The sequence below is a fragment of the Sphingopyxis chilensis genome (assembly GCF_035930445.1).
Taxonomy (GTDB): domain Bacteria; phylum Pseudomonadota; class Alphaproteobacteria; order Sphingomonadales; family Sphingomonadaceae; genus Sphingopyxis; species Sphingopyxis chilensis.
In genome coordinates this window covers 3,393,935-3,449,999 of record NZ_CP142394.1, presented here as the reverse complement: position 1 = coordinate 3,449,999, position 56,065 = coordinate 3,393,935, and the positions used below count along the sequence as shown (strand labels likewise).

Annotated in this window: 53 protein-coding genes and 1 tRNA gene (2 of these 54 cut by a window edge); 29 read left to right on the top strand and 25 right to left on the bottom strand. The window is 65.3% G+C overall.

Annotation, left to right across the window (positions count from 1 at the left end):
• The 8 genes from VSX79_RS16140 to VSX79_RS16105 all read left to right on the top strand — a co-directional run.
• On the top strand, positions 1-1,816 hold the 3' portion of the coding sequence (locus VSX79_RS16140) for an ABCB family ABC transporter ATP-binding protein/permease (protein WP_326913857.1). The gene continues 5 nt to the left of window position 1, outside the view; the window shows 1,816 of its 1,821 coding nt (coding positions 6-1,821); its start codon lies beyond the left edge, outside the window; the stop codon is at positions 1,814-1,816.
• A gap of 102 nt (positions 1,817-1,918) precedes the next feature.
• Positions 1,919-3,988: a putative bifunctional diguanylate cyclase/phosphodiesterase gene (locus tag VSX79_RS16135; protein ID WP_326913856.1), complete on the top strand. Its 2,070-nt coding sequence runs from the start codon at positions 1,919-1,921 to the stop codon at positions 3,986-3,988.
• A gap of 32 nt (positions 3,989-4,020) precedes the next feature.
• Positions 4,021-5,664, top strand: a complete 1,644-nt coding sequence (ybaL, locus tag VSX79_RS16130) for a YbaL family putative K(+) efflux transporter (RefSeq protein ID WP_326913855.1) — start codon at positions 4,021-4,023, stop codon at positions 5,662-5,664.
• Between the two features lie 93 nt (positions 5,665-5,757).
• A complete protein-coding gene (gene recQ, locus VSX79_RS16125) occupies positions 5,758-7,545 on the top strand; it encodes a DNA helicase RecQ (protein WP_326913854.1) in 1,788 nt (595 codons plus the stop codon).
• A 51-nt stretch (positions 7,546-7,596) separates the two neighbouring features.
• Positions 7,597-8,031 (top strand): TIGR01244 family sulfur transferase, encoded by a 435-nt coding sequence (locus VSX79_RS16120; protein ID WP_179493517.1) that lies wholly within the window; start codon positions 7,597-7,599, stop codon positions 8,029-8,031.
• Positions 8,028-8,462 carry a hypothetical protein gene (locus VSX79_RS16115; protein ID WP_179493518.1) on the top strand — a complete coding sequence of 145 codons (435 nt, stop codon included), beginning with the start codon at positions 8,028-8,030 and terminating at the stop codon, positions 8,460-8,462. The genes VSX79_RS16120 and VSX79_RS16115 overlap by 4 nt, the downstream gene beginning before the upstream one ends.
• Complete coding sequence (locus tag VSX79_RS16110; RefSeq protein WP_179493519.1) at positions 8,455-9,369, top strand: sterol desaturase family protein; 915 nt, start codon at positions 8,455-8,457, stop codon at positions 9,367-9,369. The genes VSX79_RS16115 and VSX79_RS16110 overlap by 8 nt, the downstream gene beginning before the upstream one ends.
• A gap of 178 nt (positions 9,370-9,547) precedes the next feature.
• A complete protein-coding gene (locus VSX79_RS16105; protein ID WP_179493520.1) occupies positions 9,548-11,134 on the top strand; it encodes a GMC family oxidoreductase in 1,587 nt (528 codons plus the stop codon).
• Between the two features lie 70 nt (positions 11,135-11,204).
• Here VSX79_RS16105 and VSX79_RS16100 read toward each other — a convergent pair whose 3' ends face one another.
• Positions 11,205-11,747 (bottom strand): winged helix-turn-helix transcriptional regulator, encoded by a 543-nt coding sequence (locus VSX79_RS16100; RefSeq protein WP_179493521.1) that lies wholly within the window; start codon positions 11,745-11,747, stop codon positions 11,205-11,207.
• Between the two features lie 95 nt (positions 11,748-11,842).
• On the opposite strand from VSX79_RS16100, the gene VSX79_RS16095 reads away from it, so the two are divergent.
• Both VSX79_RS16095 and VSX79_RS16090 read left to right on the top strand, forming a co-directional pair.
• Positions 11,843-12,217: a VOC family protein gene (locus tag VSX79_RS16095; RefSeq protein ID WP_179493522.1), complete on the top strand. Its 375-nt coding sequence runs from the start codon at positions 11,843-11,845 to the stop codon at positions 12,215-12,217.
• On the top strand, positions 12,214-12,693 hold the full coding sequence (locus VSX79_RS16090; protein ID WP_179493523.1) for a hypothetical protein: 480 nt from the start codon (positions 12,214-12,216) through the stop codon (positions 12,691-12,693). The genes VSX79_RS16095 and VSX79_RS16090 overlap by 4 nt, the downstream gene beginning before the upstream one ends.
• A gap of 231 nt (positions 12,694-12,924) precedes the next feature.
• On the opposite strand, the gene VSX79_RS16085 is transcribed toward VSX79_RS16090, so the two are convergent.
• From VSX79_RS16085 to VSX79_RS16025, 13 genes are all read right to left on the bottom strand, one after another.
• Positions 12,925-15,315, bottom strand: coding sequence for a TonB-dependent receptor (locus VSX79_RS16085; RefSeq protein ID WP_179493524.1), 2,391 nt, complete (start codon positions 15,313-15,315; stop codon positions 12,925-12,927).
• Between the two features lie 296 nt (positions 15,316-15,611).
• Entirely contained in the window at positions 15,612-16,976 is a 1,365-nt protein-coding gene (locus VSX79_RS16080; protein WP_179493525.1) for an ammonium transporter, read from the bottom strand.
• A gap of 17 nt (positions 16,977-16,993) precedes the next feature.
• The gene (locus tag VSX79_RS16075; RefSeq protein ID WP_003043080.1) at positions 16,994-17,332 is read right to left on the bottom strand and encodes a P-II family nitrogen regulator; all 339 of its coding nucleotides are present in this window, start codon (positions 17,330-17,332) and stop codon (positions 16,994-16,996) included.
• 170 nt (positions 17,333-17,502) lie between these two features.
• The gene (locus VSX79_RS16070; RefSeq protein WP_179493526.1) at positions 17,503-18,201 is read right to left on the bottom strand and encodes an endonuclease/exonuclease/phosphatase family protein; all 699 of its coding nucleotides are present in this window, start codon (positions 18,199-18,201) and stop codon (positions 17,503-17,505) included.
• 162 nt (positions 18,202-18,363) lie between these two features.
• Positions 18,364-18,576 (bottom strand): putative signal transducing protein, encoded by a 213-nt coding sequence (locus VSX79_RS16065; protein ID WP_179493527.1) that lies wholly within the window; start codon positions 18,574-18,576, stop codon positions 18,364-18,366.
• On the bottom strand, positions 18,576-19,139 hold the full coding sequence (locus tag VSX79_RS16060) for a pyridoxamine 5'-phosphate oxidase family protein (protein ID WP_179493528.1): 564 nt from the start codon (positions 19,137-19,139) through the stop codon (positions 18,576-18,578). The genes VSX79_RS16065 and VSX79_RS16060 overlap by 1 nt, the downstream gene beginning before the upstream one ends.
• Before the next feature lie 28 nt (positions 19,140-19,167).
• A complete protein-coding gene (locus VSX79_RS16055; protein WP_326913853.1) occupies positions 19,168-19,734 on the bottom strand; it encodes a DUF924 family protein in 567 nt (188 codons plus the stop codon).
• Between the two features lie 104 nt (positions 19,735-19,838).
• A complete protein-coding gene (locus tag VSX79_RS16050) occupies positions 19,839-20,240 on the bottom strand; it encodes a hypothetical protein (protein ID WP_326913852.1) in 402 nt (133 codons plus the stop codon).
• A gap of 82 nt (positions 20,241-20,322) precedes the next feature.
• Entirely contained in the window at positions 20,323-21,558 is a 1,236-nt protein-coding gene (locus VSX79_RS16045) for a hypothetical protein (protein ID WP_326913851.1), read from the bottom strand.
• A gap of 209 nt (positions 21,559-21,767) precedes the next feature.
• Positions 21,768-23,210, bottom strand: coding sequence for a metalloprotease TldD (tldD, locus tag VSX79_RS16040; RefSeq protein ID WP_179493532.1), 1,443 nt, complete (start codon positions 23,208-23,210; stop codon positions 21,768-21,770).
• Between the two features lie 39 nt (positions 23,211-23,249).
• Positions 23,250-23,747, bottom strand: a complete 498-nt coding sequence (locus VSX79_RS16035) for a DUF4402 domain-containing protein (protein WP_179493533.1) — start codon at positions 23,745-23,747, stop codon at positions 23,250-23,252.
• A gap of 152 nt (positions 23,748-23,899) precedes the next feature.
• A complete protein-coding gene (locus VSX79_RS16030) occupies positions 23,900-24,097 on the bottom strand; it encodes a zinc-finger domain-containing protein (RefSeq protein WP_179493534.1) in 198 nt (65 codons plus the stop codon).
• Between the two features lie 136 nt (positions 24,098-24,233).
• A complete protein-coding gene (locus VSX79_RS16025) occupies positions 24,234-24,731 on the bottom strand; it encodes a DUF4402 domain-containing protein (RefSeq protein WP_257017974.1) in 498 nt (165 codons plus the stop codon).
• 176 nt (positions 24,732-24,907) lie between these two features.
• Between VSX79_RS16025 and VSX79_RS16020 the strand changes: the two genes are divergently transcribed.
• On the top strand, positions 24,908-25,828 hold the full coding sequence (locus VSX79_RS16020; RefSeq protein ID WP_179493535.1) for an ABC transporter ATP-binding protein: 921 nt from the start codon (positions 24,908-24,910) through the stop codon (positions 25,826-25,828).
• 3 nt (positions 25,829-25,831) lie between these two features.
• Here the strand turns inward: VSX79_RS16020 and VSX79_RS16015 are convergent, their stop codons facing one another.
• A complete protein-coding gene (locus VSX79_RS16015; protein ID WP_326913850.1) occupies positions 25,832-26,602 on the bottom strand; it encodes an alpha/beta hydrolase family esterase in 771 nt (256 codons plus the stop codon).
• Positions 26,603-26,874: 272 nt separating this feature from the next.
• Between VSX79_RS16015 and nadB the strand changes: the two genes are divergently transcribed.
• The gene (gene nadB / locus VSX79_RS16010; protein ID WP_326915263.1) at positions 26,875-28,449 is read left to right on the top strand and encodes an L-aspartate oxidase; all 1,575 of its coding nucleotides are present in this window, start codon (positions 26,875-26,877) and stop codon (positions 28,447-28,449) included.
• On the opposite strand, the gene VSX79_RS16005 is transcribed toward nadB, so the two are convergent.
• Genes VSX79_RS16005 through VSX79_RS15995 form a run of 3 tightly spaced genes read right to left on the bottom strand, consistent with a single transcriptional unit; the run spans position 28,446 to position 31,068 of the window.
• A complete protein-coding gene (locus tag VSX79_RS16005; RefSeq protein WP_179493537.1) occupies positions 28,446-28,691 on the bottom strand; it encodes a GlsB/YeaQ/YmgE family stress response membrane protein in 246 nt (81 codons plus the stop codon). The genes nadB and VSX79_RS16005 overlap by 4 nt on opposite strands.
• Entirely contained in the window at positions 28,688-29,893 is a 1,206-nt protein-coding gene (locus VSX79_RS16000) for a M20 metallopeptidase family protein (protein WP_179493538.1), read from the bottom strand. Before VSX79_RS16000 ends, VSX79_RS16005 begins: the two co-directional genes overlap by 4 nt.
• Positions 29,890-31,068, bottom strand: a complete 1,179-nt coding sequence (locus VSX79_RS15995; RefSeq protein WP_179493539.1) for an acyl-CoA dehydrogenase family protein — start codon at positions 31,066-31,068, stop codon at positions 29,890-29,892. The genes VSX79_RS16000 and VSX79_RS15995 overlap by 4 nt, the downstream gene beginning before the upstream one ends.
• 78 nt (positions 31,069-31,146) lie before the next feature.
• On the opposite strand from VSX79_RS15995, the gene VSX79_RS15990 reads away from it, so the two are divergent.
• Complete coding sequence (locus VSX79_RS15990) at positions 31,147-32,418, top strand: dipeptidase (protein ID WP_326913849.1); 1,272 nt, start codon at positions 31,147-31,149, stop codon at positions 32,416-32,418.
• 12 nt (positions 32,419-32,430) lie between these two features.
• Here the strand turns inward: VSX79_RS15990 and VSX79_RS15985 are convergent, their stop codons facing one another.
• Together VSX79_RS15985 and VSX79_RS15980 are read right to left on the bottom strand one after the other, a co-directional pair.
• Complete coding sequence (locus VSX79_RS15985; RefSeq protein WP_326913848.1) at positions 32,431-32,853, bottom strand: DoxX family protein; 423 nt, start codon at positions 32,851-32,853, stop codon at positions 32,431-32,433.
• Positions 32,850-34,142, bottom strand: coding sequence for an FAD-dependent oxidoreductase (locus VSX79_RS15980; protein ID WP_326913847.1), 1,293 nt, complete (start codon positions 34,140-34,142; stop codon positions 32,850-32,852). Before VSX79_RS15980 ends, VSX79_RS15985 begins: the two co-directional genes overlap by 4 nt.
• A 154-nt stretch (positions 34,143-34,296) precedes the next feature.
• Here VSX79_RS15980 and VSX79_RS15975 point away from each other — a divergent pair.
• The 8 genes from VSX79_RS15975 (at position 34,297) to VSX79_RS15940 (ending at position 41,772) form a co-directional block, all read left to right on the top strand.
• Positions 34,297-34,370, top strand: a tRNA-Gln gene (locus VSX79_RS15975).
• A 234-nt stretch (positions 34,371-34,604) separates the two neighbouring features.
• Positions 34,605-35,102, top strand: coding sequence for a hypothetical protein (locus VSX79_RS15970; protein WP_179493693.1), 498 nt, complete (start codon positions 34,605-34,607; stop codon positions 35,100-35,102).
• 27 nt (positions 35,103-35,129) lie between these two features.
• Entirely contained in the window at positions 35,130-37,991 is a 2,862-nt protein-coding gene (locus VSX79_RS15965) for a TonB-dependent receptor domain-containing protein (RefSeq protein ID WP_326913846.1), read from the top strand.
• A gap of 184 nt (positions 37,992-38,175) precedes the next feature.
• Complete coding sequence (locus VSX79_RS15960; protein WP_326913845.1) at positions 38,176-39,300, top strand: sensor histidine kinase; 1,125 nt, start codon at positions 38,176-38,178, stop codon at positions 39,298-39,300.
• Positions 39,297-40,091, top strand: a complete 795-nt coding sequence (locus tag VSX79_RS15955; protein WP_326913844.1) for a LytR/AlgR family response regulator transcription factor — start codon at positions 39,297-39,299, stop codon at positions 40,089-40,091. The genes VSX79_RS15960 and VSX79_RS15955 overlap by 4 nt, the downstream gene beginning before the upstream one ends.
• Before the next feature lie 232 nt (positions 40,092-40,323).
• The gene (locus VSX79_RS15950) at positions 40,324-40,920 is read left to right on the top strand and encodes a hypothetical protein (protein WP_326913843.1); all 597 of its coding nucleotides are present in this window, start codon (positions 40,324-40,326) and stop codon (positions 40,918-40,920) included.
• Between the two features lie 97 nt (positions 40,921-41,017).
• Positions 41,018-41,452: an RNA polymerase sigma factor gene (locus VSX79_RS15945; protein ID WP_179493698.1), complete on the top strand. Its 435-nt coding sequence runs from the start codon at positions 41,018-41,020 to the stop codon at positions 41,450-41,452.
• A complete protein-coding gene (locus VSX79_RS15940) occupies positions 41,449-41,772 on the top strand; it encodes a hypothetical protein (protein WP_179493700.1) in 324 nt (107 codons plus the stop codon). The genes VSX79_RS15945 and VSX79_RS15940 overlap by 4 nt, the downstream gene beginning before the upstream one ends.
• Before the next feature lie 21 nt (positions 41,773-41,793).
• Here the strand turns inward: VSX79_RS15940 and VSX79_RS15935 are convergent, their stop codons facing one another.
• From VSX79_RS15935 to VSX79_RS15915, 5 genes are all read right to left on the bottom strand, one after another.
• The gene (locus VSX79_RS15935; protein WP_179493701.1) at positions 41,794-43,512 is read right to left on the bottom strand and encodes a flotillin family protein; all 1,719 of its coding nucleotides are present in this window, start codon (positions 43,510-43,512) and stop codon (positions 41,794-41,796) included.
• A 63-nt stretch (positions 43,513-43,575) separates the two neighbouring features.
• Entirely contained in the window at positions 43,576-44,202 is a 627-nt protein-coding gene (locus VSX79_RS15930) for a YqiJ family protein (RefSeq protein ID WP_326913842.1), read from the bottom strand.
• Positions 44,203-44,257: 55 nt separating this feature from the next.
• Positions 44,258-44,971 carry a hypothetical protein gene (locus VSX79_RS15925; protein WP_257017997.1) on the bottom strand — a complete coding sequence of 238 codons (714 nt, stop codon included), beginning with the start codon at positions 44,969-44,971 and terminating at the stop codon, positions 44,258-44,260.
• Positions 44,972-44,985: 14 nt separating this feature from the next.
• Positions 44,986-46,197 carry a toxic anion resistance protein gene (locus tag VSX79_RS15920; protein ID WP_326913841.1) on the bottom strand — a complete coding sequence of 404 codons (1,212 nt, stop codon included), beginning with the start codon at positions 46,195-46,197 and terminating at the stop codon, positions 44,986-44,988.
• 78 nt (positions 46,198-46,275) lie between these two features.
• Positions 46,276-47,232: a bile acid:sodium symporter family protein gene (locus VSX79_RS15915; protein ID WP_326913840.1), complete on the bottom strand. Its 957-nt coding sequence runs from the start codon at positions 47,230-47,232 to the stop codon at positions 46,276-46,278.
• A gap of 64 nt (positions 47,233-47,296) precedes the next feature.
• Between VSX79_RS15915 and VSX79_RS15910 the strand changes: the two genes are divergently transcribed.
• From VSX79_RS15910 to VSX79_RS15875, 8 genes are all read left to right on the top strand, one after another.
• A complete protein-coding gene (locus tag VSX79_RS15910) occupies positions 47,297-47,947 on the top strand; it encodes a 5'-methylthioadenosine/S-adenosylhomocysteine nucleosidase family protein (RefSeq protein WP_326913839.1) in 651 nt (216 codons plus the stop codon).
• A 63-nt stretch (positions 47,948-48,010) separates the two neighbouring features.
• Positions 48,011-48,931, top strand: coding sequence for a tetratricopeptide repeat protein (locus tag VSX79_RS15905; protein ID WP_179493714.1), 921 nt, complete (start codon positions 48,011-48,013; stop codon positions 48,929-48,931).
• Positions 48,898-49,824 (top strand): hypothetical protein, encoded by a 927-nt coding sequence (locus tag VSX79_RS15900; protein WP_326913838.1) that lies wholly within the window; start codon positions 48,898-48,900, stop codon positions 49,822-49,824. Before VSX79_RS15905 ends, VSX79_RS15900 begins: the two co-directional genes overlap by 34 nt.
• Positions 49,825-49,932: 108 nt before the next feature.
• Positions 49,933-51,765: a translational GTPase TypA gene (gene typA, locus VSX79_RS15895; protein ID WP_179493716.1), complete on the top strand. Its 1,833-nt coding sequence runs from the start codon at positions 49,933-49,935 to the stop codon at positions 51,763-51,765.
• A gap of 154 nt (positions 51,766-51,919) precedes the next feature.
• On the top strand, positions 51,920-52,465 hold the full coding sequence (locus VSX79_RS15890; protein WP_326913837.1) for a pseudouridine synthase: 546 nt from the start codon (positions 51,920-51,922) through the stop codon (positions 52,463-52,465).
• Between the two features lie 498 nt (positions 52,466-52,963).
• Positions 52,964-54,337: a KGGVGR-motif variant AAA ATPase gene (locus tag VSX79_RS15885; RefSeq protein ID WP_326913836.1), complete on the top strand. Its 1,374-nt coding sequence runs from the start codon at positions 52,964-52,966 to the stop codon at positions 54,335-54,337.
• Positions 54,324-55,784, top strand: coding sequence for a hypothetical protein (locus tag VSX79_RS15880; RefSeq protein ID WP_326913835.1), 1,461 nt, complete (start codon positions 54,324-54,326; stop codon positions 55,782-55,784). Before VSX79_RS15885 ends, VSX79_RS15880 begins: the two co-directional genes overlap by 14 nt.
• 127 nt (positions 55,785-55,911) lie before the next feature.
• A protein-coding gene (locus VSX79_RS15875; protein ID WP_326913834.1) for a hypothetical protein crosses the window boundary here: on the top strand, positions 55,912-56,065 show its 5' end (the start). 890 nt of this gene lie beyond the right edge of the window; the window shows 154 of its 1,044 coding nt (coding positions 1-154); its start codon is at positions 55,912-55,914; its stop codon lies beyond the right edge, outside the window.

Below are 56,065 nucleotides of genomic sequence, written 5' to 3'. Positions count from 1 at the left end.
TCCCGACACCGCAACCTCCGCCGACGCCAGCCGCGAACCGCCCGTCCTCGCGACGCTCCGCCGCTTCCTGCCCTATCTGTGGCCGGCGGGGCAGGCCGAGGCGAAGGCCCGTATCGTTCTTGCGGGCCTCATCGTGCTCGCGTCGAAGGGCGTGCAGCTGTCGATGGGCTTCCTGTATGGCGCCGCGATCGATCGCATGGCGCCGGGAATGGAGGAGGGCGCCCTGCTCGCGATCGGGCTGGTGCTCGCCTATGCCGGCGCGCGCTTTGCGGGGGTGCTGTTCGACAATCTTCGCAACGTGGTGTTCGAACGCGTCGGGCAGGATGCGACGCGCGAGCTCGCGATCGCGACCTTCAGCCACCTCCACGCGCTGAGCCTGCGCTTCCACCTCGCGCGGCGGACGGGCGAGGTCACGAAAGTGATCGAGCGCGGCACCAAGAGCATCGACACGATGCTCTATTTCCTGCTGTTCAACATCGCGCCGACGATCGTCGAGCTCGCCGCGGTGCTGATCATTTTCTGGACCAGGTTCAGCTTCGGCCTTGCCGGCGCGACCGCGCTGATGGTCGTCGTCTATATCATTTTCACGCGCAAAGTGACCGACTGGCGCAACGCGCTGCGCACGCGGATGAACGACCTCGACACGCTGACGATCGGGCGCAGCGTCGACAGCCTGCTCAATTACGAGACGGTCAAATATTTCGGCGCCGAGGACCGCGAGGAAGCGCGCTATCGCGACGTCGCCGACCAATATGCGCGCGCGGCGGTGAAGAGCGAGAACAGCCTCGCCTGGCTCAACATCGGGCAGAGCCTGATCACCAATGCGGCGCTCGCGGGCGCGATGGCCTATACCGTGTGGGGCTGGTCGACCGGCGAATATAAGGTCGGCGACGTGGTGCTGGTGAACACCTTGCTCGCGCAGCTTTTCCGCCCGCTCGACATGCTCGGCATGGTCTATCGCGTGATCCGCCAGGGGCTGATCGACATGGAGGCGATGTTCCGCCTGATCGACACCCCGCCCGAGATTTCGGATGCGCCGGACGCGCGGCCGCTGGTCGTGAACGGCGGCTCGGTGGCGTTCGAGAATGTCGTCTTCGGCTATGAACCCGACCGCACGATCCTGAACGGCGTGAGCTTCGCGGTCGGCGCGGGCGAGACGCTGGCGATCGTCGGGCCGTCGGGCGCGGGCAAGTCGACGATCGCGCGGCTGCTTTTCCGCTTTTATGACCCGCAAGGCGGGCGTGTGCTGATCGACGGTCAGGATATCAGCCAGGTTACGCAAAAGAGTTTGCGCGCCGAGATCGGGATCGTCCCGCAGGACACGGTGCTGTTCAACGACAGCATCGGCTATAACATCGCCTATGGCCGCGAGGGTGCGAGCGTCGACGAGATTGCGGCGGCCGCCGAGGGCGCGGCGATCGACGGCTTCGTCGCGCTGCTGCCGCAGGGTTACGAGACCGAGGTCGGCGAGCGCGGGCTGAAGCTGTCGGGCGGCGAGAAACAGCGCGTCGCGATCGCGCGCACCCTGCTCAAGAACCCGCCCGTCCTAATCCTCGACGAAGCAACCAGCGCGCTCGACAGCCGCACCGAGGCGGCGATCCAGGACACGCTCGAACGCATCGCGGCGCGGCGCACGACGCTGGTGATCGCGCACCGCCTGTCGACGGTGACGAACGCCGACCGCATCATCGTGCTCGAGAAGGGCCGCGTCGCCGAAACGGGCACGCACGACCAGCTGCTTGGCATGCGCGGGCTCTATGCCGACATGTGGGCGCGGCAACAGGCGGAGCGTGACGAAGGAACGGTGGAGGCGTAATTCGCGACCCCGTTGTTTACAATTTTGTAAGTGATTTCCGCTCATTGAGCCTCTTCGAACCTATCCGTCACGTCGGCGGACATCGACGCGAAAGGTGGGCTCTTGATCAGGCTGGCGATGTGTATCGCGATCGACCACGATCCGTGGCTCGTCGCGCTGGCGGTCGCGATTTGCGGCGTCGGCGCTTTTGCGATCGTCCAGATGTTCGAGCGCGCGCGCGATGGATCGCGCGCGCACGGGGTCGCCTGGGCCTTCCTCGTCGCGGTCGCCGCGAGCGCGACGATCTGGTGCACGCATTTCGTCGCCATGCTGGCGTTCGAGGCGAAAGCGCCGGTGACGCTCGACCCGGTGCTGACCATCGCGTCGCTGATGGTCGCGATGATCGGTAGCTTCATCGGATTCGCGGTCGCGGCCTGGGGGAAGGACGAGGTCTTCGGCGCGATCGGCGGGGCGCTGTTCGGCGCCGCGATCGCCGCGATGCACTTCACCGGCATGACGGCGTACCGCGTCGATGGCATCGTCACCTGGGACGGCCATTATATCGCCGCGGCGGTGATCTGCGGGATGGCCTTTGCCGCCGCGGCGCTGACCGTGCTGCGCACGACCCGCACGGTACGATATCGCGTCCCCCTCGCAACGCTGCTCATCGTGCTGGCGATCGCTTCGCTCCACTTTCTCGCGATGACCGCGATGCGGATCATCCCGATGGCGCTCGACACCACGCCGCTGCGTCCGGCGGAATTCAACGCGCTGGCGCTCGCGACGGTCATCGTCGGCGGCATCGTGATCGCGGCGGGAGTCTTCGCCGCGATGCTCGACCGCCAGACGCGGTCGGAGGCGCTGCGCGAGATGACGCGTATGGCGATGAACGACGCACTGACGGGCCTGCCCAATCGCGTCGCCTTTCGCGGCGAACTGGCGCGGCAGATAGGGGCAGCGATGGTGAGCGGCGAGCGCGTCGGCCTCTGCGCGATCGATCTCGACCGCTTCAAGGAAATCAATGATGTCCACGGCCACAAGGCGGGCGACGAGGTGCTCGCGCGGCTCGCGCAGCGGATGCGCGATATGCTCGGCCACAATGAATTCGTCGCGCGGCTGGGCGGCGACGAATTCGTCGCGCTGACGCGCTTTACCGATCGCGCGCAGCTGACCGCCTTCGCGGCACGGCTCGATTCCGAGCTGAAAGCGCCGCTGGCTTTTCCCGATTTCGAGGCGCGGCTCGGCGCGAGCATCGGCGTCGCGGTCTTCCCCGACGATGCCGCCACTGCCGAGATGCTGGCGAACAACGCCGACCTTGCGATGTATCGCGCGAAAGCCGATGCCGCGACCGCGCCGTGCCATTATGACGGGCAGCTCGACGAGGCGATCCGCGAGCAGCGCGAGCTCGCGGCCGACCTGCGCGGCGCGATCGATCGTCACGAGCTCGACGTCCATTATCAGGTTCAGACCTCGGTCACGACGGGCGAGGTCACCGGATATGAAGCCCTGCTGCGCTGGACGCATCCGGTCCGCGGTTCGATCCCGCCCGCGGTGTTCATCCCGCTCGCCGAGGCGAACGGCTTTATCCTGGCGCTCGGCGAATGGGTGATGCGGCGCGCCTGCGCCGACGCGGCCGCCTGGCCGCACGCGTCGAAGGTGGCGGTCAATGTGTCGCCGCTGCAACTCGCGCATGTCGACCTGCCGCGCCTGTTCCACCAGATATTGCTCGACACCGGCCTGCCGCCGCGACGGCTGGAGATCGAGCTCACCGAGACGGCGATCATCGCCGACCGCGAACGCGCGCTGCATGTGCTGCGTCAGATCAAGGCGCTTGGTGTCGGGGTGGCGCTCGACGATTTCGGAACCGGCTATTCATCGCTCGAAACGCTGCGCGTATTTCCGTTCGACAAGATCAAGCTCGACCGCTTCTTCCTTGCCGAACTCGCCGGCAACGCCCAGTCGACCGCGATCTTGCGGGCGGTGCTCGCGCTCGGCAAGAGCCTGTCGATCCCGATCCTCGCCGAAGGGATCGAGACGCCGGAGCAGCTCGACGTGCTGCGGCGCGAGGGCTGCGACGAAGCGCAGGGCTTCCTGATCGGGCGGCCCGGGCGCGGCGTGGCGATCGCGGCGACGGCGAACGGATCTGCGTCGCCCGACGGTCCAGTCGTAACGAAAATAATGGGCTTGGGTTGACCCTGCGCGCGCGGGCCCTTTACGCAGGGTCCATGCCGCATGATACCACGCTGATCGGAACCATCGTCGCGGGCCTTGGTGTCGCCTTTCTGATGGGCGCGCTCGCGCATCGCCTGAAAATATCGCCGATCGCGGGCTATCTGCTCGCAGGTATATTGGTTGGTCCCTTCACGCCGGGGTTCGTCGCCGATACGGGGCTCGCGATGCAACTCGCCGAGATCGGCGTCATTCTTCTGATGTTCGGGGTCGGCCTCCACTTTTCGCTGAAGGACCTGCTCTCGGTGCGCAAGATCGCGGTGCCGGGGGCGATCTTGCAGATCGCGGTCGCGACCGCGCTCGGCATGATGCTCGGGCTTTACCTCGGCTGGCCCGTCGAGGGGAGCGCGGTGTTCGGCCTCGCACTGTCGGTTGCATCGACCGTCGTCCTGCTGCGCGCGCTGCAGGCACGCGACATGGTCGAGACCGAGAAGGGACGCATCGCGGTCGGCTGGCTGATCGTCGAGGATCTGGTGATGGTGCTCGCGCTCGTGCTGTTGCCCGCGATGTTCGGCGACCGCGCCGAAGACGCGAACGGCGCGGGATTGCTGCAATCGGCAGGCGTCGTACTGCTCAAGGTCGTCGGCTTCGCGGCCTTCATGTTCCTGATCGCGCGGCGCGTGCTGCCGTGGGTGCTGCATTGGGTCGCGCATTCGGGGTCGCGCGAGCTGTTCCGTCTCGCGGTGCTCGCGATCGCGCTGGGGGTCGCCTTCGGCGCGGCGGTGATCTTCGATGTGTCCTTCGCGCTCGGGGCCTTCTTCGCGGGGATGATCCTCGGCGAGACGCAATTGTCGCGGCGCGCGGCCGAAGAAACGCTGCCGCTGCGCGATGCTTTCGCGGTACTCTTCTTCGTGTCGGTCGGGATGTTGTTCAATCCCGAGGTGCTGACCGAACAGCCGGGGCCGGTGCTGGCGACGGTCGCGATCATCGTCGTCGGCAAGTCGCTCGCCGCCTTCGCGCTGGTCCGCGCCTTTGGCTACAAGTCGCAGACCGCGCTGACGATTTCGGTCAGCCTCGCGCAGATCGGCGAATTTTCCTTCATCCTCGCGGGGCTGGGCGTGGGCCTCGAGGTCCTGCCCGAAACCGGGCGGGACCTGATCCTCGCGGGGTCGATGCTGTCGATCCTGCTCAACCCGATCCTCTTTACGCTGGCGGTGAAGCGCATCCGCGCCGACGAGCCGATCGAGAAACTGCCGGGCGATGTCGCCGAGGAGGCACCCGAGCCGTGCAACGCCGGCGTCGTGCTGATCGGTTATGGCCGCGTCGGCAGCCATATCGGCGGCATGATCTGCGGGCGGGGCGAGGGGCTGACGGTGATCGAGGACCAGAAGGATATGGCGGCGGCGGCGCACGAGGCGGGCGCGACGGTGATCGTCGGCGACGCGACCAAGGAAAGCATCCTGCGGCAGGCGGGGCTGGAGGATGCGTCGACGCTGCTGATCGCGATTCCAGAGGGGATAGAAGCGGGCGCGATCGTACGGCGCGCGCGCGCGATCAACCCCAGGCTCGTGATCGTTGCGCGGGCGCATTCGGACGAGGAAGTAAATGATCTCGTACGCCGCGGCGCCGACCATGTGGTGATGGCCGAGCGCGAGACAGCGTCACGGATGGCCGAGCGGGCAATGTTGGCTAGAGCGTAAACCGCTCTGGATTGCTTCGCTCCGCTCGCAATGACGATATTGGAGACGTGTGGGGCTTCCCCCTTGCTCCTAAACTTCCTATCGCCCTCTCCAATGTCCGCAGACGCACTTCTCCCTCTCCTGAAATCGACCTTCGGCTTCGACCATTTTCGTGGCCGTCAGGGCGACGTCGTCAGCCGCGTGATGGCGAGCGCGCATACGCTCGCGGTGATGCCGACGGGCGCGGGCAAATCGCTGACCTATCAGCTTCCCGCCGTTGCCTTGGACGGATGCGTCGTCGTGGTGTCGCCGCTGATCGCGCTGATGCACGACCAGCTGCGCGGCGCGCGCGCGGCGGGGATAAGAGCGGCATCGCTGACCAGCGTCGACGCCGATTTCGCCGATACGCGGCAGGCCTATCGCGACGGCCAGCTCGACCTGCTCTACATCGCGCCCGAGCGTGCGACGGGCGAGGGCTTCCGCTCGCTGATGGCGGCGCGGACGCCGGTGCTGTTCGCGATCGACGAGGCGCATTGCGTCAGCGAATGGGGGCATGACTTCCGGCCCGATTACCGGCTGCTGCGCCCCTTGCTCGATGCCTTTCCCGCGGTGCCGAGGCTTGCACTGACGGCGACGGCGGACAGGCACACGCGCGAGGATATCCTCGTCCAGCTCGGCATTCCGGCCGACGGGCTGGTGCTTGCGGGGTTCGACCGGCCGAACATCCGCTATCGCGTGACCCCGCGCGTCAGCCCCGCGAAGCAGCTCACCGATTTTATCGCCGCCAATCCGGGGCCGGGGATCGTCTATTGCCCGACGCGCGACGGAACCGAACGCATGGCGGCGAAGCTCGCCGCCGCGACCGGGCGCAGCGTCGCGGCCTATCACGCCGGGCTCGACCCCGAACGGCGCGCGCAGGTCCAGCATGACTTCGTCGCGTCGGAGGACGGGATCGTCACCGCGACGGTCGCATTCGGCATGGGGATCGACAAACCCGACGTGCGCTTCGTCGCCCACGCGGGACTGCCGAAGTCGATCGAGAGCTATTATCAGGAAACGGGGCGCGCGGGGCGCGACGGCGACCCCGCCGAGGCGATGATGCTGTGGGGCGCCGAGGATTTCGCGCGCGCGCGGATGCGGCTCGGCGAACTGCCCGAGGCGCGCATCGCGGGCGAGCGGGTCCGGCTCAATGCACTGGCGGCGCTGGTCGAAACGGTCGAGTGCCGGCGCGCGCTGTTGTTGCGGCATTTCGGTGAAAATCCGCCCGAGCGCTGCGGCAATTGCGACAATTGCCTCGAACCGCCGCGGCAGATCGATGCGACGGTCCTCGCGCAGAAATTGCTCTCGGCGGTCTATCGCACCGGGCAGAGCTTTGGCGCGGGGCATGTCGAAGCGGTGCTGACGGGCCGGAGCGACGAGCGGATCGAAAGCCGCGGTCACGACAAGCTGTCGGTCTTCGGCATCGTCGCGGGCGAGGAAGCGCGGCTGATCAAGCCGCTTGTCCGCACGCTCGTCGCGCGCGAGGCGCTCGAGACGACCGAGCACGGCGGGCTGATGTTCGGGCCTTCGGGGCGCGCGGTGATGAAGGGCGAGGTCTCGGTGCTGATGGCCGAGCCGCCGGTGAAGCGCAGCCATCGGGAGGGTGGGCGCGCCTCGCGCGCCGATCGCGCGGCAGCGAACCCGGTGGGCGATCCGCTGTTCGACGCGCTGCGCGCGATGCGGCGCGAACTGGCGGCCGAAGCCGGGGTGCCTCCCTATGTGATCTTTCACGACGCGGTGCTGCGCGCGATGGCGAGCGAGCGGCCGGCGACGCGGAGCGCGCTGGCGGACATCCCCGGCGTCGGCGGCAAGAAGCTCGAGGCGTGGGGCGACGCATTCCTGAATGTGATCAGTCAGCACTGACGTTCACCTTCACGCTTGTCAGCAACCAGCCGCCGGGAGTAGATCGCTGGCATGAGCGATTTTAGACCCCTGTCCGCCCATTTCAGCGTCGCGCCGCAGCTCGGCATCGAGGATGTCGCCGAGGCGAAGTCGCAAGGCTTTGCCATGGTGATCAACAACCGTCCCGACGGCGAGGAGCCCGCAGCGCCGCAGGGCGAGCATATCTCCACTGCCTGCGCCGCCGAAGGGCTGGCCTATGCCGCGATTCCGATCGGCCACGCGGGGTTCAGCCATGCGCAGATCGACGCGCTCGACAAATTGCTGGCGAGCGCGACGGGGCCGATCCTTGCCTATTGTCGCTCCGGAACGCGTTCGACGCATCTCTGGGCGCTGACCCGCGCGCGCGCGGGTGACAATGTCGATGGCATCGTCGAGGCGGCCGCGAAGGCGGGTTATGATCTTTCCGGGCTCAGGCCGATGCTGGACGCGCTCGCGGGGGAAAAATGACGGCGGTGCTCGTCCAGACGGGCGCGTCGCTCGCCGCGGTGCTGTTCGTTGCCTGGCTGGTCGGCAAGATGGGGCTCGGCGACGATCCCCGGATCGCGGATGCCGATCATGCGATCCGGCTCGCCGAAGAGGCCGAAGCGGGGTTTCGCGGCACCGAGGTCGCGCGCGACCGCGCGGGCTTCGCCGCGATAGTGCAAAATGCCGAGGGGCGGATGATGCTGGTGCGCGCGCATGGCAATCATTTCGCAGCGCGGCCGGTCGATGCGAGCGTCATCGGGCGGCTCGACAAGGATTTCCTGACGCTCACGATGCCGGAGAAGACATTCGGCGCGGTGACGCTGCAACTGGGGAAGGATGCGGGGATGTGGGCGAGCAGAATGCGGTCGCTTTCCGCGGCCTCTTCGTCAGAAGAGGCTGTTGATCGTGCCTGAGCTGCCCGATCCCGTCGTCTACGCGGTCCCGGCCTTCATCCTGTTGCTGATCGCCGAGATGATCGTCTCGCTGCGCAAGGACAGGAGCCGGTACGAGGCGCGCGATACGCTGACGTCGCTGATGCTCGGGACAGTGAGCCAGATTGCGGGTGCGCTCGTCGGCGCGGCGGTGATCGGCATGTCGGTGTGGGTGTACCAGTTCCATCTGTTCGACATCGGGATCGAGTTCAGCCGCTGGTGGTGGGCGTGGATCCTCTGCTTTTTCCTCGACGACCTCGCCTATTACGCCTTCCACCGCAGCGCGCACCGCGTGCGCTGGTTCTGGGCGAGCCATGTCATCCACCACAGCAGCCAGCATTATAATCTCTCGACCGCGCTCAGGCAGACGTGGACGGGCTTTTTCAGCCTGACCTTCCTGTTTCGCATGCCGCTGTTCCTGATCGGCTTTCCGCCCGCGATGGTTTTTTTCTGCGCGGGGCTGAACCTGATCTACCAGTTCTGGATCCATACCGAGGCGATCAAGCGGCTGCCCCGATGGTTCGAGGCGGTGATGAACACGCCGTCGCACCACCGCGTCCACCATGGCGTCAATCCGCGCTATCTCGACGCCAATTATGCCGGGGTCTTCATCATCTGGGACAAGATGTTCGGCAGCTTCGTCCCCGAGCGCGACGACGAGCCGGTGCGATACGGCATCGTCAAGCAACTCGGCAGCTTCAACATATTGTGGGCCGCGGTGCATGAGTGGGTCGGGATCGCGAAGGATGTGTGGAGCGCGCCGTGGAAGCACAAGCTATCCTATATGTGGCGCGAACCCGGCTGGAGCCACGACGGCAGCCGCGCGACCAGCGCGATGATCAAGGAACGCTGGGCGGCGGGACGGCCGATGGAAGAGCCGGCGGAATAATTTTCGCCGTCATTGCGAGGAGCCGAAGGCGACGCGGCAATCCAGAGTCGGCGCAATCCGCTCTGGCTTCGCTCCGCTCCCAATGACAAGCTTTTGGCAGCTTGCTTCGCCGCCTAATGACATTCATGTAAGCATCCGGGCGACCGCCGGCAGGCGGCGCGAGGGAGAGTCGCGAAACATGGATCAGTTCGACATCATCGTCATCGGCGGCGGCAGCGCGGGGAGCGCGGCTGCGGGGCGGCTGGCCGAGGACGGCAAGCGCACCGTCTGCCTCGTCGAAGCGGGCGGGCACAACGACACGGTGCGCGTCAAGACGCCGGGCTTCATGCCCTTCATCCCCAAATCGTCGAACTATCGCTATGACACCGTGCCGCAGTCGGGGTTGAACGGCCGGATCGGTTATCAGCCGCGCGGGCGCGGGCTCGGCGGGTCGAGCGCGATCAATGCGATGGTCTATATCCGCGGCCATGCCTTCGATTACGACCAGTGGGCCGCGCTCGGCGCGAGCGGCTGGAGCTACGCCGACGTGCTGCCCTTCTTCAAGCGCAGCGAGGGCAATGAACGGGGGGGCGACGAATTTCACGGCGCCGACGGGCCGCTCAATGTCATGGACCAGCGCTGGCCGAATGTGACGAGCCGGCGTTTCGTCGAGAGCGCAGCGGCGCTGCAACTGCCGCGCACCGCCGATTTCAATCAACCCAACAACGAAGGCTTCGGTCTCTATCAGGTGACGCAAAAGGGCGGCGAACGCTGGTCGGCGGCGCGCGCCTATGTCGAGCCCCTGCGCGGGCGTGGCAATTTCGCGGTGCGCACCGGCGCGCTGGTCGAGAAGATCCTGATCGAGGACGGGCGCGCGACCGGGGTGGTGATCCGCCGCGGTTCAAAGCGTGAGACGCTGCGCGCGCGCGGCGGCGTGGTGCTGTCGGCGGGGGCCTTCAACAGCCCGCAGATTTTGATGCTGTCGGGGATCGGCCCCGCGGCCCAGCTCAAGGACAAGGGCGTCGAGGTGGTCGCCGACCGCAAAGGTGTCGGCGCGAACCTGCAGGACCATATCGACTATGTGTCGAGCTGGGAGACGCGATCGACCGACCCGTTCGGCGACAGCGCGGGCGGCACATGGCGGATGGTCAAGGCGATTTTCGAGCATCGCCGGCAGCGTAGCGGGATCATGACCACCTGCTTCGCCGAGGCGGGCGGTTTCTGGAAGTCGCACCCCGACCTCCCCGCGCCCGACATCCAATATCATTTCGTCCCCGCGATGCTCGAGGATCATGGGCGCACCAAGGTAAAGGGGCACGGCTTTTCGTGCCATGCCTGCGTGCTGCGCCCCGAGAGCCGCGGGTCGGTGACGCTGGCGTCGGGCGATGCCGCCGCGGCGCCGCTGATCGACCCTGGCTTCCTGACCGACGAGCGCGACATGGCGACGTTGCGCGCCGGCGTGCGGATGATGCACCGCATCGCTGCAGCGCCGCCGCTGTCGGACTATGCCGGGGTCGACCGGCATCCGGTGAATCTCGACGACGATGCGGCGCTGGACGCGTTGATTCGGTCGCGGGCCGACACCGTCTACCATCCCGTCGGGACGTGCCGGATGGGGAGCGATGCCGAGGCGGTGGTTGATCCGGCGCTCAAGCTCAACGGTGTCGAAGGGCTGTGGGTCGCCGATGCGAGCATCATGCCGCGGCTGGTGTCGGGCAATACGAACGCGCCGAGTATCATGATCGGCGAGCGGGCGGCGGATTTCGTGAAGGCGGCTTTGGCATAGTGACACCCGGCGAAAGCCGGGGGCCCCTGCGATGTAGCGCCAGCCTTCTGGCCCCGGCTTTCGCCGGATGTCACCAGGTGCAAGCCTCCGCCAGCACCCTTCCAGTCCGCGTCAGTTCATAGCGACTCGCCGGCGGGCGCAGGTCGAGCACTTCGCGCGACACCAGCCCATGCTTGCCCAGCGCCGTCAGCCCCTGAGACAAGGCGCGGGGCGTTGCCGGGGCGAGCAGGCGCGACAGCGCGTTGAAGCGGTCGTGCCCGGCGCCGATTCCGGCGACGAGCGGCAGGCCCCAGCGCGTCGCGGCGCCGCGAGGCAGGCCGATTTCCCGCTGCGCTACGGCGATCGCGGCGGCGCGCGCGGCTGCGGCCCGCCCTTTTTCGGTGAGGATATATTCGGGCCGCAGCGGGTGGCCGTGGCCGGGGTTGCGCTGCACCCAGCCGATCCTTGCCGCAGCATCGAGCGTGCGTGCGCAGCTGTCGCGCGACAGCCCGAGCCGGTGGATCAGCTCGACGAAGCGTGCGCCCTTGTGCGCCGCGAGGTCGGCGAGCAGCGGCACCAGCCAGCGGTGGCTGCCAAGCTCGACAAGCAGGGGATCGGGTGTGCTTGACTGCATTTGCAACTAACTATACAAACCAGATCATCGAGGCAAGCGATTTGGGGTGCGGCATGGCTTGCCGTGCCGGTCGGCTGGCGGTCAGGGAGGAAGCTATGGCGCTTGAGATCGGGTCGGAACTCACCTGTTCGATGGGGGTCAGGGACATGACCGCATCGATCGCATGGTATGAGCGGGTGATGTTGTGCGAGCTGCTCTACCGCGCCGACGAGATCGGCTGGTGCGAGCTGAAGACCCCGATGACGGGGGTCAATATCGGGCTCAGCCAAATCGAAAATGTGGTGCAGGGCGGCGGCGCGACCAATGTGTTCGAGGTCGCCGATATCGAGGCAGCGAAAGCGCATCTCGACGCCGAGGGCGTAAAGCAGGACGGCGATATCCAGCATATACCGGGGTTGGTGAAGCTGCTCACCTTTTACGACCCCGACGGCAACGCCTTCATGTTCTCACAATCCGAGATCGCGCCATGATGCGGCTTGGGTGGGCCGCGGCGGCGCTGCTCGCGCCCGCCGGGCCCGCCGTCGAGGCGCCTTCGCTCGCTGCCTGGCATGGCAGCTGGGTCGGAGAGGGCGAGGCGTTCGGCAAGCCCGCGACCGCGACGCTCGAAATCGCACCGGACGCGGGCGGCGCGACGGTGCTGGCCTATCGTCTGAGCATCGCCGGGACGCCGTCCGTCATCTATGCGGCCAACGCGACCTATGCCTTTGATGCCGAGGGGCGGTTGTACGGGAAATGGACCGACGACACGGGCCGAACGCGCGCGATCGCGGGCGGAGTGAATGCGGCGAAATGGTGGACACATTGGGGCAGCGCCGATGTCGAGATCGGCCGGTCGGCCTATGTCCTTGAAGAGGACGGAAGACTCGTTGTCAGCGATTCGATTCTGCAGGACGACGGCAATTGGCGCGTCTTCGCCATGCTGCGCTACACGCGCAAAACCCCGTGAAACTGCCATTTTCAGGCAATATTCCTGTCGCGCACAAAAAAAAGAGGGCCGGGACTTGCGTCCCGGCCCAGCCTTTCAGGCTCTCCCCTCCTGAAACTGTTGACCCAATGAATGCCATATTAATGTCATGTTGGAAAGGCTAAAATTGCGGCAATGCTGCACAAAATTTGTGCAGCATTTCAGCGCGAAAAAGGGGCCGCGTTGCGGTCGCGCCCGACCCCCTTTCCACTCTTAAAAGCCCTTTCGTACCGTGACGCCGAAGGTGCGCGGCTGGTTCGTCGCAAAGCCGAGCCGCGCCCGCCCGCCGCGTTCGCGGTCGAAGGCGAGCAGCGCATTTTCGTCGAACAGATTGTTCACATAGACCGAGATTTCGAGTTCGTCCGGAAACTCGATCCCCGCGCCGAGATTGACCAGCTGATAGTCGGGCAGCTTGAGGTCCAGCGTCGTCGCCGACCCGATCGGCGCGCCGCCGAAGGTGAAGCCGTGCACGAAAGTCCGCGGGTTGTTCTCCTGGTCGCCCGGCTGGGTATAGCGGCTGCCGACATGCTGGAAGGAGGCGGTGACGAAGGCGTTGGTGTCCGACGAGGGATCGATCGGGAAGCTGTAGGTCGCGTTCGCCGACATCTGGAACTTCGGTACCGAGGGCAGGCGGTTGCCGTCACGGATACCCTCGATCACCGTGCCGTTCGGGCGCGTCAGCGTCGAGTCGAACTCAGCCTCGACATAGCTGCCCGACAATCCGAGATCGAGCCCGGTGACGGGGCTCGCCGACAGCTCGAATTCGAGCCCCATCGTATGCGCGTCGGCGTTGAACACGATGCGCGACGAGCAACTGCCGGCGTCGGCGGTGACCTGCAGATTGTTGATCTTCGTATAGAAGCCGGCGGCGTTGAACGTGATGCCGCCGAACTGCGCCTTCACCCCGCCTTCGTAGTTCCACAGCGTTTCGTCGTCGTAGCGCGGCCGGCCGCCAAACGTCTCCGCGTCGGGGCCGTTCGGCACGCCGCCGTCGCAGAGCGGCAGGTTCAGCGGGTCGTTGACGCCGCCGAGGCGGAAACCCTTCGACGCCTGCGCGTTCAGCGTGATGCCGTCGGCGACGTCGTAGCTCAAGAGAAGGCGCGGCGAAAAGCCGGTCGACGAGGTCTTGTCGCGGTCGTTGTCGCCGTTCGTGAACAGTCCTCCCGATACGAAGCGGCGCGTTTCGTCGAAGGCATAATAGCGCCCGCCCACCGTCGCGGTGAGGCGCTCGGTGAAATCATAGCTGACCTCGCCGAAGATCGCTATTTGCGACAGGTCATAGGGGATGTCGGCATTGTACGGTGAATTGGGGCCGAACCCGTTCGCCACCGCCGCAGAGGTTCCGTCGCCAAGCGTCGCATCGGTGACGGCATCGTAGCCCGGTGTCGGCAGGCGCTGCGTATAGTCGCGTTTGACGTTGGCATAATAGCCGCCGATCAGCCACTGGAAGGGACCGGTGCCGGCGGAGTTCACGCGCACTTCCTGCGTGAACTGCTTGACGCCGGTCGTGTCGACGAGGTTCGACGGGAGCAGGATGCCCGCGTCGGGGAAGCCGAGGTCGGCCGACACGCTGCCGGTGAGCGCGCTCGCATCGCGGCTGACGAGGATGTCGCGATCGGTATAGCTCGTGACCGAGGTCAGGCCGATCGTATCGCCGGCATAGTTCATCGTGAGGTCGAAAAGCTTGACCTCGTCCTCGAACGCTTCGTCGAGGAGCAGATATTGCTGGCGCTCGTCGAAGGTCACCTGCGGCCGCGTCGTCGTGAACGGGTTGGCGAAAAGGTTATAGACCTCCTGCCGGTTGAAACCGTCGGTGGTCACCTTCTGATAGACGAAGCGCGGGGTGATCGAGAGATTCTCGGCGGGTTCCCAGCGGAGCGACACGCGCCCGCCATAGCGTTCGCCGTCGTTGACATCCTCGGTCACGCCGCCGCCCTCGCGCAGCGCGTCGATGAAGCCGCCGTATCGCGTGTAATAGCCGACCGCGCGCATCGCGAGATTGGAACTGAGCGGCAGGTTGATCGCGCCCTTGAGGTGTCCGCCGAAATCGTCGCCGTCGACGAGATTCACATTGCCCTCGACCTTGCCCTCGACGCGGTCCGTGGTCGGCTGGTTGGTGATGTAGCGCAGCGTGCCGCCGACCGAACCCGAGCCGAAGAGCGTGCCCTGCGGCCCGCGCAGTGTCTCGACGCGGTTCAAATCGAACAGGTCGAGGTCGGGGGTGAAGAGTGAGAGCGAGACGACAGATTCGTCGAGATAGACGCCGACCTGTTCCTTGACGCCTGGCTGGTCGCGCGCGATCTGGCCCGCCGAAACGCCGCGCACCGACACCTGGCTCTGCCCGGGGCCGAGGTTTTGAACGGTCAGGCCCGCGACATTGCGCGACAGATCCTCGATCGTGCTGGCGTTGGCGCGTTCGATCGCCTGCTCGGTCTGGGCGTTGATCGAAAAGGGAACGTCCTGAAGGCTCGCGTCGCGTTTGGTGGCGGTGACGATGATCTCATTGCCGTCGTAGCCGCCCGAAGTCGCGTCCTGCGCCGCTGCCGGGGTGCCTGCGAGCGCAAGGCACGACAAGCCCGCGAGCAAAGATGCTCGGTTGTTCATGATAATCCTCCTCCTGGTGGCCAATCTTCGCTGGTCCGTCCGGGAGGGTGCGCCTCTTGCGGGTGATCTGCAATGGGGGACGATTCGCACGTAATAAAATTACTCTGACCTGTTGCGTCGTAGCCACAGTCAAAAAAACGGCCGGAACGTCGGTTCAGGGCCCGTGGCCCTTCCGGCCACAACCAAAAAAAAGGCCGGGACATCGGTCCCGGCCAGTGGTTCGCAGGAGGAACCCGGTGAGGATCCCGCCGCCGTTTGAAAGGAGAGAGACGTGCGGCGACGGGTATCCTGTCTCGTCAATAATTGTAGGCGCGCTCTCCATGCTCGCCGAGGTCGAGGCCTTCGCGCTCCACCTCTTCGGAGACGCGCCCGCCGGTAACCGCCTTGGCGATATAGAAGGCAATGGCCGAACCGACCGCCGACCAGAGGACGGCGACGCCGACCGACTTGATCTGGATCCAGAGCTGGCTGCCGAGGACATAGTCGTCGCCGGCCGGACCGCCGAGCGCGGGCAGCATCGTGACCGCGGTCAGGATCGAGCCGATCAGGCCGCCGATGCCGTGGATGCCGAACACGTCGAGCGAGTCGTCGAAACCGAGCTTGGCTTTCAGCTTCATCACGAACCAGCAGCAGACAATACCCGCAACGGCGCCGAGCAGGATCGCGCCGAACGGACCCGAGTTGCCCGCGGCCGGGGTGACCGCGACAAGGCCGGCGATCGCACCCGAACAGGCGCCGAGCAGCGAGCCCTTGTGGCCGAGGACGCGCTCGGTGAGCATCCAGAACAGGACGCCGGCGGCGGTGGCGGTGAAGGTGTTGATCAGCGCGAGGCCGGCCGAACCATTGGCTTCGAGCGCCGAGCCGGCGTTGAAGCCGAACCAGCCCACCCAGAGCAGCCCGGTGCCGATCAGCGTCATGGTCAGCGAGTGCGGCGCCATGATGTCCTTCTGATAGCCGCTCCGCTTGCCGATGATCAGGCAGCCGACGAGCGCCGCGACACCGGCGTTGATGTGGACCACCGTACCGCCCGCGAAGTCGAGCGCGCCCCAGCCGAAGATCAGGCCCGTCGCTTCATCGGTGCCGCCGAGATACCAGACCATGTGCGCGATCGGGTAATAGACGATGGTCAGCCAGACGATCGCGAAGACCATGACCGCGGAGAATTTCATGCGCTCGACGAGCCCGCCGAGGACCAGCGCGACGGTGATCGCCGAGAAGGTCATCTGGAAGGCGATGAAGACGAATTCGGGGATCACGACGCCGTCGCTGAAGGTCGCGACGGTCGAATCCGCGGTGACTCCGGCGAGGAACAGTTTGCCTGACGAAATATACTCATTGCCGTCGCCGCCAAAGGCGAGGCTGTAGCCGAACATCACCCACATGATCATCGCGAGCGCCGCGACCGCGAGGATCTGCGTCAGAACCGACGCCATATTCTTGGTGCGGACGAGGCCGCCGTAGAACAACGCGAGGCCGGGGACGATCATCGCCATGACGAGCACGGTGGAAATCATCATCCAGGCGGTGTCACCCTTGTCGGGTGTCGGCGCGGCCGCCTCTGCGACGGCGGGCGCCGCTTCTTGCGCCCAGGCGGGCAGCGCGGCGAACAGCGAGAGGCCGGCGGCCCCGGCGCTCGCCGCAATCTTGTTTGCGAACGTCATAGTTTCCCCCTTCGTCATTACAGTGCCGCCTCGCCGGTCTCGCCCGTGCGGATACGCACGGCCTGACCGACGTCGAGGACGAAAATCTTGCCGTCGCCGATCGAACCGGTGCCGGCGCTTTGCTGCAAGGTTTCGACGACCCGCGGTGCGAGCGCGTCGTCGCAGACGAGCTCGATCTTCACCTTCGGCACCATGTTGGTGGCATATTCGGCGCCGCGATAGATTTCGGTCTGCCCCTTCTGCCGGCCGAAGCCCTTGACCTCGGTCACGGTCATGCCGGCGATGCCGAGTCCGGTGAGCGCCTCGCGCACCTCGTCGAGCTTGAATGGTTTGATGATGGCCAGGATCAGCTTCATGACGCCCCCTTTTGCTAATGGCACCATGTTGCACTGCAACGGGCGTGCCAGATTGCGCGCACGGGGCGAAAGTTAACATTTTGTGACGGTTTTGGACTCGCCGACGCGCCAGATCGTGCGTTTGATGGGCAGGAAAGGCAGGGCTATGCCTAAATTTTAGGCAAAGATTGCTATTTTGTTGCTCTGAACCGGGCCCAGATCGGCAGATGGTCGGACGCGCGCGCGGCGAGCGCGCTGCGGTGCACGCCCGCCTCGATCGCTTCGAGATCGGGCGAAGCGAAGATGCGGTCGAGCCGCGCGACGGGGCGGCGGCTGTGGAAGCTGTGGCCGGTGTCGACGGGGCGGTGATGCGCGCCGAAATCGGCGAGGCAGCCGCCGCTCGCGCGCCATTCGTTGCAGTCGCCCATCAGGATCGTCGGCAGGTCTTCGCCTTCGGCGACATGGTGCAGGATCGCGCGGGCCTGCTGGCGCCGCCGCAGCCCCGAAATGTCGAGGTGCATGCCGACGACGCGCAGCCGCGTGTCGCCGATGCGGATCGTCGCCGCGACCGCGCCGCGCGGCTCGAGGGTCGGCAGGTGAAGCGCGTGGCTTTCCTCGACCTCGGCGCCCTTGCGCACGAGGAGCGCATTGCCGTGCCAGCCGATCGCATAGGGGCGGCCGCTCAGGAGGTCGACGGGGACATAGTCGCTATGGTCCTCGAACATGTGCGGCGGGATCGCGCTCGCGCGCGTGCCGAACCGGCGGTCGGCCTCCTGCAATGCGACGATATCGGCGTCGAGTTCGCCGAGCACCGATAGCACCCGGCCGGGGTCGCGGCGGCGATCGAGCCCGATGCCCTTGCGCATATTGTAACTGGCGACCTTGATCATGTTCGGCGTTTTCACAGGATTAGGGACGAACGGATGCGGGGTTGGTTGCGTTTTACAGGCTCGTCATTGCGAGCGGAGCGAAGCAATCCAGGGCGGCTTACGTCCCGCTGGATTGCCGCGTCGCTTCGCTCCTCGCAATGACGAAGTGAGGAAACCACGACTCTAGGGTGTGGTAAACTCGGCCATCAGCGCCTGCGCTTCGCTCAGATCCTCGTCGAGCACCATCACGCGCACGGGGATGAGCAGCCCGACGCTTTCGGCGATGTTCATGCCCGCATCGAAGCACACAGCGTGGACGCCGGCGCTTTCGAGCCGGCCGCGCAGCAGCTCGGCCTCCGCACCGTTGGGAAGACGCACCAGCTCGACCAGCGGCATCAGGCGTCGCCCGCGATGAAGCGGTCGGTCGGGCGCGTGGGCAGCCCGTCGATGCTTTGCGTGCGTCCCTTGAATTTTTCGACCCAGAGGTCGCGGTCGGCCTGGCGGTGGTATTTCTGCAGCGTGTCGCGCTCATGCTGCAATTCCATCATCGGCACGCCCCAGCCGCAGCTCGTCTGCACGCTGTCGATATCGATCACGAAAATCTGGCGCGTGCCCGGAATCAGCGTGAAATGCGCCGCAAGCGCCTCCCACTCGGCATCCTGCGGCAGCACGGCGCGGCCGCGACCATAGATGCGCAGGATCAGCGCGCTGCGATCGAAGGCGCAGAACATGATCGTGATGCGGCCGTCGGCGGCGAGATGCGCGTGGGTCTCGTTCCCCGATCCGCCGAGGTCGAGATAGGCGACCCGCGTATCCGACAGGACGCGGAAGCTGTCGGCATAGCCCTTGGGCGACAGGTTGATGCGCGCATCGGCGGCGGCGGTCGCGGTGAAATAGACCGGCTGCCTTTCGATGAAGGCGATATGCTTGTCGGTCAGCGTATCGGTGAATTCGGCCATGGCTGCTCTCCGTTTGCAGCTCGCCCTATCACCAATTCTTGCCCTCTTCTATCGCCGCTTCTTCCTCGGGACGCGTCGCGCGGCCGAGCGCTTCGTTGCGGTGGGGGAAGCGGCCGAAGCGGTCGACGATGTCGAAATGCTTCTTCGCATAATCCTGGAACATCGGATCGTCGAAGCGCGCGAACAGGCGCAGCGATTCGCGCTGGTCGCCGATGTCCTCGCTGTGCTGGAAGGGCAGGCAGGCGAACTGGCGGCGTTCCTCGGGCCAGTTTTCTTGCCAGCCGCGTTCGACGATCCCGCGCGCGATGGCGCGCGCGAGGCTGTCGGTCGCAAAGGCATCGGCGTGGCCGCGATAGATGTTTCGCGGCACCTGGTCGAAGAGGATCGTCGCGGCGAGCGCCGTGTCGGGGTCGGTCAGGAAGCTCTCCGCCGGCTGCGAGCGGAGCGCTTCGTGCCAGCCCTCGGCCAGGTCGCGGACCGCCGCGTCGAAATCGGCGCCGCCGCCGTACCAGTCGTCCATGCCGTGCGCTTCGAACCAGAAGGCGAGGAGCTGCCGGGCCCAGTCGGCGGGTGGCGGGGCGGGCGATATGTCCAAGTCATTTGTCATTGCGAGCGGAGCGAAGCAATCCAGAGCGGTTTACGCAAGCTCTGGATTGCCGCGTTTCGTTCGGCTCCTCGCCATGAGGGAACGGATGATCCTTATTCGCCCTTCGCGCGGCGATAGGGGACGAACTCCCCGAGCGACACGAAGCCGCTGTACATGCGGCTCGTCCGATCGCGCAGTTCGAGCGTGTCGATGCTGCACAGCTGGCTACCCGTCGTCCTGAGGACGAGGATATCGTCGTCGTCGAGCGATTCGGCGCCGCCCTTCGGCCGGTTGACCCAATAGGTGCTGCCGACCTTGTAGACGATCGCGGTCTTGTCGATGATCTGCGAGCTGCGCGCGGTCGAGAGCGGGATGCAATCCCGCGGTTCGCCAGCGACGCGGCCTTCGAGCAGCTTGGCAAGCTGTGCTTCGGGTTCGAGCTTCTCGCGCGCCATGGCGGCGGGGGCGGCGGTTACAGCCGCGGCGGCAATGAGCGCCGGGATGAGGTGACGCATGGTTCGACTCCTGTCTTCATCATACCCTACCCGGCGCCCTCTTACGCGATCACGCGTGAACAGGGGCTGACTCGCCGCCGTTTCAGCACGCCCCGTCGGGGAGCGGGATGCCGAACGGACCCTTGCACTTTTTCTTTTTTGCAGGCTCTGCCGGGGCGCTGCCGCCTGTCGACGATCCGCCCATGCCGCCGAAATCGGCGCCGATCATCAGCATGGTGTGCGAACGGAAGCGGACTTTCGCGGTCCAGTCGATATTCCACACGGCGTTGCCCGCGGGCTTGGGCGGATAGGAGAAATTGGCTTCGGGGCCAAAGGCGTTGAGGTTTCCGAACATCATTTCGCCCGACGCCTTTTTGACCTCGGCCGGAATCTGGCAGCTCGTCTGCGCGGGCGGCATCACGATCTTTCTGGTCACGAGGTTGGCGACGGTCGCGGGCGGCAGCCAGTCCCACAGCCCGCCGCCGAACTGCTGCGATGCGCTGCTGGTCCACCATATCATGTCGCCGTTCCCACCGCCGCGGTCCATGCCGCCGAACGCCCAGGCGACGTAGCCGGTCGCTGGCTGGAGCGCGTTCCAGCGGATCATCACCGACCCGTCGCCCTGCATCGCGGTCGACGCAGTCAGCGCAGGCATATAATCCTGCGCGAGGGTGAAATTGATATCCGGCCCGACATTGCCCGCGATGCGGTGCGCGCCGAGCAGCGAGCTGTCCTTCGGCACCGCCTTCGACGATTTGCGGTTCGGCCAGTCGGCATAGGAGGCGCTGTTCGACGCCATCACCTCGCGTATGCGCGGGACGGTCGAGGTAAAGAGGTTCGGCGGCACTTGCCCCGCCGCGACCTTGGCAAAGTCGATCACGACGGGCTGCCCCGGCCCGGCCTTGGCGCCGCAGCCCCAATAAAGCAGCAGGCGGCCCTTGGGCCGCTCGAAATTATCGGGCATTTCATTGCCGTCCTCGCGCGGACGCGGCTGGCTGGGCTCTGGCCCCCACAGCGGCAAGGACGCGCCAAGCTTCGCCTGCGGCTGGAAGAAATGATCGGCGCGCACGGGCGGCTTGGTCGGCGGCTGGTTTGCCCCCAGGCGAAGTTCGATCGTGCGCGCGACCTGATTGTCGGGGCCGCCCCCGAACATCATCCCCATCATCCCGCCCACGCCGGGCTTGCGCCCGCCCGCGGTCATCGCGGCGAACCCCGACGCGGTCGCGACGTCCATCTCGTAACGCTCTTTGGGACCGGTGGTCTTTTGCGCCGAGCCGGGAACGGCGGCGAGCATCGCGGCGATAGCGGCGACGGAAACGAAACGCAGACTCGAACGCATATTATCCTCCCTGTTGCGAGGGATCCCCCCACGGATGATGCGACCGAAACCTGTTCTTGTTTGACGCTGTTATATGCGCTGATCGGGCGAACGCCAAGTGAGGGCGATCACAGGCGCAAATCACCATCGTCGCCCCGGACTTGATCCGGGGTCCATTGCGGCGATGGCGTCATGGATGCCGGACCAGGCCCGGCATGACGATATGGGGGTCAGGCCGTCCCGCCCACGGTCAGCCCGCTGACCAGCAAGGTCGGCTGGCCAACCCCGGCGGGGACGCTCTGGCCGCCCTTGCCGCAGATGCCGATGCCTTCGTCGATCGCCATGTCGTTGCCGATGCCCGTGACCTTGGTCAGCACGCTCGGACCATCACCGATCAGCGTCGCGCCCTTGATCGAGTCGCCCAGCTTGCCGTTCTCGATCTTGTACGCTTCGGTGCAGGAAAAGACGAACTTGCCCGACACGATATCGACCTGTCCGCCGCCGAAGCTCTTGGCGAAGATACCGTTCTTGACGCGGCTCAGAAGCTCGGCGGGATCGTCGTTCCCGCCGCGCATGAAAGTGTTGGTCATCCGCGGCATCGGCGCGTGCGCGAAGCTTTCGCGGCGGCCGTTGCCTGTGGGTTCGACGCCCATCAGCCGTGCGTTGAGGCGGTCCTGCATATAGCCCTTCAAAATACCGTCCTCGATCAGGATCGTCTCGCCGGTCGGGGTGCCTTCGTCGTCGATCGAAAGCGACCCGCGGCGGCCGCCGCCGACCGGGCTTTCCATCGCGCCATCGTCGACGACGGTGACGCCGGGCGCGGCGACGCGCTCGCCGATCCGGCCCGAAAAAGCACTGGTGCCCTTGCGGTTGAAATCGCCCTCGAGCCCGTGACCGACCGCTTCGTGCAGAAGCACGCCGGGCCAGCCGGGACCGAGCAACACGGTGAACTCGCCCGCGGGGGCGTCGACTGCGCGGAGGTTGACGAGCGCCTGCGACAGCGCCTCGTCGATCGCGCGGTTCCACTGCGCTTCCTCGAACAGATGGTCGTACATGTAACGGCCGCCGAGGCCGAAATAGCCCGATTCCCGACGCCCGTTCTCCTCGACGACGATCGAGACGTTGAGGCGGACGAGCGGGCGGATGTCGGTCGCGACGAAGCCGTCGGCGCGGACGATTTCGACCACCGACCAGCTGCCCGCCAGCGCAACCGACACCTGCACGACGCGCGGGTCGCGCGCGCGCGCTGCGGCATCTACCTTTTGGCAGAGCTCGACCTTTTTTGCGAAGGGGATGAGGTCGAGCGGGTTCGCTTCGTCATAAAGATGGCGGTTGGTGCGCGGCGGCGGGCCGGCGGGCGCCTGCCCGGCGGGGTCGAGCAACGCGAGCGTCTCGGCCGCGCGGCGGATCGCACCGGCGCTGACATCGCTCGCGTGCGCAAAGCCCGTCATCTCGCCCGATACGGCGCGCAGGCCGAAACCCGCGTCGGTCGAATAGTCGGCGGTCTTCAATCGCCCGTCGTCGAAGCCGAAGCTCTCGGTCGCGCGATATTGCAGGTAGAGTTCGCCGTCATCGGCCTTGGCGAGCGCTTCGCGCGCGAGCTTCTGCGCCAGATCGGGGTCGAGCGCGTCGGCACGATAAAGGAAGCGGCGGGGATCGGTCGGGCTTGTCATCGGCCCGATATAGGCACGCGCAAGCGTCGGCGCCAGCGCTCAGAGATAATTGACGGTGAGCGTGAATGTCCCGCTGTAACTCCCCGCGGGCTGGTTCGCTGGGACGTTGAGCGTGCCGCCGATATAATAGGTCTGCACCCCGCTCGGCAGCAATGTGCCGCCCAGCAGCGCGATGCCGCCGCCGCTGGTGCTCGCGGCGCGGACGAGGGTCGCGGTCATCGCCGGAGCGCCGCCGCCCGCGCGCGTGAGCGTGGCCGAGGTGCTGCCCGATACGGTGATCAGGAAGATACCGCCGGTGCCCTGGAACACCGCGCGGCGGCCGTCGTTGCCGACGAGTGTCGCGCCGCCGGTCGCGCCGCGCCCGTTGGTGAGGGGGTTGATCGTCACCGTGCCGCCCGTCGGGCCGCTGATCAGCGTGCCAAAGTCGAGATCGTCGGTCTTGATCAGCGTGTTCGGACGAACGACCGCGGCATTGGCGGTGCCGCCCAGGTCGGCGGCGTGCGCTGGTCCGCATAGCGCCGCGATCGCCGTTGCCACGGCGATGGCCAGGACGCGAGCCGCGCCCCGACAGTTTCTGGTCCCTCGAATCCCCACAGATTCTGCTCCTGTCTGGCACATACTATGCCAGCGGGACCTTCATCACTGATGCATGGGGTTGGTAAATCGGCCGTTTACTTCCGGCCGGCGGCCTAAGCTTTATCGGCGATCCCGCCGATGAGGACGAACCGCCGGTCGCAATAGCCGCAATCGGCGAAGCCTTCGTCGGGGTCGATTTCGAGCCACACGCGCGGATGGCCGAGCGCCGCATCGGCGAGGCCGTCGCCGGTGCCGTCGCAGGCGATGCGGGTCTTGGGCGTGCGGATGGTTTCGGGTGCGGGCTGGGTCATCGATCGCGCCCATAGCAAGGCCGCGAAGGCTCGGCAATCGGGTCTGCGCGATGACGGCAGGGCCGTGACGGCACCGGTGCAAACGCCGCATGGGCGCAAGTGGTCCCCCGGTGCCGTCTTCCCCCCACAGGAAGGCCTAAAGATAGTTGAGCGTGATCGTGAACGTGCCGCTGTAATCGCCCGGCGCCTGGTTCGCTCCGACCTCGAGCGTTCCGCCGACAGGGAAGTTGTAATTGCCAAGCGGCGAGGTGATTCGAAATCGCGTTGGCGCGGTCGACAGGATCGCGGTCGGCGTGCTGCCGATTTCGAAATTGCGGACGCGCATCCTTGTACCCGGTCCGGTGATCCAGATCATATTCGATCCCAGGGATATATTGACCTGACGGTTGAAACTGCCGAGCCCGGCGAAGCGCGCAGGTTCGCCGCCGTTACCCGCGAGCGTGACGCCCCCGGTGCGGCTTCGCGACCCGTCGGGCTCGATCGTCACCGTTCCCGCGCTCGCCGACGGGATGATGTCGCCGAAATGAAGGTCGTTCACCTTGAAGAAGGAAAGCGGACGAAGCACGATGGCTTCGGCCTCGCCCTGCGCGCCGCCCTGTGCCAGCGCCGGCGCGGCGAGGGCGGGCGCGATCAAGAGCGCAGCGATGGCTAGCCCGCGCTGCATAGGCAGCGGGCAAAAGATGTGACTGGTCCCCACAGGCCTCGTCCTAGCGGCAAGTTTCCAATTTAGCGTTAACGCCCCCGGTCAGCAGAAAATCTATCGGCGATGATGCCTTTCGCGTGGGCCGACGCGCGGCTATGGAGGCGGCCATGAGTGAAGCCGCCATCCGCATCGACGCCGTCTCCAAAATCTATGCCGGCGGCAAGCAGGCGCTCGACAATGTCAGTTTCGACGTACCGCGAGGGGCAATCTTCGGGCTGCTCGGGCCGAACGGCGCGGGCAAGTCGACGCTGATCAACATCCTCGCCGGCCTCGTCAACAAGACCGGCGGCCATGCGAGCATCTGGGGCTTCGACATCGACGCCGACCCGCGCAACGCCAAATATTCGATCGGCATCGTGCCGCAGGAGATCGTCTTCGATCCCTTTTTCACGCCGTTCGAGACGCTGGAGAATCAGGCGGGGCTATACGGCGTGCCCAAGGACAAGCGTATTTCCGACGAGCTGCTCGCCGCGGTGCATCTCAGCGACAAGCGCGACGCCTATGCGCGCACGCTGTCGGGCGGCATGAAGCGCCGGCTTCTCGTCGCGAAGGCGATGGTGCATTCGCCGCCGATCATCGTGCTCGACGAACCGACCGCGGGGGTCGATATCGAGCTTCGTCAGCAACTCTGGGAATATGTGCAGAGCCTCAACGATCGCGGCGTGACCGTGGTGCTCACGACGCACTATCTGGAGGAAGCCGAGGAGCTCTGCGACCGCATCGCGATCATCAACCATGGCAAGCTGATCGCGAACAAGCCGACGCGCGAGCTGGTCGACATGGCGCGCGAAAAGATCGTCGTCGTGACGCTCGACGCCGATGTCACGGTGCTGCCGACGCATCCGGCGTTCGAAAAGGTCGAGCGCGACGGGACGCGCGGGCTCGCGATCAGCTATAACAAGGACCGGATGAACGCGGGCGAAGTGCTCGCGGCGGTGAACGCGATGGGGCACGGCATCGTCGATGTTTCGACGCGCGAGGCCGACCTTGAGGACGTCTTCCTCAACCTGACGCGCAGCGCGGCCTGAGGCTCAGCGCCGGTAGCGCGCGAAAAAGGCCCACATCGCCTCATTATCGGCGACCCATTCGTGGCCGCGACCCTGGACGATACGCCCTGCGACGCGCGCGTTGCCGAGGCAGTTCGAATAGATTTTCTCTTCGGCGGTCTCGGACACGGGGACGGTTTCGGGGCCGGTGCTGCAGCGATCGAGCTCGGCCCAGCGCGCGAGCGCGGTCGCCATCGAATATTGCCAATAGCCGGCACCGCCGCCCGCGACGGGGTTGGTCGTGTCGTCGCTGCCCGCAAAGGCATAGACCGGAACCGCCTTCTCCGGCCGACAGGTTGCGGGGTCGGGGCGCTGCGGATCGCCGGGTGAAGGATTGCCGGCGCGAAGCCCGACGACGGGTGCGATCGCCGCGAAGCGATCCGACGCGACGCAGCCGAGCCACGAGGTCATGCGCCCGCCGCCCGACAGGCCCGTCGCGTAGACACGCTCGGCATCGATGCACCTCTGCCCGGCAAGCCAGTCGATCGCGGCGGTCAGATAGGCGACGTCGTCGGGATCGTCGGCGGTCGGCAACGCGCCGGTGACGGTCGGCACGCCGGGGATGTTCCAGACGAAGCCCTTGCCAGCGGGAATGCCGGCATCGGGCGCCGCGAGCAGGAAGCCGTGATGGTCGGAGGTCGCGGCGAGCCCCGAATGGCGGAGCATTTCCTGCCCATTTCCGGTGCTGCCGTGGAGAAGGAAGACGAGCGGCCGATCGCGGATGCGGCGCACCCCGACGGGAATATGAATCAGCATCGAACGCCCGGTGTCGCCGACCGCGACGCGCTGCGTCGTTCCCGGTGCGCCGAGGGTGCAGCCGGGTGCGGCCAGTGCGGGCGTGCCGAAACCGAGAACCGCGATCAGGGCGACGGCTAGGATGCGAAACAGGGACAGGGGGCTTCTCCTTCGCGGCTTTGCTAGGCGGCGAGGGCGGTTGCGGCAAGGGCGCGCATCGAATTGAACCGCCGCCGCTTTCGCGTATAGGTGCGCGCACCGACGGCCGAGAGGAGCCTGCCTTGTCCACCGAAATGCAGCATGACGTCATCATCATCGGCTCGGGCGCCGCGGGGCTGACCGCCGCGATCGCGCTCGCCGATCATTGCCGCGTGCTGGTGCTCGCGAAGGGCGAGCTGACCGGCGGGTCGACCGCCTGGGCGCAGGGCGGCATCGCGGCGGTGCTCGATGCGGGCGATACGTTCGAGAATCACATCGAGGACACGATGGTCGCCGGAGCGGGCCTGAACCGCCGCGACACGGTCGAGTTCGTGATCGAGAACGCCCCGCATGCGATCGAGCGGCTCGTCGAAATGGGCGTGCCGTTCAACAAGGACGCCGAGGCGCTGCACTTGACGCGCGAGGGCGGGCATTCGCACCGCCGCATCGTCCATGTCGACGACGCGACCGGCTGGGCGGTGCAGGCGGCACTGCTCAAGACTGCGGAGGCGCATCCGAACATCACCCTGCTGCCCGGACAGGCGTGCATCGACCTGATCACCGGGCGGCATGAGCTACGCTATTCGGGTTCGGGGCGCGTCTGGGGCGTCTATGCGCTCGACGAGAAGAGCGGCGAAGTCCACGCGTATATCGGCCGCGCGACGATCCTCGCCAGCGGCGGGGCAGGGCGCGTGTATCAATTCTCCACCGCCCCGCGCGGCGCGACCGGCGACGGCATCGCGATGGCATGGCGCGCGGGCGCGCGCGTGTCGAACATGGAGATGATGCAGTTCCACCCGACCTGCCTCTATAATCTCGACGTCAAGAATTTCCTGATCACCGAAGCGGTGCGCGGCGAGGGCGGGATATTGAGGCACCCCGTCACGGGGCACCGTTACATGCCGGATTATGACGCGCGCGCCGAACTTGCGCCGCGCGACGTCGTCGCGCGCGCGAACGACGATCAGATCAAGCGCTTCGGGCTCGATTATGTCCATCTCGACATCAGCCATCAGGACCCCGATTTCGTCGCGGGGCATTTCCCGAACATCTATGAAAAGCTGTTGACGCTGGGCATCGACATGACGAAGCAGCCGATCCCGGTGGTGCCCGCGCAGCATTATACGTGCGGCGGGGTGCTGATCGACCTCGAAGGGCGCACCGACCTGCCCGGGCTTTATGCGGCAGGCGAATGCACCGAAAGCGGGTTGCACGGCGCGAACCGCCTCGCGTCGAACTCGCTGCTCGAATGCTTCGTCTTCGGCGAGGCGGCGGCAAGGGACATCGTCGCGCGCTGGGATGAGCTCGACGCCCCGCCGCCGATCCGGCCGTGGGACGAAAGCCGCGTGACCGATTCGGACGAAGAGGTCGTGATCAAGCAAAACTGGACCGAGATCCGCCGTTTCATGTGGAACTATGTCGGCATCGTCCGCACCACGAAGCGGCTCGAACGCGCGCGGCACCGCATCGACATGATGACGCACGAGGTCGAGGATTATTACGGCCACTTTCGCGTCACCACCGACCTCATCGAACTGCGCAACCTGCTGCAATGCGCCGAGCTGATCGTCAGGAGCGCGCTCCACCGCAAGGAAAGCCGCGGGCTGCATTATACGCTCGACTATCCCGACCTGCTGCCGCAGGCGGTCGATACGGTTTTGGTGCCCTAACCGCCTACACCGACCAGCCGCCCAACCAAAATCAACACGATCGCGCCGATCACCGAGGCGAGGCAGCCGGCGCGGTGGAAATCGCCGCGGCCGCGCGAGGTGGCGAGGCCGGCGAGCAGCGAGCCACCGATGCCGAGCAGGATCGTCGCGACCCATCCCATCTCTACCGCGCCGGGGTAGAAGAAGCGCGCCAGTGCGCCGATGATCAGGCCCGACAGGATCGCGCCGATGATGTTGATCATGCGTTGAATCCTTCGTTGAGAAAGCGTTCGGCGAGCGCGGCGTGCAAGGCGGCGCCGCGCGCCATCACGCTCTCGTCGAGCACCATATGGTTGCTGTGGAGCCCGCAACATTGGCGCCAGTCGCTGCCCGCCTCGCTCGCGCCAAGCCAGAACATCGCGCCGGGGACTTTCTCGAGGACGTAGGAGAAATCCTCGGCGCCCATCACCGGATTGTCCATCGTCAGCCAGGCCTGCTCGCCAAAGGTCGCCTCGACGACCGACTGGCCGAAGCTCACCGCGCGGCTGTCGCAGATGGTGACGGGGAAGCCCTCCTCGATCTGCACCGCGGCGGTACAGCCGTGCGCTTCGGCGATCGCGGGGGCGAGGCGCTTCAGTTCGCGCGCGACCATCGCGCGGCGTTCGGGCGACAGCGTGCGGATCGTGCCGAGCATTTCGGCACTTTCGGGGATGATATTGTTCGTCGTTCCTGCGGCGATCTTTGCGATGGTGACGACGGCGGGGTCGAAAACCGAGATGCGGCGCGTCACCATCGTCTGGATCGCGGTGACGATCGCACAGGCAACGGGGATCGGGTCGATGCTGTCGTGCGGCATCGAGGCATGCCCGCCCGCGCCCTTCACGGTGATCGACAGGACATCGGACGAGGCGAGCAGCGGCCCGGCGCGCCCGGCGAAGATGCCGTGCGGCGCGTTGGGCATGATGTGGAGCGCAAAGGCGGCATCGGGCAGCGGGTCGATGATCCCGTCATCGAGCATGAAGCGCGCGCCATGATGGCCCTCCTCGCCCGGCTGGAACATGAACATCACGGTGCCAGGGAGCCGATCGCGCGCCGCGCAGAGCAGCTTCGCCGCGCCGACGAGCATCGCGACATGCGTGTCGTGCCCGCAGGCGTGCATCGCGCCGCTGATCTCCGAAGAGAAATCGAGCCCGGTATCTTCGAGCAAGGGCAACGCATCCATGTCGCCGCGCAGCAACACGGTGCGGCCGTTGGCGGGCCCGCGCAGGATCGCGACGAGGCCGGTGGTCGAAGGCCCCTCGCGAAACTCGAGCGGCAGCCCGGCGAGCGCCTGCTTGATCTTCGCGAGCGTCTTGGGGTTCTGAAGCCCGAGCTCGGGTTCGCGGTGGATCGCGCGGCGAAGGTCGACGAGGTCGGATAGGAGAGTTTCGGCCTCCGCGGGCCAGCTTCGAGCAATCTCGTTCATTTCTTTCCTCCTCCGAAGAGTTGCCGTCCCGCCAAATCGAGCATGATTTCCTCGCTGCCGCCCCCGATCGCATTGACGCGGACCTCGCGGTAGATGCGTTCGACCTTGCTGCCGGTGATATAGCTCGCGCCGCCGAGGATCTGTGCCGCCTCGCGCGCTACGCTTTCGAGCATCCGCGTCGCCTGAACCTTCAGCATCGCGAAGTCCGCTGGGCGGTCCTTGCCCTCTTTCACCTGCCACGCGCAGAGGTCGACCCACGCCTGCGTCGCTTCGATCTGGCGTTCCATGTCGGCGAGCTTGATGCGGATCGACTGGTGGCCGACGAGCGGTTTGCCGAAGGTTTCGCGGCTCTGCGCCCATTCGGCGGCCTCCGCCATCGCGACGCGGGCATAGGCGCAGCAGCCCATTGCCATGCCGAGCCGCTCGCTGTTGAAATTGCGCATGATGCCAATGAAGCCGCCATTCTCGGGACCGATCAGATTCTCGGCGGGGACGCGGACATCGCCGAAGTGGATCGCGGCGGTGTCGCTGCAGCGCCAGCCCATCTTGTCGAGCCGCGTGCGCTCGACCCCGGGCGCGTCCATCTCGATCAGCAGCAGCGAGATGCCCGCGGCGCCCGGGCCGCCGGTTCTCACCGCGCAGGTGAGCCAGTCGGCGCGCATCCCGCTGGTGATGAACATCTTCCCGCCGTTGACGATGTAGCTGCCACCGTCGCGAACCGCCGTCGTTTTGAGGTTCGCGACGTCGCTGCCTCCGCCCGCTTCGGTGATGCCGAGCGCGATGATCTTGTCGCCCGCGAGTACCGGCGGCGCGACGCGCTGTTTCAGTTCGTCCGACCCCAATGCGAGGATCGGCGGCAGGCCGATGCCGTGCGTCATCAACGACGCGCCGAGCCCGCCCGCGCCGACCGCCGCGAGTTCCTCGGTCAGCACCAAGCCATGGAAATTGTCGAAGCCTTCCGAATGGCCGCCATATTGTTCGGGATAGCGCAGGCCAAGGATGCCCGCGTCGGACGCCTTCTTGTGGAGTTCGCGCGGCAGCTCGCCTTCGGCCTCCCAGCGGTCGATGTGCGGCGCGATCTCGCGCGACACGAACCGGCGGACGCTTTGCGCCAGCGCTTCGTGGGTTTCGTCATAATAGGGCGACCTTGCGCGCCAGTCGTCGAAGGCTGTCATGCGCCGATGCTGCGCGGCGTTGACGTCCCCGTCAAGCAAGGCTTGCGCCGCCGGGCCAAGGACTTAAGGTCGCGCGCCATGAACATGTCGCACCTGCTCGCCGGCCTTGCCGCTTTCGCCCTGATCTCTACCCCCGCCCTGGCGCAAAAATCACCCGAAGCGACCGCCGAAGCCGCGCTGAAGAAGGCGCCGGTATTTGACGGGCATAATGACGTGCCCTGGGCGCTGCGCGGGCGCGTCGACAATATGATCAACGGCTTCGATTTCCAGGACACGACCGACACCGCCAGGCCCGACGCAACCCCGCCCGAGATCGCGATGCACACCGATCTGATGCGGCTGCGCAAGGGCCATGTCGGCGCGCAATTCTGGTCGGTCTATGTGCCGAGCAATCCGAACGAGGCGCAGGCGGTGCAGCAGACGCTCGAGCAGATCGACGTGATGAAGCGGCTCGTCGCGCGCTATCCGGACGACCTCGCGCTCGCATCGACCTCGGCCGAGCTCGAAAAGGCGATGAAGGCGGGCAAGGTCGCGGGGATGCTCGGCATGGAGGGCGGTCATTCGATCGGCTCGTCGCTCGCGGTGTTGCGCCAGATGTACGACCTCGGCGCGCGCTACATGACGCTGACGCATTCGAAGAATCTGAGCTGGGCCGACGCCGCGACCGATGCGCCTGCGCATGACGGACTCACCGATTTCGGACGACAGGTCGTTCGCGAAATGAACCGCATCGGCATGATCGTCGATTTGAGCCACGTCAGCGAGGCGACGATGAAGGACGCGCTCGAAACCTCGCAGGCGCCGGTGATGTTCAGCCATTCGGGGGTGCGCGCCATCAACCCGCATCCGCGCAACGTCCCCGACAGCGTGCTGCCCGCGGTGAAGGCGAATGGCGGGATCGTGATGATCGTGCTGTTACCGAGCTTCCTCGATGCCGACGTCCGCGCGCAAGGCCTCGCGCGTACCGCCGAGGCGGCGCGACTGAAGTCGCTCTATCCGGGCGACCCGGCGGCGGAGGCGGCCGCGCTCAAGACGTGGGACGCCGCCAACCCCGCGCCGACGACCAGTGTCGCGAAGGTCGCCGATCATATCGATCATCTCAAAAAGACGATCGGCGTCGATCATATCGGGCTCGGCGGCGATTATGACGGGATGGATTCGGCGCCCGTCGGCATGGAAGATGTGTCGGGCTATCCGGCGCTGTTCACCGAACTGGCGAAGCGCGGCTATTCGCAGGCCGACCTCGAAAAGATCGCGAGTGGCAACATGCTGCGCGTGCTGAAGGCGGTCGAGGCCTATGCCAAAGCGCATGCCGGCGACCCGCCGGGTGAAACGCCCGTCGCCAAATAGCGCCTTCCGCTTTCAGGGCGAACGGCGTTGGGGTACTTCTGTCTTCCCGAACGGCCAGTCGACCGCCTCGCTTGCCCAGAGCGCCCACCAGATGATCAGCGGCTGCGCGGCGAGGCGTGGGCCGTGGTACCACCAGCCGAGTGTCTCGCCGCCGATCGCGATGTTGGCCAACGCGTGGTGGAAATTTGCGGGCCAGACACACAGGGCATAAAGCGCGAGGCCCCAGCCCGCGGCCTTGCGCGCTCGCGGAATCATCAGCCCGATCGCGCCGGCAATCTCGGCGATGCCGGTCGCCGCCACGACGATCTCGGGCGCGGGCACCCATGGCGGGGTGATCGCGAGAAAGGGGGCGGGGCGCACGACATGGAGATAGCCCGCATAGCCATAGGCGAGCGCGAGCAACCAGCGCAGCGCGGTGCGACCGCGCTCCTTCACCGCCCGATGGCGCCGAGCATTGCCTCGATGCTGGTGAATTTCTCGCGCGGGTGGCCGTCGAGTGCAGCGGCAACCTCGGCTTCCTCGATCCGGCGCCAGTCGCGGAAGGTGACGGGGGCGATGCCCCGGCTCGCGAGCAGCGCATCGAGCCCCGGGCGCCCCGCCTTGCCCGCGCCGCGCCCGATATCTGCAAGCACCATCTCGCCGATGCGCGCGCCGTCCGGCTTGTTCGTGCCGATCGTTCCCGACGGGCCGCGCCGCGCCCAGCCGACGGCGTAGAGGCCGGGCAGGATGCGGCCTTCGTCGCTCGCGAAGCGCCCGCGCCCATGCTCATAGGGGACGCCCGGGATCGGCGGCGTCTGATAGCCGATGCAACTGACCACGAGTCCGGCATCGACGGCGTAGGTCTCGCCCGTGCCGTGGCTGCGCAGGTCGGCGTCGAGCGTTGTGCGTTCGACGATCACGCGTTGGACGCGGCCGTCCCCCTCGATCGCCACGGGCATCGCGAAGAAATCGAAATCGATCGTCACCGGCTTGGCGACGGGGTTGGCGGCGAATTGTCGGAGGTGCGTCACCGACTTGCGCATCCCGGGCTCGAGCAGCGCATCGTCGCCTTCGGGCGGCAGGTCGGCGGGATCGACGCGCGGGCTCGCGCGCTTGAGATGGCCGAGTTCGCCGAGCTCCTTCGGCGTCATCGCGATCTGGTGCGGGCCGCGGCGGCCGAGGATATGGATATGGCGTACCGCGCTTTCGGCGAGTGCGGCGCGGGCATGGGTGACGATATCGCTGCCAGCGAATTCGGCCGGCGTCTTCGCCAGGATGCGAGCAACGTCCAAGGCGACATTGCCATTGCCGATCACGGCAACGCCGGGCGCGCCGAGCGGCGGATCGAGGTCGGCGAAGTCGGGATGGCCGTTGTACCAGCCGACGAAGGCGGCGCTGCCGATCACGCCGTCGAGGTCGGCGCCGGGGATGTCGAGCGGGCGGTCGTTCGGCGCGCCGGTCGCGAGCACGACCGCGTCGTAGAGGCCGACAAGTTCGTCGATCGTTACGTCGCTGCCGACCGAGACGTGGCCGACGAAGCGGACATTGTCGGTGAGCGCGACGCCTTCGTAGCGGCGCGACACCGCCTTGATCGACTGGTGATCGGGCGCGACGCCGGTGCGGATCAGGCCGTAGGGCACGGGCAGCCTGTCGATGACATCGACCGCGACATCGTCGGCCTTCTGCAATGTTTCGGCGGTGTAATAGCCCGCGGGGCCCGATCCGACGATCGCGACATGACGCATCAACCCACTCCTTCGGGCATCCGCGCGGGCGCGCGGCCCCTCTTTTGTTATGGGATGATGCTAGCGGCGAAATGCGTCAGGGCAAGCGGGCTTGTACGGGCCGCCGCTCCGGCCTTGACAGGCGGCCCTCGCAATCATATTGCGCGCCCCTCTTTGCCCCGTCGTCTAATGGTAAGACTACGGATTCTGATTCCGTCTATTGAGGTTCGAATCCTCACGGGGCATCCATCCGCCGCCTGACGCCGTGATCGCAAGGGCGTGCGGAAAACTTCCAACCCGACCTCACCGTCCCGACCGCCGCTGCGCGTCGAGGCGCAATCCGGTGCTCGTTCACCCTGCGTGACATGACGTTCGCCCTTGCCGGCGTGCGTTGGACAGCATGCGCGCGACGATCGGCGGCCAATCGCTCCAACCGGTGAGCCGCCCGCGCTAGCGACCCCTTCACGGAAAAAGGGGACGAAGATGACCGAGGCTACCCATTTCATCGCGGCTGCGGCGGGTCCAGGGGCGCCTGCTCGGGCGATCCTGATCGGCGGACTCGCGGGCGGAGTTCTCGATCTGGGTTTCGCCTTTACCGCCTGGGCGCTGAAGGGTGTCGGACCCGCCGATATTTTGCGGGGCATTGCGTCGGGCATACTGGGCCCTGCGGCGCGGGCCGGGTTCGTCCCGGTGCCCTTGGGACTGGTGTGCCATTTCCTGCTCTCGTTCCTGTTCGCGGCGGCCTTCGTCCTCGTTGCCGCGCGGGTCGCGCCCGTGGGGCGGCAATCCCCTTGGCTTGCCGGGCCGCTCTACGGCGTCGCCGTCTATTTCGTGATGAACCGCGTCGTGCTGCCGCTTTCCAACTTTGCGGTTCCGGCTGGGGGCACGTCGCTCAGTTTCGCGGACCTTGCATCGCACATGTTCCTCTTCGGCCTGCCGATCGCGCTCGCGGCGCATCGGTGGGCACGGGTCGCTTCATAAAAACGGATAAATACAGGGAGTATCAATATGTTGGGTAAGTTTCGACCGCGTCACTATCTGCTTTCGACAACATTGCTCGGAAGCGCCGCTTGTATATCGCCGGCCTATGCGCAGGACGCGCCTGGCGAGGAGACGACAATCGAAGATTCGTCGCCGATCGTCGTCACCGGTTCGCGCATCCAGAACCCCAATCTCGACCAGTCGAGCCCCGTCCAGGTCGTGGGCGAGACCGAAATCGGGTTGCGCCAGGCAACCAACGCCGAAGAGCTGATCGGCGATCTGCCGGGCGTGTCCCCCGGTGCCAACAGCGCGGTCAACAATGGCGGCGCGGGCTTCGCTTCGCTTAACCTGCGCGGCGTCGGCACCAACCGCAACCTCGTGCTGCTCGACGGGACGCGGCTCGTGCCATCGTCGCTGCTCAGCGAAACCGACCTCAATATCATTCCCGTCGCGCTGATCGAACGCGCCGAGATTGTGACCGGTGGCGCCTCGTCGGTCTATGGCGCCGACGCGATCGCCGGCGTTGCGAACTTCATCACCAAGCGCGATTTCGCCGGCGTCGAGCTCGCCAGCACGGTCGGTATCACCGAGCGCGGCGACGGCGCGCGCTATCGCTTCGACGTGACGGTCGGGGCCAATTTCGACGACGGCCGTGGCAACGCGGTGCTGAGCGTGGGCTACCAGAAGGTCGAGCCGGTGCTGCAAGGGGGCCGCGCCGTTTCGCGCGACACCTATTTCCTCGACGGCAGCCTGGTCGGTTCGGGGACGACGACGCCGACGCGCATCAACAACCGTATCTACAATCCCGCCGACGGCGCGCTGCGCGATTATGTGGGGTCGCGCGATGCCTATAATTTCGCGCCCGCCAATTATTTCCAGACCCCGCTCGAGCGCTATAATCTGTTCGGGGCCGCGCAATATGAAGTCGCCGACGGCATCGAAGTCTATGCCAAGGGCATGTTCACCCGATCGAAGGTGCAGCTCAGCCTCGCCTCGTCGGGAATGTTCGGCGACACGTGGCAGTTGCCGCTGAACAACCCGTTCCTGCCCGACGCGGTGCGGTCGGAGGTTTGCGCGTCGAACGCGATCTCGGCCGCCGACTGCGCCGCCGCCGGCGCCGCGACCAGCCCGAACGATCCCGCCTATCGCGAGGTCGCGACGGTGATCAACCGCCGCTTCATCGAGGCCGGGCCCCGCATTCGCAACCTGACGACCAACCAGTTCCAGCTATGGGCCGGGGTTCGCGGGTCGATCACCGATTCGATCAAGTTCGACGTCTATGGCCTCCATGGCGAATCGGATCGCAAGAACAGCAATATCAACTGGGGTCTGAAATCGCGCGTGCAGCAGGCGCTGCGCGCGAACAGTACGACGGAGTGCGCCGATCCGTCGAACGGGTGCGTGCCGATCAATCTCTTCGGCGACGGCACCGACATTTCGGACGAGGCGATCGCCTTCTTCAACCAGCCGGCGGGATCGACGGTGAGCACGCGCCTGTCGGTCGTCAGCGGCAGCATCTCGGGCGAGCTGGGCAATTTCCTTGCCGGGGAAACGCCGATCGGTTTTGCGCTGGGCGCCGAATATCGCAAATATGGCGCCGAGCAGGTTTCGGACGTCGCCTTCGGGACGCAGGACGAGGTGCTCGGCACGGGCGCGCCGTCGCCCTCCTTTTCGGGCGCCTATGACGTGAAGGAAATCTTCGGCGAACTCATCGTGCCGATCGTCGAGGATGTGCCCGGCATCTACAGCCTGACCGCCGAAGCGGGCATTCGCCTGTCGGATTATTCGAACACGGGCACGAGCACGACGTGGAAGGCCGGCGGTACGTGGGAACCGTTCCGCGGCTACAAAATCCGCGGCATTTATCAGCATTCGGTGCGGTCGCCGAATATTTCGGAACTCTTCACGCCGATCACCACCGGCTTGGCGAACCTTGCCGAGGATCCGTGCCAGGGTTCCAATCCGGTCGGCAACGCCGCGCTCACCGCGATCTGCATCGCGCAGGGCGCGCCGGCGGGCACGATCGGCAATATTCCGGCGCCTTCGTCGGGCCAGATCAACCAGACGGCCGGCGGCAACCCGGACCTCGACGTCGAAACCGCCGATTCCTATACGCTGGGGCTGGTCGTGACGCCGCCGCAGCTGCCCGGGCTCGCGATCACCGCAGACTATTATCATATCAAGATCACCGACGCGATCACGCTGCCGACGCCCAGCGACGTCTTCGGCCCCTGTTTCGAAGAGGGCGATGCGGCGGCCTGCGCGCTCATCCGCCGCAATCCGCTCAACGGCTCGCTGAACGGGGGGGGCGATACGCCGGGACAGATCGCACTGCTGACCAATCAGGGAACGATCACGACATCGGGCGTCGACCTGCGGATCAACTACGGCTTGCCCACCGGGTTCGGGCGGCTGAATTTCGACCTTTCGGGCAATTGGACCGAGCAGTCGAAATTCCAGGCCTCGCCGACCAGCATCAATCGTGAATGCGTCGGGCAATACAGCACGAACTGCGGTTTCTTCGCCGGCGAAATCACACCGAAATACAGCTTCAACCTGCGGGCGACGGCGCAGATCGACGATTTCGGCGACATTTCGCTGCTGTGGCGCTGGCTCGACGGTTCCGATTATGAGCGGATTCTGGACGCCGACGGGATCGAACCCGACTATCTGCATATCCCGAGCTACAGCTATTTCGACCTTACGTACCGCGCCAAGGTCGCCGATATTTTCACGCTCACGCTGTCGGTCCAGAACCTGCTCGACAAGGACCCGCCGCTCGTCAGCAACTATGTCGGAACGACGGCGCTCAACTCGGGGAACACCTATCCGACGACCTATGACGTCCTTGGACGGCGTTACAGCCTGACCGCGAGCATGCGTTTTTAGGCCCGCGCTTCGGGCGCCGGGGATCAGTCCCCCTCGGCGCCGGTCCGGTGTGCGGACGAAGGGTGGTGCCTTCGTCCGCACATCACATTGCTCCCCTTTTGCGCCCTCGCGGCGGGGGTGAACGCGCGATATCTGCGGCCGAACGTCGGTCGACAGCTCATCGCCTTCCTGCGATAATCGCGCGATGAACCAGGTTGCGGCCTTTCCATCAACCGGCGTCTACGAACTGGCCCTTGCCAGTCGATCAGGCCGCCTCGAACGCCAGCGTCGGCAAGCGATCCTCTGGCTGACCGGCGTCTTCTGGGGCCTGCACACGCTGGCGCTGTGGACCGCCGACCTGCTCGACCAGCATCCGCACCTGCTGCGGGCGACCGCCGTGCGCCTCCTGCTTATGGCGGTCGGTCTCGCCCTGTGCTTCGGCATTCACGTGATTTTGCAGGAGCTGGGGCGGCGGTCTTGGCGCCAAAAGGCGCCGATCGTCTTCGTCGCCTCGCTCGTCGCGGCTGAATTGTTCGCCTGGTGCACCTATTTCGGCCTGGTTTATGCAAAGGGAGAGCCGATCCACGTCGCGATCGAAGGCGGCGTGGTGATCCGCACCCTCGTCCCATGGACCTGGTTTTTCCTGGCGTGGGTCGGGCTTTATCTCGCCGTGCAATATAGTTTCGAGGCGCGCGCGGAGGAGCGACGCTCGGCGCAGCTTCGCACGATGGCGCAATCGGCCAAGCTCCAGGCGCTCCACTACCAGATCAATCCGCATTTTCTGTTCAACAGCTTCAACTCGGTATCGGCGTTAATCCTCGACGGCCGGGCCGAGGATGCCAATGCGATGGTCGAGCGGTTGGCGAGTTTCTTTCGCGTCAACCTCGCCACCAATCCCGACGTTGATATTTCGCTGGCGGAGGAGATCGCGCTTCAGGCGACCTATCTGGAAATCGAGCAGACGCGATATCCCGACCTGAGCATCCGGATCGATTTGCCGCCGGCGCTCGGCCGCGCGGCAGTCCCGGCCTTCATTTTGCAGCCGCTGGTCGAGAATGCTGTCAAGCACGGCGCGGGAACAACCAGCGCCGGAGACGCCTGGATTGCGATCTCGGCGCGGCAAGACGAGGACCGGCTCGAGATCATGGTCGAAAACAGCTGCTCGCCATCCGCGCTTCGTCCGGGCGTTTGCGGCACGCATACCGGACTCCGCAACGTCCGCGACCGGCTGTCCAACCGCTTTGGTGTCGACGCGAAATTATCGACCAAGCGGCTGCCCGCTCCCTGCTTTCGCGCCACGATTGAACTGCCGCTGGGATATGTCGGATGACGATATCGGTGCTGACCGTGGACGATGAGCCGCTCGCGCTCCGGCGGCTCGAGTTGATTCTCGCGAAGCTTGCCGACGTTGAGCATGTGGGTTCGGCGAGCGGTTGTCGCGACGCGATCGAGAAGATTGCCGACCTCAGGCCCGAAATTGTGCTGCTCGACATCAAGATGCGCGACGGAACGGGTTTCGACGTCCTGAACCGGCTACCCGAAGATTGCGCGCCGGGCGTCATTTTCACGACGGCATTCGATCATTTCGCCGTTCGCGCGTTCGAGGCCCATGCCATCGATTATATCTTGAAGCCGATCGAACCGTCCCGGTTGCGTGCGGCGCTCGACCGGTCGCGCGACCGGCTCGCCGCGGTCGACGCAAGCGAGCAGATTGCCCAGATGCGCGCCGTGATCGACGATTTGCGCGCGGGCTATCACGAGCAGGGGGTGCAACAAGGCGACGACGAATTGTGGTTGCGCGGAACCGCGGGCGTGCTGACATGCATCCGGCGCGGCGATATCGACATGATTACCGCCGAGGATGATTATGTCCGGCTGCACACGGCGTCCGCATCCTATCTGCTCCGCGGGTCGATCAAGGCGGCTCAGGCCGATCTCGACCTTGCCGAAGAAGAGTTCGTCCGCGTGCATCGCCGCGCGCTGTTGCGGCGGAGTTCGATTGCAAGCGTGCGGCGGTCGACCGAAAAAGGCGTGCGCGTGATCCTGCGAAATGGCACCGATGTCGGAGCAGGCCGGGTCTACGCCAAGAAATTGCTGCGCTCGCTCGCGGCGGTAGGCTGACTTTTCGCCGAAGGAACGTTTCGGTCGGTTCGGGGGCGGCAGTCAAAAAAATCACGGGACCTGCATCCATTGGCGCGCGCCGCGCCGTCCAGTCGATGACCGGCGGCTGCGCCGGTCCGGGCGGCGGCTTTGCAGCGCGGTTGATCTGGCTCCCCGGTTCAGATCATCCCCGCCTTGCCGGAGGCCGCCGCCTGTGGTTTCACCATGCCGAGCGGCATGAAGGAGAGAGATGTTGGATCAGCTGATAACCGCCGCGGCCGTCGCGGTCCCCGCCGTGCCCACTGCGGCTCCTCCTCCCGCGGTCACCGTGCCCGTTTCCGGCACGCAGTCGATCAGCCCCGCCGACGTCGCGGCCTATATCGATCCGCGTGACGTCGCCTCTTTCCTGCCTCCGCCGCCGCCGACCACCGAGCTGGTCGCGGTCAGCGAGGGCTTTTTTCGCCTGCTCGAAAACGTCACGATGGTCGCGCTGTTCGTCGTCGGCCTTTTCCTGCTCGCGCGGCTGCTCCACGCCTGGATGCTGCACCGTTCGATCCGCCGCGCGCTCGACGCAAAATCGGATGCGGTCAGCCCGCTGATCGACAAGCTCAACAAACCCTATGAGCATCTCGGCGGCCAGAGCCCCGATACGCCCGGCGACGATCGCAACGCGCTGGTGCTGCTGGCGATGGGCCTCGCGATGGCCGGCTTCGGCCTGATCCAGGGGCATGAGCAACTGATCCGCACGTCGGCTGGGGCCGCACTCTTTCCCGTCTTTGTCGGCATCGCACTCCTCGTCCGCCGCCGCCTCGCGCGTGCCGCGGCTGCCGAGGAACGCCCCGCTGCGTGATGAGGCAAGCGCCGATGAGGATTGGGCTCTCAGCCAACGTGTCGCAGGGGGCGACCGCGCCGCTTTCCAGCTCCTCGTGCTGCGGCACGAAGGGCGATTGCGCGCCTTTCTGTCCCGCGCCGCCGGCTGCGACGCCGACGATCTGGCGCAGGAAACCTTCGTCCGCGCGTGGCAGCGCGCGGGCGAATATCGGGGGCAGGGGAGTTATGCGGCCTGGGTCATGGGGATCGGCTGGCGGCTGTTCCTCGACCAGCGGCGCACCGCGCGGCGGCGCGAGGGGCTGGCGGCGGGTGAGGAGGTGACGACCGCGACCGATCCGCGCCCCGCAAGCGACGCCGCGATCGACGCCGACCGGCTGCTCGCTGCGCTCGCACCGCAGGAACGCGCCGCGCTCACCTTATGCTTCGGCCATGGCTGGTCGCACGGCGAGGCGGCCGCGATCATGGGGGTGCCGCTCGGCACGCTCAAATCGCTCGTCTTGCGCGCGCGCGCCAAGGCGCAGAAGATGATCGGCGAAGGAGCGGATCGATGATGGCGCCCGACGATCGGAACATGGACGCGACGCTCGCCGCGTTGTTGGCGCCACCCGAAGGACCGGGCGATCGCGGATTTGCGGCGGGCGTCGAGCGCGCGATCGCCGCGCAGGCGGCCTATGCGCGGGCCCGGCGGCGTTTCTGGCGCAGCTTCGCGTTCGAAGCGCTTGCCGTCGCTGCGCTGCTTGCCGCGCTGTGGCTCCTGTCATCGACGCCGCTGTTAGCACCGCTGGCGGGAACGGCGCATTGGGGGCTGGCACCGCCGTTGCTGCTCATCCTGCTGCTTTGGTTCGGAACGCAGCGCTGGCGCCAGACCTGACTGGCGCCAGCCCCCCCCCGATCAGGCGTCTTCCTCGCTGTCTTCGCCTTCCGACGCGGCGGGCGCGCTCGGGCGCGGCTTGCGGCCGCGCGTCGTCGCGGCAATCGCGGGCGGCGTCGCCGGCTCTGCCGCGGTGGCGCCCTTGACCAGCGCGTCGAGCGAACCGCCGTCGAAGCCGAGTTCCTTCATCAGGCTGTCGATCACCGGCGCCTGCGCGCGATAGGCGAGCGCGGCCGATACCGCGTTGCTCGCGAGGTTGCCATTGTCGCCGTTCGCTCCCCCCGCAGCAGTCGGGCCGCCGCTCTGGTTGATTCCATCGACCTGGATGATCTTGATCGAATCGATCGCCTCCATCGGCTTCGCGGCCTCGCGCACGACCTCGGGAAGAACCTTGAGCAGCGCCATCTTGGTTTGCAACGAAATTTGGTCCGACGAGAGGAGGTTCGCGGCTTCGTTGATCGCGCGCTGGCCGGCAGCCTCGACCTCGAAGCGGATGCGCGCAGCTTCGGCGCGCAGCTTTTCGGCCTCGGCCTCCCCCTCGGCTTCGAGCCGGAGGGCGGCAGCGCGGTTCGCCGCGGCCTCCTTTTCGGCTTCGGCTTCGACTTTTACCGAGATGGCCTGCCGCTCGGCTTCCTTGGCGGCCTCGATCAGCTCGATGCGCTTCGAACGCTCCGCGACCTCGGTTTCGCGTGCGGTCGCGACCTGCTCCTCGGCGGCGACGGCGATCGCGCGCGCGGCGTCGGCTTCCCCGCGCGCCTGGCTTTCTTCGCGGCTCTTGTTCTGGATCAGGATCTGCTGTTCCTGCCGCGCGAGTTCGATCGCCTGTTCCTGCGCGATGCGCGCTTCCTCGATCGCGCGATCGGCCTCGATCTGCTTGGCGTCGACCAGCTGCTTGGCCTGGATACGTGCGCCTTCGGCTTCCTGATTGCGCTGTGCCTGCTCGCGGGCAATCTCCGCCGCTTGCCCGGCGCGGCGCATCTCGACTTCGCGTTCCTGTTCCAGCCGCGCGAATTCATTGTCGCGCGAAATCTCGAAGCTGCGCTTGTCGGCCTCGAGATTCTTGGTCTCGATCTGGACGCGCGTGTCCTGCTCGATGTCGTTGCGCGCCTTCTTGCGCAGCTCGATCTGCTCGGTCAGCTTGGTCAGCCCCTCGGCGTCGAAGGCGTTGTTGGCGTTGAAATGCTCGATCGACGTCTGATCGAGCCCGGTGAGCGACACCGATTCGAGTTCGAGCCCGTTCATCGACAAATCGTTCGAACTGACCTGCTGCACCTTCTGCACGAAGTCGGCACGCTGTTCGTGCAGCTGGTTCATCGTCATGCCCGCCGCGACCGAGCGCAGCGCGTCGACGAACTTGCCCTCGACAAGATCCTTTAGCGCCTCGGGGTTCATCGTGCGCAGTCCGAGCGTCTGTGCGGCCATCCCGATCGCGCCCGCATCGGGGCGGACGCGGACGTAGAATTCCGCCTTTACGTCGATGCGCAGGCGATCGAGCGTGATCAGCGCGTCGACATTCTTGCGTTCGACCGCGAGCCGGACGGTGTTCATGTTCACCGGCATCGTTTCGTGTAGCACCGGCAGGACCAGCGCGCCGCCGTTCATGATGACGCGTTCACCGCGAAACCCCGTGCGGACGAAGGCAATTTCCTTGGTCGCGCGATGATAAAGCCGCGTGACAATCAATCCCAATATCAGGAGCGCGGCAAGCCCGATGCCGGCGTAAATCGCAATTTCAATCATGAACCCACCCGTTGCTGTCGATTCGCGCTTCCGTGATTGGAAGCACCGCCACGGATATTAGGGTCAGTCGAGGCGCGGTAAATAAAAATCGCCTCGTGTGAAGGCTTTGAAGATCTCACCTTCACGTTTTACGAGCAGCACGCTCTCTCCGGTCTGGAAAACCTGGTCGGCGCTGTCGGGTTCGACCATGATCTGGTGTGGCTGGCCGTGGGGGTCGGTGACGCACGCGCGGGCGGGATGGCCGACGCGCGCTGTGCCAATGCTGATCTCGGCATAGAGACCGACGAGGTCGTTGCGTTCGATTGCGGTGGTTTCGAGGCCGGGGAGAATGTGCGCGACAAGGCGCGCCGCGCCGCCGGCAACGGGAAGCGCGGCGACGGCGGTGACCGGAACCATCAGCAGATTGCTGCCGGGGCCGCCGGTCAGCGCGGTCATCAAATGCTGCAGCCCAAGTCCCAGCGCCCCGAACAACGCAAGAAAGAGTACCAGCCACATCAGGAAAGGCACGCGGCCGATGCCGGCCCAGGCGAGCAGCGTGTCGGCGACGCCGATGTCGCCATCGGTATCGCCGTGCAGGTCGGCGTCGATATCGCCCGCGAGCCCGATCGCCTGCACGGCGCCGATCAGCAGCATCAGCAACAGCGCGGAGCTGAAGACGATATTTTCGGGCGCGAGGAACTGGTCGAGCATCAGCGCCTATGTGACCGCGCGGACGCGGCTTGGCAAGCGATGCCGCGGATCGGCGCTATGCCGCGTCTTCGCCCTCAAGCCCCTGATATTTGAGCTGCAGATAGCGTTCGCGCGTCGCGAGCTTGTCGAGCTCGCCCGCCGCGAGGTTGCGCGCGGCATTGCCGATTTCGCTTTCGAGCATCTTCAATCCGCCGACGAGCGTCTCGTCGGGGGTCCGGCCGGCGTGCGCTTCGGTGCGCAGCCCTGCGGGGATGCGCTGATAGCCCGCCACCAGCTCGGGAAGATCCTCGCCGACGAGCTTGCGGATATTCGCCGCCGCCGGGCTCGACGCGTCGAGCGTCTGGAGCTGCGGCGCGAGCAGGTCGAGCTGGACGCCGATGCCGTCGACAAGTTGGCGCGCCGGTGCCGGCAGCGCCGGGCGCTGCGCCTCGAGCCATATTTCGGTGCGGCCGGCAAGCTGCTTCAGATCGGTCTTCGGCAGGTCGGCCTGACGCGGCTCGGGGAAGGGCGAGCGGCCGAAGAGCACCGCGACGCCGATCAGGAGGATGAACAAGGCGAGCAGCCCGGTGAAACCGAGCGGCTGGATCAGCGCGCCGAAGACCGCGGCGCCGATCAGCACGATACCGCCCGCGATCAGCATCCGGCCCAGCTTCTTGTAAAGATGCTGGCGGCGCAGCGCGACGCTCTTGGTGCCGATCGGCCGCCGCCGCTCGCGCGATCGTTCGATCGCCGATGCGGCCGAGAGGCGGATCTTGTCGACTTCGCTCATGCTCATCGCGCGCCTTAGCCTTCGAGCGATGCGAGCGGGCTGTCGGCACCACCGACGCTCGCCTGCGCCTGCGCGGCGCCTTCGGCGCGCGCGATATAACCTTTCGACTTCGCGACTTCGCCCTCAAGCGCGTTGACCGTTGTCTTCATGCTGTCGAGCGCCTTCAGCTTGAAGGTGTCGATCGCGTCCATCGTGTCATAGATATTCTGGAACGCGCGCTGGAGCGTTTCCATCGGGATCGTGCTCGACGCCGCCTGTTCGTGGATGCGCGCGGTGTTGTCCTTCAACATCTTCGACGTGCCGTCGATGATGTTCGCGGTGGTGGTGTTGAGCGCGGTGATCTGCTCGAGCACCAGTTTCTGGTTGGTCATTGCTTGCGCGACGGTGATCGCAGTCTTGAGCGCGCCGACCGTGGTGGTCGAGGCGCGGTCGACCCCCTTCACCAGCTCGACATTATTCTTCTTGACGAGGTCGAGCGCGAGATAGCCCTGCACCGTCACCGCCATCTGGGTCAGCAGATCCTGCGTGCGCTGACGGGCATAGAAGAGCGCATTCTCGCGTAGCACCTTGGCCTTAGCCGGATCGACGCCGTCGAGTTCGTTCGCCTTGGCTTCGAGTTTTTCGTCGAGCGTCTGGGCGATATGAACCATCTGTTCGAGCTTGCCCATCGATTCCCACATCTTGCGACGCTCGACGTCGATCGCCGCATTGTCCATCAGCAGCTCGTCCTTGCCGTTGGAGAGCGCGGTCAGGATGCCGCCGATATGCGTCTGCGCGCTGCGGTACTGCGCGAAATAATTGTTGATCTTGCCGCCGAAGATCTTGTCGAGAAAGCCGCGCTTCGAGATAAGCTTGCCGTTCGCCGACGGGTCGAGCCGCTCGACGGTGGTGCGCAGCTCGATCAGATTCTGGCCGATGTCGGTATCGCGGTCCATCGCGCGGATCGGGCGATCCAGGAAGCGGTTCGAATGGCTCGCCGCCTCCAGCATTTCCTTGCGACCCATGTTGGTGATCTGGTCGACCTTTTGCCCGAAAGCGGGCGAATTGACGTCCTGCGCGACAAGGTCGTCGATGAAGCCGTCGACGCGTTCGCCAAGCTTTGACTTTTGTTCGGTCGACAGCGGCACGAGGCCGGCGGCCTTTTCGGGCGAAACCGACTGTACGGGGTCGGGCGGGGTCAGCTTCAGCTCGTCGGTTGCGGTTGCCGTCGCGGTCACTTCGCTCATTCGTCTTCCTTCCAGCCACCCAAAGAGAGAATTTGGGCCGCAAGCCTATATGGCATGCGGTCCTGTGTTATTCAAGCACTACACCTCTTCCGCCCTGAGCGCCGGTGCGATCCAGGCGGAGAGGATCAGTTGCGCCATATGATAGACGAGGATCGGAACGAGCACCATGCCGGCGATGGCGGGCGGGAAAAGCGTCGCTGCGAGCGGCGCGCCGACCGCGATGCTCTTTTGCGCGCCCGAGAAGAGCAAAGTGATGCGGTCGGGGCGGGTGAGCCCCAGCATCCCGCCAAGCGCCCAGGCGCCGCCGAAGGACAGCGCGAGCAGGACCGCAACCGCGCCGAGTAGGACGACCATTTCGCGCGCGTCGAGCAGGCTCCAGATACCCGCGACCACCGCCGCCGAAAAGGCGACATAGACCGCGATCGCGATCGCGGTGCGGTCCATGAGGGTCGCAAGGCCGCGGTGCGCAAGCACCCACGGCCGCAGCCAGCGCTGGGCAAGCTGCCCGGCTACGAACGGCACGAGCAGGATCGAGACGATGCGCAGCACGGCCTCCCCGTGGATCTCGCCTTCGGCGCCCGCGAGCAGCGCAAACAGTATGGGCGAGAGGGCGACCCCGCTGAGGTTGAGCAGTGCCGCCGCAACGACGCTCGCCGCGACATTGCCGCCCGCGAGGCTCGACGCGGCGGTCGCCGACTGGACCGTCGACGGCAATATGCCGAGGAACAGGAAACCGAGCGCCAGCGTCGCGGGAAGCAGCGGCGCGATCGCCGCTTGCGCCGCGAGCCCGAGCAGCGCCATGCCGCCGAAACAGAAAGCGAATGCGCTTCCCTGCAGCTTCCAGTTGCGGATGCCGTGGAGCACTTCGTCGCGGGGCAGGCGCACGCCGTTGAGGAAAAAGAGGAAGATGATCGCCGCGGTCGACAGGCCCTGCGCGATCGGCACCGTGCTCCCGCGCACCGGGAGCAGGCTGGCGAGCAGGATCGTCGCGAACAGGACGGGGACGAAGCGGTCGGGGAAGATGCGGGACAGCATTGGTGCGAGCGATGGCGGGATGCGGCGGGGTTGGCAAGCCGGCAAGAGGCGATAGAGAGACGCGATGGCCCATATCCTGATCCTTGCCGCTTTGCCCGAAGAAGCCGACGCGCTGTTTCCCGGCACCGGCGAACGCGTCGGGGGGCTGTTTGCCGGGCGGCGGCTGGTCGTTGGCAACCATAGCCTCTCCATCGTCACCACCGGCCTCGGCAAGGTCAACGCCGCGCTATGCGCCGGCGCGCTCGCCGGCGATGCCGACATACTTCTGATGACCGGCACCTGCGGTTCGCTCGGCGCGGCGCCGGGTGCCTATTGGATCGCCGAGGCGCTGCAGCACGATTATGGCGCCAACCAGCCGGGCCTCTTTCGCCGTTACCGCGCCGGCGAATGGCCGATCGGCGAGGCGGGCGACGCGCATTTTTCGGCGATGGCCGATCCGGGGCTTGGGCTGCCGCACGCGCGGATCGCGAGCGGCGACAGCTTCGTCGCCTGCCCCGATGCGGCCGCCGATCTTGCCGCGCTCGGCGCGACGCTCGTCGACATGGAGGTGGGCGCAGTCGCGCAGGCCGCGGCGCGGTTTGCGCTACCGTGGGCCGCGATCAAGGCGGTCACCGACGAAGCGAACGACGACAGCGCCGGGGACTTCCACGCCAATCTCGTTCGCGCCGCGTGCGCTGCGGCGCACGAGGTCGAGCGGCTGATTGCGATGATCTGAGGCGTTCCGCCCGGGTCCCGCCTGTGATAGTCTGGCGCATAACGACCGAGGGAGAGACTCGCCATGCGGTACCGGTCTTCACTAGCCACGCTTGCCGCCTGTGCGGCTTTCGCCGCGTCGATTGCGTTTGCGGCTGGCAGCGGCGGGAGCGGCAGCAGCGCCCCGCCTAGCCAAAGCGCCTACGACCCGACGATCGATTATCAGAAGGGCGCCGACGCCTTCGCCTCCGGCAAATATGACGAGGCGGCAAAAGCGTTCAAAAAGGTCGTGTCGGCGGTGCCGAAGAACCCGCAGGCCAATTATCTCCTCGGCGCGAGCTATATGGCGCAGGGCGACTTTTCGCGCGCGGTGAAGCCGCTCGAGGCCGCGGTGCGCTATGACGAGAAGATGGTCGACGCGCGCCGTGACCTTGGCATTGCGCAGGCGAAGCTCGGCAAGGCGGACAAGGCGGACGAACAGCTTGGTGCGCTGAAGGCGATGCAGGAGGGATGCGCCGGGACTTGCGCCGATTCGGCAAAGCTCGCCGACGCGGTCGCCAAGCTGGAGGCGGCGGTTGCCGCCGGTCCGCAGGCCCGAAGTGCGGTCGAGCCCGAGGTGCGGCTGGCCTCGGCCGCGACGCTCGATGCCACCTATGTCGCCGCGGTGGGCCTGATCAACGAGCATCGCTACGAAGCCGCGATCGCGAAGCTCGACGCGGCCTTGTGGGCGGCGGGGCCGCATCCCGACGTGCTCACCTATCTCGGCTTTGCGAACCGCAAGCTGAAACGTTACGACGCGGCGGAAAGCTACTATCGCGAGGCGCTTGCCATCGCGCCGGCGCATCGCGGCGCGCTCGAATATTATGGCGAACTCAAGCTTGAACGCGGCGATGTTGCGGGGGCGAAGGCGCATCTTGCGAGGCTCGAGGCGATCTGCGGTTTCGGCTGTCACGAGGTCGACGAGCTCAGGCGTTGGATCGCGGCGGGGCGTTCATCGGCAAGCTGATCGCGATCGCGGCGCTGCTTTTCGCGACCGCGGCGCCGCGCGGCGATGCGCCGCCGGCGTTCGAGCAGTTGCGCTGGACGGCGCCCGGCGCCGCGCGGACGCTATTGTCGGAACAGCCCGCGACCTGCCTCGCCGCGAACAATGATATGGTCCGGAGCGGCCGTGCGCTGTTCGGGACGCCGACCCTGCTCGGCGGGCAGGCCGCCAAGGCTGGCCTCAGTTGCGCGAGCTGCCACATCAACGGGCGCGACAATCCGCATTTCCTGCTCGCGGGGGTTTCGGCGGCGCCGGGAACGGCGGATGTGACCAACAGCTTCTTCAGCGCGGCGCGCGGGAACGGCCTTTTCGATCCGGTGCTCATTCCCGACCTGGCCAGGCCGGGCAAGGTCGCCCGTGATCCCGAGGCGCGAGCGCTCGAGGCCTTCATTCGCAATCTGATCGTCGAGGAATTCGGCGGGCAGGAGCCGACGCCCGCGATGCTCGCCGCGCTCGCCGCCTATGTTCGCGCGGTCCGGTCCTGTCCGGGCGAGCCGACGGTCGCGCGGCGGCTGGGCGACCAACTCGCGGCGATTGCCGATGGCGCCGCAGGGGCGCAGCTGATGATCGGCCGTGGCGATCGGCAAGGCGCGCGGCTGTCGATCGCGGCGATGCGTCATCAGCTGGGATTGGTCGCCGAGCGTTATGCGGGGCCGGGCTTCGCGCGCGACCGGGCGGCGCTGCTCGCGGGATCGCGTCAATTGCAGGCCATCGGCGATATCGCCGACGTCGGGCAGATGCGGCTCGCCATCGACCGCTGGACGCTCGGTTTCGAAACCGGGCTGGCGCAGAGGTTGCGCCGTGCCGAGGCGCGGTCGCTTTATGATCCGACGCATCTCGACCGCGCGCTGCGCTAGTTCGGGCGCGATCGGCAATCATGTTGCGCCGCAGCACCCATTCTGTTAGGGGCGCGGCGTTTCGCGGCGCTTTGGGCGCTGCCCCCTTCCATCAAGGCCCGTTTCCGCATGTCTCTGCGCAATATCGCCATTATCGCCCACGTCGATCATGGAAAAACCACCCTCGTCGACCAGCTGTTCCGCCAGTCGGGCACCTTTCGCGACAACCAGCGTGTCGAGGAAAGGGCGATGGATTCCAATGACTTGGAGAAAGAGCGCGGGATCACCATCCTCGCGAAATGCACCAGCGTCGAGTGGGGCGAAGGCGCCGATACGACGCGGATCAACATCGTCGACACGCCGGGTCACGCCGACTTCGGCGGCGAGGTCGAGCGGATCCTGAGCATGGTCGACGGCGTCATCCTGCTCGTCGACGCGGCCGAAGGGCCGATGCCGCAGACCAAATTCGTCACCGGCAAGGCGCTCGCGCTCGGCTTGAAACCGATCGTCGTCGTCAACAAGATCGACCGCAGCGACGCGCGCGCCGCCGAGGTGCTCGACGAGGTGTTCGAGCTGTTCCTGACGCTCGAGGCCAATGACGAACAGCTCGACTTCCCGATCCTCTATGCCTCGGGCCGCGGCGGCTATGCCTCGCCCGACCCCGAAGCGCGCGAGGGCACGCTCGAGCCGCTGTTCCAGACGATCGTCAGCCATGTGCCGACGCCGGGCCTCGACGAAGATGCGCCCTTCACCTTCCTCGCGACGCTGCTCGACCGCGACAATTTCATCGGCCGCATCCTGACCGGCCGCGTCCAGTCGGGATCGGTCAAGGTCAACCAGCCGATCCACGCGCTCGACATGGACGGCAAGGTGATCGAGACCGGCCGCGCGTCGAAGCTGCTCGCCTTCCGCGGGCTCGACCGCGTCCCCGTCGACGAAGCGCGCGCGGGCGACATCGTCGCGATCGCGGGCCTGGCGCAGGCGACCGTCGCGAACACCATCGCCGACACGAGCGTCAGCGAACCGATCGCCGCGCAGCCGATCGACCCGCCGACGCTGTCGATGCGCTTTGCCGTCAATGATTCGCCGATGGCGGGACGCGAGGGCAGCAAGGTCACGAGCCGCATGATCCGCGACCGCCTGTACCGCGAAGCCGAAACCAATGTCGCGATCCGCATCACCGAAAGCGCCGACAAGGACAGTTTCGAAGTCGCGGGCCGCGGCGAGCTTCAGCTTGGCGTGCTCATCGAAACGATGCGCCGCGAAGGCTTCGAACTCGGCATCAGCCGCCCGCGCGTGCTGTACCAGACCGACGAAAGCGGCCAGCGCACCGAACCCTATGAAACCGTCGTCATCGACGTCGACGACGAGCATAGCGGCACGGTGGTCGAGAAGATGCAGATCCGCAAAGCCGACCTGACCGACATGCGCCCCTCGGGCGGTGGCAAGACGCGCATCACCTTCAGCGGCCCGAGCCGCGGCCTGATCGGCTATCACGGCGAATTCCTGTCCGACACGCGCGGCACCGGGATCATGAACCGATTGTTCGAGAAATACGGCCCGTACAAGGGCCAGATCGAGGGCCGCAAGAATGGCGTCCTGATCTCGAACGGCAATGGCGAAGCGGTTGCCTACGCCCTGGGCCCGCTCGAAGAGCGCGGCATCCTGTTCGTCTCGCCCGGCGAGGCGCTGTACGAGGGGATGATCATCGGCGAGAATGCCAAGCCCGACGACCTTGAGGTCAACCCGATGAAGTCGAAGCAGCTCACCAACTTCCGTTCGACGGGCAAGGACGACGCGATCCGCCTGACCCCGCCGCGCCGCATGACGCTGGAACAGGCGATCGCCTATATCGACGATGACGAGATGGTCGAGGTGACCCCGAAGAATATCCGCATCCGCAAGGCGCTGCTCGACCCGCACGAGCGCAAGAAGGCGAGCCGCAAGAAGGAAGCGGCGTAACAGGTCAAGCCCTCCCCTTCAGGGGAGGGCAGCGAGACTTGGCAACTTGCTGCCTAGTCGCAGCGGGTGGGGCCTATCGGCCTCGCGCAAGGCCGATAAGCCCCACCCCAACCCCTCCCCTGAAGGGGAGGGGCTTTATTTGAGAGGACATGCGTTGGCCCGCCTGATCCTGTTCAACAAGCCGTATGGCGTGCTGTCGCAATTCACCGACCGCGGCAGCGAAACTGCGCGCGCGACGCTGTCCGACTATATCGACGTGCCGGGCGTCTATCCCGCCGGGCGGCTGGACCGCGACAGCGAGGGCCTGCTGATCCTGACCGACGACGGCGCGTTGCAGGCGCGGATTTCGTCGCCGAAGCACAAGATGCCCAAAACCTATCTGGCGCAGGTCGAGGGCGAGCCCGACGACGCCGCGCTGGCGGCGCTCGCCCGCGGCGTCACGCTGAACGACGGCCCGACGCGCCCCGCGACCGTCCGCCGCATCGAGGCGCCAAAGCTGTGGGACCGCGACCCGCCGGTGCGATACCGCAAGAGCGTGCCCGACAGCTGGATCGAACTCACCATCACCGAAGGCCGCAACCGCCAGGTGCGGCGGATGACGGCGGCGGTGGGGTTTCCGACGCTGCGGCTGGTGCGGTGGCGGATCGGGGGGTGGGAGATTGAGGATTTGGGAGTGGGGGCTTGGCAGGAGGTAGGGTGAATCCAACGCCAAAATATCCTTTATCCGCGTGCAACCCTTCTCGAGCAATGGTAGGCGCGAATGGACAGTATTTCGTGCGAGGAATCTTCTATCAATGCCTCTTAAAGACGGGACACAGGAGAACTATCAGCAGTCCGCTGTCCGCCATTTTAATGACGCCACCGAACTGCGGCGAACTGGACGATTTGACAACGCAGGCCACCTCATCGGTTTCGCCGCGGAGTGTGCGATCAAACACAAAATCGATTCTTTAGGCACGGGGAACGCTTCGCCCGCTCAGCATCTTCCAGAGATCCTTGCCGCAGCTCGGAAGAGGTTGGGAGCGCGCGCAAACTACGTAGCAATGTTTGATCTGCTAAAGGGCGATATTTTCTCGGATTGGGCCGTCGATCACCGGTATGGCGAAACCGGAAAGGTCTCAGAGGCTCAAATCGCAAACTGGGTATCAATCACGCAGCGACTCTTAGCTGCAGCCAACATTCGCGTACGGAGTGCATAATGTCACTTACATACGATTTTAGTCTCAGCCAAATGGTTGATATCGTTATGGATAAATGGGGTGAAACTGCTATCGCGGAGAACCTCTTCTTGCGTGACGCGTCCGGTCGACTGACATTTGTAGTCCTCGATGCATCTAGATCAGGAGTTCAGCGCGAGGCGCTGTCGGCAATCATCAATAATGAGTTAGGCGCGTACGCTGACCCGAGCGGAATTTCGGTAGCGACACCTGATGAACTATTTGATGAAACGCTCAACGATCTATCATTGGGCACTAAATTTCCGATCAAAGGTGCTCTGTATGAAGGTCACGTCAGGCTTCTCGATCGGAGAGTAGTTGGAGCAGATTGGCTTAGGGCGCCAGCAAAGGAAAGTCCTACAATTCCTCGACTCTTCTTTGTAAGTTTAAAAGGTGGCGTCGGCCGATCGACGGCGCTTTGTGTTCTTGCTGCCCACCTTGCTACAATTGGTTTAAGAGTTCTGGCAGTTGACCTCGACTTGGAGGCGCCTGGACTAGGTACCATGCTTTTAGACCCCGACACGACGCCAAAGTTTGGCGTGCTAGACTACCTAGTCGAGACCAACGTCGGAGAGGTCGATGATAAATTTGTCGCAGATATGCTAGGGCCGTCGCAATTAGCATCCGGTCGTGGCGCGGTGACAGTGATCCCCGCCCTCGGTTCCGTCGCAACCGAATATCCAGAGAATGTGTTGAGTAAGATTGCGAGGGCCTATTTGCCATCGGATAACGATTCAGGTTTGGCGAGTTTTACAGCAAAAATAGAGAAGCTACTTGATGTCGTTGTAAGCTCAAATAACTATGATGTTGTATTGGTTGATGCTCGAGCAGGACTTCATGAGTCTACGGCTGCTGCGGCTGTTTCTTTGCGTGGAGAGACACTTCTTTTCGGCATGAATCAGCCGCAAACCTACGCAGGCTATCGAGCACTTTTCTCTCAGCTATCTGTCACCTTGGGAACCGAATGGGTGAATCATCTGCACCTCGTTGAAGCTCGCGTAGGTGCGAATGGTCCGACATCTGATTTCCTTTCGAACATGGTTGGGATTATGCCATCGCCGAGGGGGCCATCAGAACCGCTGGGCATCCCCTTCGACCAACTGCGTGAGAATTTTGCAGTGGAATGGGATGAAACAATACCTGACTCGGAATCCGATGCCCTGTTGGACCCGGAGATCGATTCAACTTTTATATATGAAAGTGAAATGTTTCATGGATTTGATCCATTAAAACATCCTGATCGATTAGACCGAGGCGTTTACTCAATTGTCTTCGAGAGCTTCCTTGCGCGATGTGAAGAGATTTTGGAATCGGAAGACTTGGCGCTAGCGGAATCAAATTATGCAGAACGTTGATTTTAATGATATTCGTCGGTTACTGATTAACCTTCCGACCGACCATGACGCTGATGGCGATCACAGGCCGCGCATAGGTGATGTTTTTGCTCCAGAGCAACATGCCTCAGCGTTGGCCCCCTCAACGCTCATCGTTGTCGGAGCTCGTGGTGCGGGAAAGAGCTTCTGGGCTGGCGTTCTCGGACAACCTGACACACGAGAACTCGCAGCGGAAGTCTATCCCCGACTTGGGCTCGATCGGGTTCTCGTGACCTTTGGGTATAATGGATTTGATACCGGCTCGGCAGTGACAAAGAGAACTGTCGAGGCGAGGACCCGGTCCGGGGGGCACGATGTCGCCGTTAGTTTTTGGCAATCGGTACTTTTGCGTGCCGCTTTAGAGGCAATTGAAGATCCTGAAGCAGAAGAGCCAATCTCGAGTTTCATGACCAAATATGCTGACCCTGAGGACTATGAGGCGCGTCTAAGGCAGGTCGATAGACAGTTGGACGCCGCTGATAAAACGTCCTTGATCCTGTTCGACGCGTTGGACACGCTATCGCGTGAGTGGGGACGGCTTACGCTACTGACGGATGCGCTTTTTGAGGCATGTTGGATGCTCCGGGCCAGACGTAGAATCAAAGCAAAAGTTTTCATTCGACCAGATCAGCTGAACGATGAAGGGCTTAAGTTTGTTGAATTGCCCAAACTAAGAAGTGGAAGGATTGAGCTCGATTGGTCGCGTGCCGATCTTTACGGCCTCCTGTTTACTCGTATGGCGGAAGCCGAGGTCGCCGTTCAAGGCAAGAGTTTTGCAGCGCTTTGTAAGAGGGCAGGGTATCCGGTCCCCGCTACTAATGCTGAGCGAATCAGAAGATGGGAACTTGCCTCAAGTGAAAATGCGCAAAAGATCCTGATCGATCGAATTGCCGGTCCTTACATGGGTAGAAGTGCCACGAAGGGAGCAACGTACCCGTGGACATATAAGCATCTAGCCGATGGACGAGATGTCGTGACGCCAAGGAGCTTCCTAAAACTTTTTGTGGAGGCGGCCCGCCATGCACCGGCACTTCAAAACCAAGCGATCACAGCGGAAGGAATTCGACATGGGCTACGAGAGGCTTCTAAAACCCGCGTGGAGCAATTGGCGCTAGAATATCCATGGATTAAGCGGGCCCTCGCTCCGCTTGCCGGGTTGAAAGTGCCATGCCCCAGCTGGGAAATACATGACGCTTGGATCGCGAGTGACACGGCAAATGTGATAACAAAAGCGGCCAAAGATGAGGGCTTTTTGCCCCCATATCACCATGCTTCGTCCGACGAGGCTGAGGAATCGTTGGAAGCAGCGATGGCTCGAATAGGAGTGTTAGCTTATCGAACGGATGGCCGTGCTGATATGCCAGACCTTTTTAGAATAGCTTCACGGATGTTGAAGCTTGGTGGTGTGGCTTTAAAAAGCCGGAAATAGACATTTGAGCATTCTGCGCAGCTTTCAGATATGCAAGGTTCTTTAGAACAAACCATAAACAAACTCCTTTCCTACATTCCTCCACCACGTCATACCCTGTCCGGTTTGACAGACAGGAGGACTCATCATGCAGAACCGCACCCCGATCGCGGCCGAAGCCCGGCCGCCGCTTCCCGATTTTACGCCGGTACCGCGCAAATACCGGCACGACGGGTGGACGCCCGAGCGGCAGCGGGCCTTTATCGCGGCGCTCGCCGATACGGGGTCGGTCAGCCGCGCCG

What these genes read in the sequence shown, in the direction of transcription:
- VSX79_RS16060 (WP_179493528.1), bottom strand. Translation starts at nt 19,139, where the DNA reads ATGGCCGAATTCACCGATACGCTGACCGACAAGCATATCGCCTTCATC.
- VSX79_RS15960 (WP_326913845.1), top strand. Translation starts at nt 38,176, where the DNA reads ATGAACCAGGTTGCGGCCTTTCCATCAACCGGCGTCTACGAACTGGCC.
- VSX79_RS15990 (WP_326913849.1), top strand. Translation starts at nt 31,147, where the DNA reads ATGAACATGTCGCACCTGCTCGCCGGCCTTGCCGCTTTCGCCCTGATC.
- VSX79_RS16100 (WP_179493521.1), bottom strand. Translation starts at nt 11,747, where the DNA reads ATGCAGTCAAGCACACCCGATCCCCTGCTTGTCGAGCTTGGCAGCCAC.
- VSX79_RS16070 (WP_179493526.1), bottom strand. Translation starts at nt 18,201, where the DNA reads ATGATCAAGGTCGCCAGTTACAATATGCGCAAGGGCATCGGGCTCGAT.
- VSX79_RS16045 (WP_326913851.1), bottom strand. Translation starts at nt 21,558, where the DNA reads ATGCGTTCGAGTCTGCGTTTCGTTTCCGTCGCCGCTATCGCCGCGATG.
- VSX79_RS15910 (WP_326913839.1), top strand. Translation starts at nt 47,297, where the DNA reads ATGGCCCATATCCTGATCCTTGCCGCTTTGCCCGAAGAAGCCGACGCG.
- VSX79_RS16065 (WP_179493527.1), bottom strand. Translation starts at nt 18,576, where the DNA reads ATGCCGCTGGTCGAGCTGGTGCGTCTTCCCAACGGTGCGGAGGCCGAG.
- VSX79_RS15885 (WP_326913836.1), top strand. Translation starts at nt 52,964, where the DNA reads ATGTCACTTACATACGATTTTAGTCTCAGCCAAATGGTTGATATCGTT.
- tldD (WP_179493532.1), bottom strand. Translation starts at nt 23,210, where the DNA reads ATGACAAGCCCGACCGATCCCCGCCGCTTCCTTTATCGTGCCGACGCG.
- VSX79_RS16080 (WP_179493525.1), bottom strand. Translation starts at nt 16,976, where the DNA reads ATGACGTTCGCAAACAAGATTGCGGCGAGCGCCGGGGCCGCCGGCCTC.
- VSX79_RS15930 (WP_326913842.1), bottom strand. Translation starts at nt 44,202, where the DNA reads ATGCTCGACCAGTTCCTCGCGCCCGAAAATATCGTCTTCAGCTCCGCG.
- VSX79_RS16075 (WP_003043080.1), bottom strand. Translation starts at nt 17,332, where the DNA reads ATGAAGCTGATCCTGGCCATCATCAAACCATTCAAGCTCGACGAGGTG.
- VSX79_RS15905 (WP_179493714.1), top strand. Translation starts at nt 48,011, where the DNA reads ATGCGGTACCGGTCTTCACTAGCCACGCTTGCCGCCTGTGCGGCTTTC.
- VSX79_RS16000 (WP_179493538.1), bottom strand. Translation starts at nt 29,893, where the DNA reads ATGAACGAGATTGCTCGAAGCTGGCCCGCGGAGGCCGAAACTCTCCTA.
- VSX79_RS16095 (WP_179493522.1), top strand. Translation starts at nt 11,843, where the DNA reads ATGGCGCTTGAGATCGGGTCGGAACTCACCTGTTCGATGGGGGTCAGG.
- VSX79_RS15940 (WP_179493700.1), top strand. Translation starts at nt 41,449, where the DNA reads ATGATGGCGCCCGACGATCGGAACATGGACGCGACGCTCGCCGCGTTG.
- ybaL (WP_326913855.1), top strand. Translation starts at nt 4,021, where the DNA reads ATGCCGCATGATACCACGCTGATCGGAACCATCGTCGCGGGCCTTGGT.
- VSX79_RS16005 (WP_179493537.1), bottom strand. Translation starts at nt 28,691, where the DNA reads ATGATCAACATCATCGGCGCGATCCTGTCGGGCCTGATCATCGGCGCA.
- VSX79_RS15955 (WP_326913844.1), top strand. Translation starts at nt 39,297, where the DNA reads ATGACGATATCGGTGCTGACCGTGGACGATGAGCCGCTCGCGCTCCGG.
- VSX79_RS16120 (WP_179493517.1), top strand. Translation starts at nt 7,597, where the DNA reads ATGAGCGATTTTAGACCCCTGTCCGCCCATTTCAGCGTCGCGCCGCAG.
- VSX79_RS16030 (WP_179493534.1), bottom strand. Translation starts at nt 24,097, where the DNA reads ATGACCCAGCCCGCACCCGAAACCATCCGCACGCCCAAGACCCGCATC.
- VSX79_RS16115 (WP_179493518.1), top strand. Translation starts at nt 8,028, where the DNA reads ATGACGGCGGTGCTCGTCCAGACGGGCGCGTCGCTCGCCGCGGTGCTG.
- VSX79_RS16020 (WP_179493535.1), top strand. Translation starts at nt 24,908, where the DNA reads ATGAGTGAAGCCGCCATCCGCATCGACGCCGTCTCCAAAATCTATGCC.
- VSX79_RS15880 (WP_326913835.1), top strand. Translation starts at nt 54,324, where the DNA reads ATGCAGAACGTTGATTTTAATGATATTCGTCGGTTACTGATTAACCTT.
- VSX79_RS15925 (WP_257017997.1), bottom strand. Translation starts at nt 44,971, where the DNA reads ATGAGCGAAGTCGACAAGATCCGCCTCTCGGCCGCATCGGCGATCGAA.
- VSX79_RS15995 (WP_179493539.1), bottom strand. Translation starts at nt 31,068, where the DNA reads ATGACAGCCTTCGACGACTGGCGCGCAAGGTCGCCCTATTATGACGAA.
- VSX79_RS16105 (WP_179493520.1), top strand. Translation starts at nt 9,548, where the DNA reads ATGGATCAGTTCGACATCATCGTCATCGGCGGCGGCAGCGCGGGGAGC.
- VSX79_RS16090 (WP_179493523.1), top strand. Translation starts at nt 12,214, where the DNA reads ATGATGCGGCTTGGGTGGGCCGCGGCGGCGCTGCTCGCGCCCGCCGGG.
- VSX79_RS15970 (WP_179493693.1), top strand. Translation starts at nt 34,605, where the DNA reads ATGACCGAGGCTACCCATTTCATCGCGGCTGCGGCGGGTCCAGGGGCG.
- nadB (WP_326915263.1), top strand. Translation starts at nt 26,875, where the DNA reads ATGCAGCATGACGTCATCATCATCGGCTCGGGCGCCGCGGGGCTGACC.
- VSX79_RS16050 (WP_326913852.1), bottom strand. Translation starts at nt 20,240, where the DNA reads ATGCGTCACCTCATCCCGGCGCTCATTGCCGCCGCGGCTGTAACCGCC.
- VSX79_RS15920 (WP_326913841.1), bottom strand. Translation starts at nt 46,197, where the DNA reads ATGAGCGAAGTGACCGCGACGGCAACCGCAACCGACGAGCTGAAGCTG.
- VSX79_RS15965 (WP_326913846.1), top strand. Translation starts at nt 35,130, where the DNA reads ATGTTGGGTAAGTTTCGACCGCGTCACTATCTGCTTTCGACAACATTG.
- VSX79_RS15935 (WP_179493701.1), bottom strand. Translation starts at nt 43,512, where the DNA reads ATGATTGAAATTGCGATTTACGCCGGCATCGGGCTTGCCGCGCTCCTG.
- typA (WP_179493716.1), top strand. Translation starts at nt 49,933, where the DNA reads ATGTCTCTGCGCAATATCGCCATTATCGCCCACGTCGATCATGGAAAA.
- recQ (WP_326913854.1), top strand. Translation starts at nt 5,758, where the DNA reads ATGTCCGCAGACGCACTTCTCCCTCTCCTGAAATCGACCTTCGGCTTC.
- VSX79_RS16015 (WP_326913850.1), bottom strand. Translation starts at nt 26,602, where the DNA reads ATGCTGATTCATATTCCCGTCGGGGTGCGCCGCATCCGCGATCGGCCG.
- VSX79_RS15915 (WP_326913840.1), bottom strand. Translation starts at nt 47,232, where the DNA reads ATGCTGTCCCGCATCTTCCCCGACCGCTTCGTCCCCGTCCTGTTCGCG.
- VSX79_RS15980 (WP_326913847.1), bottom strand. Translation starts at nt 34,142, where the DNA reads ATGCGTCATGTCGCGATCGTCGGATCGGGCCCCGCGGGCTATTACACC.
- VSX79_RS16085 (WP_179493524.1), bottom strand. Translation starts at nt 15,315, where the DNA reads ATGAACAACCGAGCATCTTTGCTCGCGGGCTTGTCGTGCCTTGCGCTC.